General features: G+C 38.1%; 50 protein-coding genes (2 of these 50 cut by a window edge). 37 read left to right on the top strand and 13 right to left on the bottom strand.

The annotated features are described in order from the left end of the window. The 5 genes from NYQ66_RS15395 to NYQ66_RS15375 form a co-directional block, all read left to right on the top strand. On the top strand, positions 1-465 hold the final stretch of the coding sequence (locus NYQ66_RS15395) for a lamin tail domain-containing protein (protein ID WP_259870658.1). 5511 nt of this gene lie to the left of the window's left edge; 465 of the gene's 5976 nt are visible here — the last part of the coding sequence; its start codon lies beyond the left edge, outside the window; it ends in the stop codon at positions 463-465. Between the two features lie 326 nt (positions 466-791). Next, positions 792-2093 (top strand): preprotein translocase subunit SecY, encoded by a 1302-nt coding sequence (gene secY, locus NYQ66_RS15390; RefSeq protein WP_259870656.1) that lies wholly within the window; start codon positions 792-794, stop codon positions 2091-2093. Between the two features lie 473 nt (positions 2094-2566). Next, positions 2567-3424 (top strand): ROK family protein, encoded by an 858-nt coding sequence (locus NYQ66_RS15385; RefSeq protein ID WP_259870654.1) that lies wholly within the window; start codon positions 2567-2569, stop codon positions 3422-3424. Between the two features lie 338 nt (positions 3425-3762). Continuing rightward, positions 3763-3930 (top strand): hypothetical protein, encoded by a 168-nt coding sequence (locus tag NYQ66_RS15380; RefSeq protein WP_259870652.1) that lies wholly within the window; start codon positions 3763-3765, stop codon positions 3928-3930. A 788-nt stretch (positions 3931-4718) separates the two neighbouring features. Then, positions 4719-6464, top strand: a complete 1746-nt coding sequence (locus NYQ66_RS15375) for a methyl-accepting chemotaxis protein (RefSeq protein WP_259870651.1) — start codon at positions 4719-4721, stop codon at positions 6462-6464. Positions 6465-6538: 74 nt separating this feature from the next. Here NYQ66_RS15375 and NYQ66_RS15370 read toward each other — a convergent pair whose 3' ends face one another. The 6 genes from NYQ66_RS15370 to NYQ66_RS15345 all read right to left on the bottom strand — a co-directional run bounded on the left by NYQ66_RS15370 (position 6539) and on the right by NYQ66_RS15345 (position 12816). Beyond that, positions 6539-7351 carry a DeoR/GlpR family DNA-binding transcription regulator gene (locus NYQ66_RS15370; protein WP_259870650.1) on the bottom strand — a complete coding sequence of 271 codons (813 nt, stop codon included), beginning with the start codon at positions 7349-7351 and terminating at the stop codon, positions 6539-6541. A gap of 10 nt (positions 7352-7361) precedes the next feature. After that, entirely contained in the window at positions 7362-8759 is a 1398-nt protein-coding gene (locus NYQ66_RS15365; RefSeq protein ID WP_259870649.1) for an MBL fold metallo-hydrolase, read from the bottom strand. 68 nt (positions 8760-8827) lie between these two features. Then, on the bottom strand, positions 8828-10243 hold the full coding sequence (locus NYQ66_RS15360) for an ABC transporter substrate-binding protein (RefSeq protein ID WP_259870648.1): 1416 nt from the start codon (positions 10241-10243) through the stop codon (positions 8828-8830). A 56-nt stretch (positions 10244-10299) separates the two neighbouring features. Beyond that, positions 10300-11145, bottom strand: coding sequence for a carbohydrate ABC transporter permease (locus NYQ66_RS15355; RefSeq protein WP_259870647.1), 846 nt, complete (start codon positions 11143-11145; stop codon positions 10300-10302). Further along, positions 11142-12098 carry a carbohydrate ABC transporter permease gene (locus NYQ66_RS15350; protein WP_259870645.1) on the bottom strand — a complete coding sequence of 319 codons (957 nt, stop codon included), beginning with the start codon at positions 12096-12098 and terminating at the stop codon, positions 11142-11144. Before NYQ66_RS15350 ends, NYQ66_RS15355 begins: the two co-directional genes overlap by 4 nt. After that, the gene (locus tag NYQ66_RS15345) at positions 12091-12816 is read right to left on the bottom strand and encodes an HAD family hydrolase (RefSeq protein WP_259870643.1); all 726 of its coding nucleotides are present in this window, start codon (positions 12814-12816) and stop codon (positions 12091-12093) included. The genes NYQ66_RS15350 and NYQ66_RS15345 overlap by 8 nt, the downstream gene beginning before the upstream one ends. 426 nt (positions 12817-13242) lie before the next feature. Here NYQ66_RS15345 and NYQ66_RS15340 point away from each other — a divergent pair, with 426 nt between their 5' ends. The 6 genes from NYQ66_RS15340 (at position 13243) to NYQ66_RS15315 (ending at position 18613) form a co-directional block, all read left to right on the top strand. Then, the gene (locus tag NYQ66_RS15340; protein ID WP_259870641.1) at positions 13243-13569 is read left to right on the top strand and encodes a hypothetical protein; all 327 of its coding nucleotides are present in this window, start codon (positions 13243-13245) and stop codon (positions 13567-13569) included. Between the two features lie 124 nt (positions 13570-13693). Further along, a complete protein-coding gene (locus NYQ66_RS15335; protein WP_259870640.1) occupies positions 13694-14473 on the top strand; it encodes an ABC transporter ATP-binding protein in 780 nt (259 codons plus the stop codon). Positions 14474-14485: 12 nt separating this feature from the next. After that, positions 14486-15358, top strand: a complete 873-nt coding sequence (locus NYQ66_RS15330) for an ABC transporter permease (protein ID WP_259870639.1) — start codon at positions 14486-14488, stop codon at positions 15356-15358. A gap of 21 nt (positions 15359-15379) precedes the next feature. Continuing rightward, a complete protein-coding gene (locus tag NYQ66_RS15325; RefSeq protein ID WP_259870638.1) occupies positions 15380-16393 on the top strand; it encodes an ABC transporter substrate-binding protein in 1014 nt (337 codons plus the stop codon). 99 nt (positions 16394-16492) lie between these two features. After that, complete coding sequence (locus NYQ66_RS15320) at positions 16493-17122, top strand: cysteine hydrolase family protein (protein ID WP_259870637.1); 630 nt, start codon at positions 16493-16495, stop codon at positions 17120-17122. Between the two features lie 21 nt (positions 17123-17143). Then, positions 17144-18613: an MFS transporter gene (locus tag NYQ66_RS15315; RefSeq protein ID WP_259870636.1), complete on the top strand. Its 1470-nt coding sequence runs from the start codon at positions 17144-17146 to the stop codon at positions 18611-18613. Between the two features lie 109 nt (positions 18614-18722). On the opposite strand, the gene NYQ66_RS15310 is transcribed toward NYQ66_RS15315, so the two are convergent. Beyond that, positions 18723-19826, bottom strand: a complete 1104-nt coding sequence (locus tag NYQ66_RS15310; RefSeq protein ID WP_259870635.1) for a glycoside hydrolase family 11 protein — start codon at positions 19824-19826, stop codon at positions 18723-18725. A gap of 1052 nt (positions 19827-20878) precedes the next feature. On the opposite strand from NYQ66_RS15310, the gene NYQ66_RS15305 reads away from it, so the two are divergent. Both NYQ66_RS15305 and NYQ66_RS15300 read left to right on the top strand, forming a co-directional pair. After that, positions 20879-21481, top strand: a complete 603-nt coding sequence (locus NYQ66_RS15305; protein ID WP_259870634.1) for a transposase — start codon at positions 20879-20881, stop codon at positions 21479-21481. Positions 21482-21948: 467 nt separating this feature from the next. Beyond that, positions 21949-23271, top strand: a complete 1323-nt coding sequence (locus NYQ66_RS15300) for a right-handed parallel beta-helix repeat-containing protein (RefSeq protein ID WP_259870633.1) — start codon at positions 21949-21951, stop codon at positions 23269-23271. Between the two features lie 571 nt (positions 23272-23842). On the opposite strand, the gene NYQ66_RS15295 is transcribed toward NYQ66_RS15300, so the two are convergent. Continuing rightward, positions 23843-24235, bottom strand: coding sequence for a hypothetical protein (locus NYQ66_RS15295; RefSeq protein WP_259870632.1), 393 nt, complete (start codon positions 24233-24235; stop codon positions 23843-23845). A 272-nt stretch (positions 24236-24507) separates the two neighbouring features. Here NYQ66_RS15295 and NYQ66_RS15290 point away from each other — a divergent pair, with 272 nt between their 5' ends. The 19 genes from NYQ66_RS15290 (at position 24508) to NYQ66_RS15200 (ending at position 46974) form a co-directional block, all read left to right on the top strand. After that, positions 24508-25830, top strand: a complete 1323-nt coding sequence (locus tag NYQ66_RS15290) for a spore germination protein (protein WP_259870631.1) — start codon at positions 24508-24510, stop codon at positions 25828-25830. Continuing rightward, positions 25823-26902, top strand: coding sequence for a spore germination protein (locus NYQ66_RS15285; protein WP_259870630.1), 1080 nt, complete (start codon positions 25823-25825; stop codon positions 26900-26902). Before NYQ66_RS15290 ends, NYQ66_RS15285 begins: the two co-directional genes overlap by 8 nt. Beyond that, positions 26899-27975: a Ger(x)C family spore germination protein gene (locus NYQ66_RS15280; protein WP_259870628.1), complete on the top strand. Its 1077-nt coding sequence runs from the start codon at positions 26899-26901 to the stop codon at positions 27973-27975. The genes NYQ66_RS15285 and NYQ66_RS15280 overlap by 4 nt, the downstream gene beginning before the upstream one ends. A 106-nt stretch (positions 27976-28081) precedes the next feature. Further along, on the top strand, positions 28082-29779 hold the full coding sequence (gene nagZ, locus NYQ66_RS15275) for a beta-N-acetylhexosaminidase (protein WP_259870627.1): 1698 nt from the start codon (positions 28082-28084) through the stop codon (positions 29777-29779). Positions 29780-30545: 766 nt separating this feature from the next. Then, positions 30546-31361 (top strand): SDR family NAD(P)-dependent oxidoreductase, encoded by an 816-nt coding sequence (locus NYQ66_RS15270; RefSeq protein ID WP_259870626.1) that lies wholly within the window; start codon positions 30546-30548, stop codon positions 31359-31361. 12 nt (positions 31362-31373) lie between these two features. Next, on the top strand, positions 31374-32420 hold the full coding sequence (locus NYQ66_RS15265) for a ketopantoate reductase family protein (protein WP_259870625.1): 1047 nt from the start codon (positions 31374-31376) through the stop codon (positions 32418-32420). Between the two features lie 28 nt (positions 32421-32448). Further along, on the top strand, positions 32449-33099 hold the full coding sequence (locus NYQ66_RS15260) for a GntR family transcriptional regulator (protein WP_259870624.1): 651 nt from the start codon (positions 32449-32451) through the stop codon (positions 33097-33099). 19 nt (positions 33100-33118) lie between these two features. Further along, complete coding sequence (locus tag NYQ66_RS15255; protein WP_259870623.1) at positions 33119-34135, top strand: ABC transporter ATP-binding protein; 1017 nt, start codon at positions 33119-33121, stop codon at positions 34133-34135. Then, positions 34089-35045 (top strand): ABC transporter ATP-binding protein, encoded by a 957-nt coding sequence (locus NYQ66_RS15250; RefSeq protein ID WP_259870622.1) that lies wholly within the window; start codon positions 34089-34091, stop codon positions 35043-35045. Before NYQ66_RS15255 ends, NYQ66_RS15250 begins: the two co-directional genes overlap by 47 nt. A 42-nt stretch (positions 35046-35087) precedes the next feature. Beyond that, positions 35088-36101, top strand: coding sequence for an ABC transporter permease (locus NYQ66_RS15245; protein ID WP_259870621.1), 1014 nt, complete (start codon positions 35088-35090; stop codon positions 36099-36101). Between the two features lie 14 nt (positions 36102-36115). Continuing rightward, the gene (gene nikC, locus NYQ66_RS15240; RefSeq protein ID WP_259870620.1) at positions 36116-36934 is read left to right on the top strand and encodes a nickel transporter permease; all 819 of its coding nucleotides are present in this window, start codon (positions 36116-36118) and stop codon (positions 36932-36934) included. Between the two features lie 102 nt (positions 36935-37036). Continuing rightward, a complete protein-coding gene (locus NYQ66_RS15235; RefSeq protein ID WP_259870619.1) occupies positions 37037-38704 on the top strand; it encodes an ABC transporter substrate-binding protein in 1668 nt (555 codons plus the stop codon). Positions 38705-38793: 89 nt separating this feature from the next. Then, positions 38794-39744, top strand: coding sequence for a M14 family metallopeptidase (locus NYQ66_RS15230; RefSeq protein ID WP_259870618.1), 951 nt, complete (start codon positions 38794-38796; stop codon positions 39742-39744). Positions 39745-39750: 6 nt separating this feature from the next. Then, positions 39751-41139, top strand: coding sequence for an amidase (locus NYQ66_RS15225; protein WP_259870617.1), 1389 nt, complete (start codon positions 39751-39753; stop codon positions 41137-41139). A 15-nt stretch (positions 41140-41154) separates the two neighbouring features. Further along, a complete protein-coding gene (locus tag NYQ66_RS15220; RefSeq protein WP_259870616.1) occupies positions 41155-42291 on the top strand; it encodes a M20 family metallopeptidase in 1137 nt (378 codons plus the stop codon). Between the two features lie 13 nt (positions 42292-42304). Then, positions 42305-43012 (top strand): creatininase family protein, encoded by a 708-nt coding sequence (locus tag NYQ66_RS15215; protein ID WP_259870615.1) that lies wholly within the window; start codon positions 42305-42307, stop codon positions 43010-43012. A 19-nt stretch (positions 43013-43031) separates the two neighbouring features. Continuing rightward, the gene (locus tag NYQ66_RS15210) at positions 43032-44300 is read left to right on the top strand and encodes a hypothetical protein (RefSeq protein ID WP_259870614.1); all 1269 of its coding nucleotides are present in this window, start codon (positions 43032-43034) and stop codon (positions 44298-44300) included. Between the two features lie 182 nt (positions 44301-44482). Further along, positions 44483-46216, top strand: coding sequence for a M28 family metallopeptidase (locus NYQ66_RS15205; protein WP_259870613.1), 1734 nt, complete (start codon positions 44483-44485; stop codon positions 46214-46216). 20 nt (positions 46217-46236) lie between these two features. After that, on the top strand, positions 46237-46974 hold the full coding sequence (locus NYQ66_RS15200; protein WP_259870612.1) for an SDR family oxidoreductase: 738 nt from the start codon (positions 46237-46239) through the stop codon (positions 46972-46974). 153 nt (positions 46975-47127) lie between these two features. Here the strand turns inward: NYQ66_RS15200 and NYQ66_RS15195 are convergent, their stop codons facing one another. The 5 genes from NYQ66_RS15195 to NYQ66_RS15175 form a co-directional block, all read right to left on the bottom strand. Then, positions 47128-48198: a Ger(x)C family spore germination protein gene (locus NYQ66_RS15195; RefSeq protein ID WP_259870611.1), complete on the bottom strand. Its 1071-nt coding sequence runs from the start codon at positions 48196-48198 to the stop codon at positions 47128-47130. Further along, a complete protein-coding gene (locus NYQ66_RS15190) occupies positions 48199-49293 on the bottom strand; it encodes a GerAB/ArcD/ProY family transporter (protein ID WP_259870610.1) in 1095 nt (364 codons plus the stop codon). 3 nt (positions 49294-49296) lie between these two features. Further along, complete coding sequence (locus NYQ66_RS15185; protein ID WP_407652100.1) at positions 49297-50787, bottom strand: spore germination protein; 1491 nt, start codon at positions 50785-50787, stop codon at positions 49297-49299. 226 nt (positions 50788-51013) lie between these two features. After that, the gene (srtB, locus tag NYQ66_RS15180; protein WP_259870609.1) at positions 51014-51775 is read right to left on the bottom strand and encodes a class B sortase; all 762 of its coding nucleotides are present in this window, start codon (positions 51773-51775) and stop codon (positions 51014-51016) included. Positions 51776-51826: 51 nt separating this feature from the next. After that, complete coding sequence (locus NYQ66_RS15175) at positions 51827-52444, bottom strand: fasciclin domain-containing protein (RefSeq protein WP_259870608.1); 618 nt, start codon at positions 52442-52444, stop codon at positions 51827-51829. A 291-nt stretch (positions 52445-52735) separates the two neighbouring features. Between NYQ66_RS15175 and NYQ66_RS15170 the strand changes: the two genes are divergently transcribed. The 5 genes from NYQ66_RS15170 to NYQ66_RS15150 all read left to right on the top strand — a co-directional run. Next, complete coding sequence (locus tag NYQ66_RS15170) at positions 52736-53323, top strand: CBO0543 family protein (RefSeq protein ID WP_259870607.1); 588 nt, start codon at positions 52736-52738, stop codon at positions 53321-53323. 356 nt (positions 53324-53679) lie between these two features. Then, the gene (locus tag NYQ66_RS15165; protein ID WP_259870606.1) at positions 53680-54189 is read left to right on the top strand and encodes an RNA polymerase sigma factor; all 510 of its coding nucleotides are present in this window, start codon (positions 53680-53682) and stop codon (positions 54187-54189) included. Beyond that, positions 54179-55060, top strand: coding sequence for an anti-sigma factor C-terminal domain-containing protein (locus NYQ66_RS15160; protein WP_259870605.1), 882 nt, complete (start codon positions 54179-54181; stop codon positions 55058-55060). Before NYQ66_RS15165 ends, NYQ66_RS15160 begins: the two co-directional genes overlap by 11 nt. Positions 55061-55216: 156 nt before the next feature. After that, positions 55217-55786, top strand: a complete 570-nt coding sequence (locus tag NYQ66_RS15155; protein WP_259870604.1) for a CBO0543 family protein — start codon at positions 55217-55219, stop codon at positions 55784-55786. Positions 55787-56149: 363 nt separating this feature from the next. After that, a protein-coding gene (locus NYQ66_RS15150; protein ID WP_259870603.1) for a carbohydrate-binding protein crosses the window boundary here: on the top strand, positions 56150-57671 show its 5' end (the start). It continues 5330 nt past the right edge of the window; only the first 1522 of its 6852 coding nucleotides appear in the window; its start codon is at positions 56150-56152; its stop codon lies off the right edge, out of view.

Genomic DNA, 57671 nt, shown 5'->3' with positions numbered 1-57671 from the left:
TACACCGTCGTTTCTGATCAGTTTACTGGTAGCACTACTTCTGATATCTGGACGTTTGTGAAAGGTGAAAATGGTGCAGTGGTTCCACCAGGGGATGGTGATGGAGGTGAGGAGCCTACGCCGCCTTCTGATGGGGAGGATGATGGGGACAGCGAGCCGCAAAATCCGACACCACCTGCTAGCCCTGGAACTGATCATGGTGACGGTTCTGATTCTGGTGATGGTTCTGGAGATGGTGATGGAGCAGAGCAAGACGATCAGGATGAACAGGAGAATGAGTCTGAGGATGAAACAGGGCATGACGAAGAACAAAAAGTTACTCCAACTCCAAGTGATAAAGATGGGGAGAAACTTGCCGATACAGCAACAACCATGTACAACTGGCTAGTTGCAGGGTTTGTGTTGCTGTTGGGCGGTGGAGCGATATTGGTTATGGTCCAAAGGAGAAGAAGGACTAAGGTATAAGAGCATAGTGGAACACCCCTTTGACTCATTCTGAGTCAAAGGGATGTTCTTGTTTTTGGAAGGAAGCATGTTGGTGGAAACGGAAGAACCGTCCCCCTGTTTACAACTCAACAAAAATTTTTATATACGATTATTTACAAATCTATGGTATTCTATCAGTGGAAGCGTTTTCTTGAATGGGGTGAGATTTGATTATATTCCTAGTAGAGTCTAATTTTATTTTTGATTAGGATATATTATGAATCTACCAATCAGGAACGCATTAAGTAGTATGGAAAGGCTTTGACTTATCATCATAGTAAAAAATTCAAACAGAGGTGATTTTCTTGTTTAGTACAATCTCCAATCTTGTGCGCGTGAAAGACATTAGGCAAAAAATAGTTTTCACATTGTTGATGTTAATTGTTTTTCGAATTGGTACATTTATTCCTGTACCGTTTTCGGATAAAGAAGCAATTAATTTTATGAACGACCAAAGCGTATTTGGATTTTTGAACACATTTGGTGGAGGTGCACTACAAAACTTCTCGATCTTTGCGATGGGAATTATGCCTTATATTACTGCTTCGATCATTATGCAATTATTGCAAATGGATGTTGTTCAAAAGTTTTCTGAGTGGAAAAAACAAGGTGAAGATGGACGTAAAAAATTAGCGCAAGTCACGCGTTATGGAACGATTGTGCTAGCGTTCATTCAAGGTGCTGCGATGTCAGTTGGCTTTAATGCGATGGCTGGAGGGCAATTGATTGAAAACCCTAGCTTTGTTAAGTTCTTTGTTATCACGATTGTTTTAACAAGTGGTACTGCTTTTCTTATGTGGCTAGGTGAACAAATCACTTCAAATGGTGTAGGAAACGGTATTTCTATCCTTATTTTTGCGGGGATTGTTGCTGCAATTCCAAATGGTGTGAATCAACTGTATGAACAGTATTTCGGTGGCAATGTTGGGGACGAGCTATTTCTGAACATCATCACTGTTGTTTTAATTGCCTTGGTTGTTCTTGCAGTAGTAGTTGGCGTTATTTTCATTCAACAAGCACTACGTAAAATACCAATTCAGTACGCTAAAAAACTGCAAAATAGAAGTCCAGTAGGTGGTTCATCCACACATTTACCATTAAAGGTAAATGCTGCAGGGGTTATTCCAGTTATTTTTGCGATATCTTTTATTATTGCCCCTAGGACGGTTGCTGGTTTCTTTGAAGGACGAGCTGCGGATGTCATTAATAATATCTTTGATTACACACAACCAATCGGGATGGCGATCTATGTTGCCTTAATTATTGCTTTTACCTATTTCTATACATTTGTTCAAGTTAATCCTGAGCAAATGGCTTCAAATTTACAAAAGCAAGGTGGATATATTCCGGGTATTCGTCCTGGTAAAAATACAGAAACATATCTAATGCGTGTGATGTATCGCTTAACATTCGTCGGATCGATCTTTCTAGCAGCAGTTTCGGTACTACCTCTAATTTTAGGTAGCTTAGCGAACCTGCCACAATCTGTTCAAATTGGCGGAACTAGTCTACTAATCGTTGTAGGCGTTGCCCTACAAACGATGAAACAACTAGAAAGCCAGCTGGTGAAAAGACATTATAAAGGGTTTATAAAGAAAGTTGGATAAGCTTTCTTATAAAGGGGTCTGACCCTGTCGAAAGACATTTGTCTTTCTAAAGAGGACAGTTTAAAGAGGAATACAAAGGTGCGAACCTTTTGTGTTCCTCTTTTTCTATCATATGTATATCCTAACAAAGGGCTAATTAGGACTGCGTGTACTACCTCCGATATAGAAATGGATTGTCTCGACCAAGCCGATTTAAATGATAAAAAACCCCTATCCACTCCAAGAGAATGGATAGGGGTTTCGTTTTAGCAATTACACCAAATAATCACGTCAAACACCATAACTCTGAAACTGTCCGTCAGACGTGGAAATTCAATCAAAATGTCTTTCGACAGGGTCTGACCCCCAATCATAAATGCCATTACTTTAACTAGGTAGATTCTTTATGGTAAGCTTATTCGGCAACTGCATCAAACATTAAATGCAATAAATAAAGGTTCTATTATAAATCTATCTGCGAAAGGATTGTAACTATGTATTATGGAGGGATAGAAGCTGGTGGTACGAAATTCGTATGTGCAGTAGGTAATGAACAGGTTAATATTATTGAAAAAGTAAGTATTCCTACGACAACCCCCACTGAAACACTCAATCAAGTCTTTCATTTCTTTGAAAAATACGCTTTGAAGTCAATAGGCATTGGATCATTCGGCCCGATTGATCTAAATGAAAAATCACCAACTTTTGGCTACTTAACTACTACTCCAAGGAAAGGTTGGGAAAACTTCAACCTGCTTGGTGCTTTTAAAGAGCGTTATACAATGCCAATTTCATTGACCACAGATGTTAATGCTGCGGCATATGGAGAATATATAAGAGGATACAAAGGCTCTATCGATAGTTGTTTATATCTAACGGTAGGGACTGGTATTGGCGGAGGCTTCATTAAGCATGGTGATATTGTACAGGGTTATGGACACCCGGAAATGGGACATATTCTAATACAGAAACACCCAAAAGATCACTACCCTGTTTGCTGTGCTTTTCATCCTAACTGTTTAGAGGGAATGGCATCTGGATCATCCATGGAAGAAAGATATAATAAAAAAGCGTATGAATTCGATCGTGACTCAGAGGTTTGGGAGTTAGAAGCACATTACTTAGCGCAAGCGATCGTTAATTATACGTTGATTGTAAGGCCAGACAAAATTATCCTGGGTGGAGGAGTCATGAAACAAGAACAGTTATTCCCGTTAATACGAGAAGAATTCAAAGTGTTAATGGGTGACTTTGTAGAAACTCCCTTTTTAGAGGAGTATATAGTGGGTCCGAAGCTAGGGGATAATGCAGGAATAGTAGGTTGTTTAACATTGGCGAGTGAGTTGGTATAGTGATGCTGTTAGATTTAAAGGGAGTAAATGAGAGACAATTTTTGAGTAAGGGGTCAGACCCTGTCGAAAGACAAAATGATTAATTTGTCCACAAAGGGAGGACGATTTGGTGTGAAAATGATTTTGGCTTTTGTATTCCTCTTTATTTTATGGAGGAATGATAAAGCATAAATCTATAATTGCATTTTCACATAAAGAAGGGCATAGATTTATCGTTTCTCGCCTCTTAAGATTATTTTTTGGATTACTAACTAGCTTACATTTTGGGAAATTGATTGATTGTGACCCCTGTTTTTATGTGATAGTTGAATTGTGAAAATTGAGATGGGGTAGGAAAATTGGATGAAATTTTGAATAAGATCTTAAACGAATTGACGTACGTAAAGGAAGAGCAAAAAGAACATAGAAGGGAGACGGCGTTTCAATCAAATCAATTACAAATAGAGATGTCAAAGCTAAGGTTAGAGTTGAGCGCCGATATATCAAGCATGAGATCTGAAGAATAGTAATTTCAGACACATGGAGAATGTAATACAAGTGAATCGTGGTGCAATTGAATTATTAGATAAGCAAACAGGACGAGAAAGAAATAAAGAATAAATCAATGATCAGAAATACGAGGACAGGGAAAAACCGCATATGGTCTCCTGTTACTAAGTTTCATATTACTAGTCGTGGGATTAGAAAGATGTCCTGTTTCATGATGAAGAGGATCGACTGGTTTATCAACGATTATCAGAGCAAACAATGTTATTTCATCTGATTATTCTTCATACCATCGCCCTCATGACAAACGACATCCATCTTCAAATAAAACCCCTCGATCAGCCTTCAGGAACAATGATTAAATATCATAAATGTGGGAGTTGGAGTCACATTTGGCTAAATTAAAAACGTAACCCCATCCAGTCCATTGGGCAGGATGGGGTTTTATCCATTTGATTTACATGAGATCAAACTTCTCGATAAGTAGTAGTAGTCTCGGTTGCTCCACTCTTATGTATCATATGCATTCAAACATAGTAACTGTCCACCACCCATGGAAAATCTATCAAAATGTCTTTCGACAGGGTCTGACCCCTTTCCAAGAGGAATGTTAAATATTCATAAAGTTGTCGAAATTTAGTTGAATAAGAAAATTCAATCCGATATAGTAAATTTATCCTATTCTTCTAACGCATACGGAGTTAAAAGGTGAGGAAGTTTCAAACGTAGATCATCAATCCAGTCGGTGTCATAGTAAATAATATGGACAATCTTTAAAGAAAAAGATAGAAAACAAGGGGGACATCCAATGTTTAAAAGATTGATTGAAAGAATTCCATCCATACAGATTAAGAGATTTAGCGATTATAATATAGGTATGAAGTACGGTATTATATTAGTTATTGTTTTCCTCTTATTTGGTATTTCCACTGGAGTTGTAACAAAACTTAATATGAACACAAAACAAAGTATGGATGTACAGACAGTTAAAAGTGAGCGAGCGATAAACCTTATGGAAATGAGCGCAATTACCGATTCCAAAAGTCTACAAATTGTATCTTATATTCAATCGCCTGAAAAAAGGATTATTGATGAATATAATAGCTACCTTGGTAAGCTGAACGTCTTACAAGCGAATGTAAGAAAAGCAGTAGAGACGGAAGAACAACTAAAGCATGTTGATCAAATAGTAGCAAATCATCGTGACATGAATACCTTGTTCCTTAATGATATTGTCCCAACTATGGAAAGTGGCAATCTAGAAATGGCAAATAGTTTAGTGGAAGAAGTGAATAAACTTGGTTCTGACACTATAACGTTATTAGCTGACCTTAAAACGTTTATGGACGAAGAACGAAACGATGCGATAAATCAGGCTAATAGAAGTCAACAAACAGCCAATATTGTACTGATCGTATCCATGGTCGCTTCTATCTTAATTGGTGGATTATTCGTGTTCTTTGTTAGTCGGAGAGTTTCTAAGAATCTTAATAAAGTTGTAGAAGTAACAAGTCAAATAGCAGATGGTAACTTGAATGTTGATAGGATTCAATATAATGGAGAAGATGAGGTTGGACGAATTGCTACAGCGATGAATCATATGTCTTCCACATTAAAACATATGATCAAACAAGTAGCAACGATATCAGGCACTGTTCGTTTACAGAGTAAGGAATTAACGCAAGCTTCGAATGAAGTGATGATAGGATCACACCAAATTGCATCAACCATGCAAGACTTAGCTTCAGGAACGGAGACACAAGCAAATAATGCAAGTGAACTTTCTTCGACAATGGAGCAATTTTCTATTCAAATGCAGGAAGCGAATATGAATGGTGAATATATACATAACGCATCCAACGATGTACTGCAGTTAACGACAAATGGAGCACAGCTAATGGATGAATCTGTAAGGCAAATGGAATTAATCGATCAAATTGTGCAGAATGCTGTTCAAAAGGTAAAGGGATTAGATATGCAATCACAGCAAATTTCAAAGTTGGTCTCTGTAATTAAAAATATAGCGGAACAAACAAATCTTCTTGCATTAAATGCTGCGATTGAAGCAGCTCGTGCTGGAGAACACGGGAGAGGTTTTGCAGTAGTTGCAGATGAAGTCCGCAAGCTTGCTGAACAAGTTGGACATTCTGTTACCGATATAACGACGATCGTGCATAGGATCCAGTCTGAATCTTCAGATGTAGTAGACTCTCTTCAAAGTGGATATTCCGAGGTAGAAAAAGGAACAGTTCAAATGAAGTCCACGGGAGAAACGTTTGCAAGTGTTACAGAGTCGATGAAAGAAATGGTATCAAGAATTCAACATGTAACAGACACGTTGTCGAACATGTCTGGGAGTAGCCAAGAAATGAGCGCATCAATTGAAGAAATTGCATCTATATCCGAAGAATCCGCAGCTAGCGTCGAACATACTTCTGCAACTGCAATGGAAGCAAGTAGAGCTATAGAAGAAGTTTCTCAAAGCTATGATGAATTATCAAAACTAGCCGAACAACTAAATGAATTAGTTAGCCAGTTTAAATTGGTTTCGTAACTAAGGGGTCTGACCCTTCATATGGACAAGTGTCCACGTGAGGGGTCTGACCCCTTAACTTTAAATTCATTCACTTATTCGTGGCGATTCAATACGATTACGTTTTCCGTTGTATCGTTTGAGTCAGTGTTTGCTTGTATGATCTTACAAGGTGTTCGTCTTATTTGATTAATAAAGTGTAACGGAGCATGTTCATCGGTAATAATGGTGTCTAAATCTTCTATTTTCAGTCCGGATAAAAAAGCTGACCGGTCGATTTTAGACGAATCCGCTAGCAAAAACAATGCGGAACTAATTTCGCTTAAAGTCATTGCAGTTTGTTGCGCATCTATTTTTCCAAAGTAGGTCACTTTACTATCGACACCTATACAAGAGAAAAAAGCCTTATCAAAACGATATCCTTGTAGATCTTGAATTAGCTTTAGCCCTGTTAATAGGCCATCTTTATTTAGTGCTCCCCCTACTAAATGGATCTTTAAATTCCCGTTCTTAGCAACCAAATTTTGTGCAACAAAAATAGAGTTGGTCACAATCGTAAGGTTTAAATGAGCTGGGATATGATTGGCAAAAACAAGACAAGTCGTACGGCCATCAATAAAGACACTGTCTCCGTCCTCTAATAGCTTTACGCTTTCCTTTGCAATCGATTCTTTCTCCTTATATTGGATCGATAACCTGTCTTCGTAGGGTAAGTATCGCGTTGTTTTTTCTAGTTTCACCGCTCCTCCATAGACTCTCTTCACATACCCACTTTCATCTAAAATCCGTAAATCCCTTCGAAGAGTTTCTTCTGACAAATCATAGCGTTGGATTAAATTTTCAACAGTTATCTTTCCATGTTGGTCAATAAGCTTTAAAATTTCTGATCTTCTTTTCATCGCCTTCATCATAATATCCTTATATTCTCGCTTTATGTTGATTGGAAAGTAATTGATTTAATGTTACTGTTTCGCCGTATTCTGGAAAGTATTTTGCTACTCCTCGCACTTGGAGAAGGGATGGGACAAGTCCGTGAACAGGAATGACTACATTTGGCTGAATACGCTCCACTAGTTTAGAAACATTTTGATGAGAAGCATGTCCTTTGTTACTGATGTTACGATATTCCACTCCAAACGCTTGAAGCCATTTTTGTACCACTTGTTGATTGGCGGGAGCATCAGCGTGAATGAAGGTGGATGGTAACTTGTCGCCTAATTGTTCAAATTCAGTCATGTATGCGATTGATTTATAGCTTAGAACAATAACGTACTGTTGTTTGTTTTGAACGATTTCATCAATGGTTATTGTGCTATAGGGTAAACTATCAATAGATTCAAGTACTTTTATCGTGGTCATATCCGTTATAGCAGGATGTCCTTCTAATATCGAAATTCCATTTATTATAGCCTCATGCCAAAACGTGGCTATGTTTTTTTCCATCACCAATGTTTTACCAACAGCTTTGGTCCTTGAAATTATATCTGCTGTTCGTTCTAGATCGATTGGTAAAGCATTAAGATACACAAGTCCAGGTGCATGTTCAATGATTTGGCTATAGTCTCGCATTACTGTATCTTCCTGACGATCTATTTCAACATTAAATAAGGATTGTTTATTTACACGTGTTGTCTCGGTAATCAATACATTTACTTGTTTTGCTCGGCAGGCATCAATAAATTTCTCTATTCGACCAGGATGTCGCCCTTGGGTTCGCCAATCAGCCGTAAAAGCTAATGTATCTGAATCTGCTGTTAATATAAATCCAGATGTACCCGAAGCATTATGGTCCATTTCTACCGTTTGAATAGAAAAATCCCCGAGACTAATATGCTGCCCATCCATAAATGTTTGGATAGTTGCTTCTGTACTTGAGTAATACCCTGCAGAGATGAGCGCTTCGTAACTCGAATATGCATCTTCATGCATAAAAACTGTAACGCTTTTGTCTAGAAATGGAAGTAAAGCAATATGATCCTGATGAATATGGCTGATGAAAACGAATAAATTAGTATAAGATGGGAGCTTTACTTCTGGCCACACGCGTTGCAAGTCGGCTTCATCCAAGGATCCTAATAAACTTGAATCGTATAAGTGCAGTAAAGGTGGAGCCATTCTGGTAAGGAGGTATTGCCTGAGCTCACGTCCATGAATTGGTTTTGACATTGGGTCATTTAAATGGATGAATGGTGCGTTGAATAACCCACCATGTTGAATTCCTGCGTCAAATAACAAGCCTGTGTTACCTTTCCCAAATACAATTTGTACGCCACCAACAGTATCTAATCCACCAAAAAAAGTTAACTGATTTTCCATAAGAATCCTCCTCATAAAATGATAAGGAAAAGGAATGTCAATACATTCCTTTTTCCACGGTTAGTTTATTATTGTACGGTTTGATTATAACGAGCGATTTTCTTCGTGATTTCTTCTGCAGCTTCGTCTAATGCATCTTTGGGTGATTGCACATCATTTAATACTTTTTCCAACGCCTCTACGGTGATCGTTCTAGCGTCAGGGTACACACCAAGAACAGGGCCCTTTCCGGCATTGCTCCCAGCATTATTTTCAAGTGCAACTTCTAACTGATTAATAGCTGTTTCAAATTGTGGGAATTGCGCTAGTGTTTCCACAACTTCTGGTAATTCATATGCATCTGTGTTTACTGGGAAATACCCACTGTTAATGTACCAATGGCCTTGCTGTTCTGCTCCCACTACATACTTAATGAATTCCCATGCGGCTTGTTGTTCTGCCTCAGATTTATTGTTCATGATGTATAGGCTACCACCACCTACAGAAACACCACCAGCACCAGTTTTTGCTTCCGGATATGGAATGAATGCGGTGCCTAATTCAAATTTCCCCTTTGAACCTTCTAGCATATTTGTTAAACCTGCTGTTGAAGCTAATGTCATTCCGACTTGTTCAGATAAAAATGCTTGGTGCGTATCTTCGGTGTTTGTACCAAGGTTTAGCATTAGCCCATCGTCTACAAGCTTTTTCCACCAAGTGAATGTATCGATAGCTTCTTGAGAATTGATGAAGGATTTCGTTGCTAGATCTTGGCGACCATTCCCGTTATTGACTAATTCTGCACCTTGTACGGTAAAGAGTTGTTCTAGAAAATAGGAGTCTACAGAGAAAGATGCACCATACTTGCCTTCACCTGTTAGTTTCATTGCAGCTTCTTCCAGCTCTTCGTATGTTTGTGGTGGATTATTTGGATCTAATCCGTTTTCTTCAAACATATCTTTGTTGTAATACATGAGCAATGTAGAGGCATTAAAAGGCATGGAGTAAAGTTGGCCGTCCATCTCATAAGCGCTTAGTACGTTTTGGTCAAGCTGACTAAGATCATAGCCTTCTGCATCTATCAAATCCTGAATGGGTCTTACCATTTTCGTATCAATCATTGGCCCGCTACTAATGAAATTGGATTGCATAATTGTGGGACCACTGCTTGATTGCAAGCTTGTCTTTAATTTAGTTAAACTGTCACCATAGCTCCCCTGAAAGATTGGTTTTACGTGGATATCCTCCTGAGAACCATTAAAATCTTGGATCATCTTCTCTAATGTTTTTCCATTTTTCCCTCCCATGGAGTGCCAAAATACTACTTCGGTTTTTCCTTCGGGTGCAGGCTCTTCATTTGTACTCTCGTTAGTTGTATTAGCTGCTGTATCCGGGGATGATTCATTTCCTTCGTTGATTGCACCAGATGTTTTGCTCGTACATCCAACAGTGACTAGTAAAAAGAATACGAACAAAACGGTAATTAGATGTGATTTAAAACGCATTATGTTTCCACCTCTCAATTTTAAATGTATATATACTCTGCCATGGTAGATGGCAGTTATTGTTTGACAGCTCCAGCCGTTATCCCTGCTACTAACTGCTTTAAACCGAATACTAGAAGAAGTAACGATGGTATTAGTGCAATAGTTACCCCGGCTAATACAATATTCCATGACATAAATTCTTCATCTTGAAGCATCGTAATCCCAATCTGAACAGGACGCATTTCCTCTGAATTCGTCATAAGAAGTGGCCACAGGTATTGATTCCATGTGTTAAGAAATGAGTAAACACCTAATGTCCCAATTGCTGGACGTGATAATGGAAGGATAATGGTTAAAAAAATGCGCAAGTGTCCCGCACCATCCATTCGGGCTGCTTCCATTAATTCCTTTGGTAACTGCATGAAAAATTGTCGTAACAAGAAGATCCCAAATACGGTTGCTAAATGCGGAACGATTAGTCCTTGATAGGTGTCCATCCAACCAAAGGCTTGCATCATTAAATATCTCGGTATGAGTGTTACTTCGGATGGAACCATTAAGGTTGCTAAAAATAAAGCGAAAATAATGTTTCTACCTTTAAAACGAACAAACGCAAAAGCATAAGCTGCCAGTGAACCCGTAATGATTTCACCGATCATAACTGCAATAGAGATGATAAAGCTATTTAGGATAAACCTTAAAATAGGTGTTGTTGCTAACACTTCCTTTATATTTTCTAAATAAAGGCTGTTTGGGAAGAAATTTGGTGTTGCCGTACTCACTTCTTGCGGTGTCATAAATGTATAGGAAAACGCAAAGTAAATTGGATAGATAACAATAATTGCTAGTATGACAAGTACGAGATAGTGAACTAGACTTGTAAGCCTGATTTTCTTTTTTCGGATGGCGTGAGCACTCATTGATAATGCACCTTCTTTTCTCCAAATTTAAACTGTATCCAGGTAAAGAGTAGAATGATGACGAATAAAACAAATGCCCTGGTGCTTCCTAGGCCAAATTGAAAGTTAACAAACGCTTCCTGATAAAGAGAAAAGACAAACACGTTTGTGCTCTTCATTGGCCCGCCGCCCGTAAGAATGTTAAATTGACCAAATGCTTGTAAAGCTTGAATAACTGAAATTATAAGCACGAAAAAGATCGTGGGCGATAACATCGGAATAGTAATTTTAGAGAAGATACGAAAGCTTCCTGCGCCATCTATTTTTGCACTTTCATAGAGTTCCTTTGGGATCGCTTGTAACCCAGCTAGTAGAATAATATAGTCCAAACCAAGGCTCAACCAAATTGTCATCATCGAAACAGATACGAGTGCCCAATTTGGATCTGTTAACCACTGAATGGATTCCAACCCAACCAAATTAAGTAAGTAATTCAGTACACCGGATGTTGGGTTAAATAATAATAGCCATATTATTGAGGACGTACCAACTGACATCGCTATTGGTAATGCAAAAATGAATTGAAATATGCGCATGCCTTTCAATTTGTTATGTGTAAGAACAGCTAATAGTAATGAAATGAAAATACCTGTTGGAACGGTAAAAATAGCAAATAGAAACGTTGTTTTTAAACTGCCAAGGAACTCTTTACTCGTAAATAAGTCCACATAATTCTGCAGCCCAACAAATCCAACGATATTTCCGAGTGGGTCTGTCATAAAAAAGCTAAGATAAACACTTTGTAAAAATGGATAAAAGACAAACATACTTAACAAGATGACAGTCGGTAAAATAAATCCATACCCAATAATTTGCTCTATCCGTTTATGAAATGGTCTTGGCTTTACTCGTTGCTTATTCAATGCAGGGGTTAGAGTTGGAATCGACTTCAATACATTTTGATTTTTAGCCAAAATGAACACCTTCTTTACTCGTTGTTTTAGGTTTGTTATCCTCACATGCATGTCGTTTATATGTAATGGCAAAATCAACAAACTCTTGGAAACAGGTAAATGTAAAATGTGGTGTAACTTGGTGATGGTCAAAAGTATGTTTCTCATAGAATTGGAAAAGAACACTATGGACACCAGCATCATGCGCTGCTTGGAGGTCATACAAGGTATCACCCACCATCCAAACGCTTGCATTTGTTTCTCCTAATTTATCGATCGCTTGCTGTATTGGCTCAGGATCAGGTTTACGGTGAGTCACATCATCTCCGGTAACAATTACATGAAACATGTTTTTCAATTCTGTATTCTCTAATAGCTGAAAAACTAAGTCTTTTTGTTGATTGGTTACAATTCCTAAACGAATTCCGTTAGCAACCAACTTTTGTAAGCCTTCTTTAACACTTGGAAACAAAAGGTTACTAGGATAGCTTCTTAGCTTGATGGAAATAAATTCTTTACGAATCTCCTTTTGACTGATGTCAATGTCTGCTAGACGGTCAGCTATATCCAAGCCAAAACAATGCAATAGCTCTTGATAACTAAGTGCTTGAGGATAATATTTTTGCACGATATCGTAAGCAGCATTGACTATACAATCCCTGCTATCTAATAATGTCCCATCGAGATCAAATAAAATTGATGTTAACTCTTTTTTAGTACTCTTTAACGATTGTTCCATTAACAAAGAACTCCTTTAACATTGATTTCTATTTCCTACTCTCTAGTTCAAGGGTACCAACTGTTTGTTAATCTAGTATTAACTGTTCATTAATCATTTGTTAGAAAAAATAACCGATTCAACATAAAAAGAAGGTGTGAGAGAGGGAAACGGTAATTTCGGGGGTCAGACCCTGTCGAAAGACAATTGTCTACTTCGGAAGGACGATTAGATTAGACGTGAATTAAACTTTGCGCCACTAAAAACTCTGTTACATCATCTTACAAAACTAAAGATTGGCTCCAATTCCTGTGTTATCTTCTAATTAACAGAAATTTAAGAAAAATAACGAGATCATATCGTACAAGCTATCTAGTGTGACGGGGAGGGGAGGTCATTAAAAGGTATCAACTTCCGGAGACGATTGGTGCATTTAAACAAGAATTAATGAAGCAAAACAACCAAGTTCACCAAGATATTTTTAAAGCAGGAGTCCTGGAACAACAAGTTAGTTTCATGGAAAACAAGATTATTATCCTTGCTAGAAATAAACGCATCCCTGTACTAGAAATTATCAGTGAAGCTAGTACGGACACTTCTCAGTTAATTGATCGTATAGTCAATCTAAAGTATAAAAAATTACTAGAAGTTAGACTCGTAGAAAGGTTTAACTTTGATATTGAAATTGTATTACGTGATTATGATCCAACGAAGGGTATGAATGTAGCAATTATTGTTTTAAAAAGAAACATAGAAGAATATTTGGCTGGTTAAATGAGCTCATGAATGATGAGAGCAGGACAACCGTCAGTGTTAGATTAAATGGAAGGATGTTGCTTTTATCTTCCAATCTACTCTGATGGTTGTTTTTTATTATAGGCAAAAAAGGAGTGGGATGATGAGTAAATTAGAATTTGTTAATGGGAGTAAGATTTTCAAAAAAAACGGACAAGAAACAGTAGCGCTAGAAAAAACGAATTTGAGTATTGAAGAGGGAAAGTTTGTTAGCATTATTGGGCCAAGTGGTTGTGGGAAATCGACGTTGTTTAACATGATCGCAGGGTTATTGCAACCTACCACAGGCCAAATTCTATTAGATGGTAAAAATATTGTTGGCAAAAGTGGTCAGGTCGGTTACATGCTGCAAAAAGACTTACTGCTACCGTGGCGAACGATTGTATCCAATATCATTTTAGGAATGGAATTACGAGGTGTGCCAAAAAAGGAAGCGGAAGGAAGAGCATTACCTTTGATGAAAAAATATGGGCTAGGTGGTTTTGAATACCATTATCCAAATGAGTTATCTGGTGGGATGAGACAACGCGCCGCATTACTTAGGACCTTGTTATACGACCAAGATGTCATTTTATTAGATGAACCCTTTGGGGCTTTAGATGCCCAAACAAGATTAATGATGCAAACATGGCTTTTGCAAATATGGGGTGATTTTAAGAAGACTGTATTATTCGTTACACATGATATTGATGAAGCGATTTACCTTTCAGATGAAATATATGTCTTATCACCTAGACCAGGGAGATTGAAGGAAATTGTCCCGGTTCATCTACCGAGGCCAAGAGATGAGAACACTTTATCATCGGATGAATTTGTTCATTTAAAGCAGAAGTTATTAGGGATGTTAAAAGAGGATCAAGAGCGTTTGCAAAAAGTCGAATAGGGAGGAATCAACATGCGTGGAGAAACGGAGAATGTTGTTGTGCAAAAGCATGCTACTTTTGAAAAAAACAAAGCCATTCAGAAAGAAGACCCCTTTATTGAGGATGAGGAACTGAAAGAAAGAAGAACAAATCGATTAAGTGTATTAGGTAGGGTGATGGTCGGTGTTCTCCTTGTTGTAGCCTGGGAATTATTCACTAGAATAGGAATTCTGGATTCTTATTACTGGAGCAGTCCAACAACCATTGTGCAAACAGGAATAACTTCCATCACGGAAGGTACTCTAATTCAGGACTTGTTTTACACATCTGGTGCAACCGTGCTCGGATTTATCCTAGGAACTTTTATAGGATCATTGTTAGGGTTATCGTTTTGGTGGTCCGATCTTTATTCAAATATAGCAGAGCCTTATATTGTTGCGTTTAATGCTATTCCTAAATTAGCTCTAGCCCCGGTTCTTGTGATTATGTTTGGTATAGGTTTCTCGTCCAAAGTCGTTCTCGCTTTTTTAATGACAGTAATTGTTACCGCAGTTGCTGCGCACAGTGGCGTGAAGTCAGTCGATAAGGATTTGGAAAAGATGTTGTTTTCCCTAGGAGCAAAAAGAAAACAAGTATTTTCAAAAGTGGTTGTCCCATCTGCAATGCCATGGATTGTGAGTAGTTTGAAGATTAATATCGCACTTGCCCTCGCAGGGACGATTGTTGGAGAATTTATCAGCTCAAGATATGGGATTGGAAGAATGATTTTATACGCTGGTCAAATTATGGATACAGATCTCGTCTGGTTAGGGGTGGTAGTGCTTTCCATGTTATCGATTTTGATGTATTTGGGTACGGTTTGGTTAGAAAAATTATTGCTTCGAGGCCAAGTCACACAAAAATAATAATCTAAAGGGGAAATGGTAATGAATAAGTTCAAATTATTATTAAGTATGCTTATGGTATTGCTATTTGTATTAGGTGGTTGTTCAAGTGCGTCAGGGAAACAAGAGGATGATTTAAAAAAGATCACGATTGCTGAACCATTACATTTAATAGGTTATCTTCCATTGTATTTAGCGATAAATGAAGGCTATTTTGAAGAAGAAGGCTTAGATGTTGAAGCAGTAACGTCCACTGGTGGTGCGCACGTAACCACTGTTGTTAGTGGAGAAGCATGGGGGAATATTGGGGGACCTGAGTCCAATCAAATGGCAAACGAAGATAGTCCAGACCCGATTTTATCAGTCGTCAATGTTGTTAATCGTGCCAATGTTTATATTATGGCAGATACGGAACAGAAGTTAGAAGACGATAGCCCTGAAGCATTAAAAGCATTTTTTGAAGGTAAAACCATTGCTGCGGGAAGATATGGTGGTAGTCCAAATTTATTAACACGTTATCTATTAATGGACCTGGGGCTTGATCCGGAGAAAGATGTAACGTTAGAAGAACCTGCTGACGGTTCTGCTGTCGTATCTCTAGTAGAAAACGGAAAAGCAGATATGGCAGTCGGGGCTGAGCCGCAAATCAATGGTGGCATTGAAAAAGGTGTATGGGGAGAACCCTTCTATAAATTTCCTACTTTAGGAGATTACCCTTACTCGGTTATTAGCGTAAGACAATCAAGTATTGATGATGATCCGGAGACTGTTCAAGGCTTTGTAAATGCAATCATTAAAGGCCTAGAAGCTGTTAACGAGGATAAAGAGTTGGCTATGAAGGTATTAAAAGAAGAGTTTCCAACTTCATCGGATGAGGATTTACAAGCAGCACTAGATCGTGCTTATGCCGATCAACTTTGGAGTTTAGATGGGTTTATTTCTGAAGAAGGCTTAGCGAAAACGATGGATGTAGTAAACAAGACGGGTGTTTACACCGATGGGTATGAATATGACGGATTAGTAGATATGCAATTTGTTGAAGGTGCTGGAGAATAACAATAGATCTGCGGATCGTGCAAGAACTGAAGTGAGATGAGTATGGGTGGATATCCATTTTCGCCCATACTCCAAAAATTAAGGAGAGGTGTTAAAAAAATGAAATTATTTAACAGAATAGACCCAACCCAAACAGCATTAATTGTAGTAGATGTTCAGAACGACTTTTGTCATCCAGACGGAAGCCTAGCTAAGCAAGGTGCGAACATTGGCATGGTAGATGACATAATCAGCCCCTTGAACCAATTGATCAAACAGGCTAGAGAAGTAGGGGCAACTGTTATTTTCATTCAAACGATTCATGAAAATAGTACAGATTCGGCAACTTGGATGAGAAGGTTTAAGGAGCGAAGTGATACGGGAGTCTGTCGAAAGGATACGTGGGGCGCGGATTTCTATGAAGTGAACCCAGAGAATGATATTGTCGTGATTAAACATCGTTATAGTGCTTTTATTAACACGAGATTAGATTCAGTTTTACGGACAAAAAATATAAAGACACTATTAATGACGGGTGTTAGTACCAATGTTTGTGTGGAATCTACGGCACGCGATGGTTTTATGTTAGATTATGATGTCTTAATGCTTTCTGATTGCTGTGCAGCGTACTCTGAAGAAGCGCACAACATGACGTTAAAAAATATTGATGATTTTTTCGGAACAACAACTGTATCAACGGACGTGTTGAGTGAGTGGTCTGGTGATCGGAAGGTCGCTTCAACCTTGTAGATGTAAAAGTGGGTGATTGTCATGAAAAAATCTAGTTCTAACCAAGCTATTCTTGTTAAACCGAGAATGTTAACAGATCAAAAGGTTCCATCCATTCTTATCCTTCTGTCTGTGTGTCCTGGTGCTTTCTTATCTCACTTTTCAGCAGGTCTTGTAAATATTGCTTTACCAGAGTTGTCCTTGTCCTTTCAAGCGTCCTTAAGTGTGACGCAGTGGATTGTTACTGGCTATCTACTGGCCGTGATGCTAGGGTTACCTATAATGGGGAAGCTCAGTGATATTTATGGAAGAAAACGGATACATAATGCTGGATATTTGGTGTTTGGAATTGGTGCGCTACTTTCCGCATTATCGTATTCGTTAGGCTTTTTATTAGCTGCGAGGATCATTCAAGGGATTGGTGCTGCCATGCTTCAAGCTGCAAATATGGCAATTATCACTGCGTCTTTTTCTGATGAAAGCAGAGGTAAGGCGCTCGGTATTGTTGGCACTGCAGTTGGATTGGGTGCTTTACTTGGTCCGTCAACAGGTGGCGTTTTGATTAATTTGTTCTCCTGGCATGTATTATTTTGGATCCAAGTGCCGATTATTATCTTGGTATTCATGATGGCAATCCGTTTTGTACCAAAGGATGAGCCTACAGGAAATACTTCAGTTTTTGATTATTTGGGTGCAGGATTGTTTGGTATTGCGATGACAACCATTATTTTTGTTCTAAATCAAATTGGGGAAGTGGGATTTAGCAAATATCTAATTCCTCTTATGGTAGTTGGACTGGTTAGTCTAGGATTATTCTTCGTTAGGGTTAAAAAAATTAAATACCCGTTTATTCAATTGAAAGTATTATCTCCACCCATTGTCAAAGCGGGAAGTTTAATCATTGTTGTGAGTTATATGGCAACTTTCTCTGCAATGGTAGTAGTGCCTTTCTTTTTAATTGGAATCTTGGATACGACTTCTTCCATGGCTGGGATTTTACTAATGGCATATCCATTATTTTTAGCAATCGTTGGACCGATCAGTGGTTCACTTTCTGATCGATATGGAAGTTATCAAGTTGTTGTTGTTGGTTTATTGATGATGATTTTGAGTTTAATAGGGTTAAGTTTTATGTCATCCTCAACACCAGTTTGGACTGTCGCTACCTTACTTTGTGTACTTGGGTTATCCATGGGTGTTTTGACTTCTCCGAATTATAGCTTGATTATAGGAAATGTATCGTTTCAATATTTAGGAATTATCAGTAGTACGGTTGCTTTGTTGCGTAATCTAGGAATGGCGCTAGGTACAGCGATTGGCGTGACATTCATGAATATGTGGGTGAGTGGTTCCATCACAGACTGGATGATAAGCGGGACCAAAAATCAATTAGACAATGTTCTGTTAGGCTTTCAGAGCTTTTTCTGGCTAGTGGCAAGTTTAACGATCATCGTAATGTTTTATTTGATAGTCTCTAAGGGGGTCAGACCCTGTCGAAAGACAAATCAATAGATTTGTCTTTCGACAGAGGACAGATTAAAACAGTAAATCCCGACGAGGTTTCCTCGTCGGGATTTACTTTAAGCAACAATTATTCAAGATCTAGTTCGTAGATGAAATATTAATTGATTTCTAAATAATCAACAAAAGCATCCCAATTTCCATCATCGGACGTTACAATTAGCTCTATTTCTTGGTTGCCTGTTCCATGGCTAACATTGTCTATTGTATAGACTGCAGGATAGCTACCGCCGTAATAGAATGTACCCTTGTACTGCCCGCCAATCCTTAGATCCACTCTAGCCATGTTGGAATTATTGGAAGCACCTCGAAGTGAGAAACTATGTGTACCGCTTGAAAAATACTGCGTGTACTTTACAGAGTCATTGTTCGCGTAAAGAGCAACTCCGTTAAACGGCGAGCTAATATTCCCAGTGTACTGACCACTTTTCGACATGCTCTCTGCTTGAACTACCGTAGCATTTCCACTTCCACCATCGCCGCCAGAGCCACCACCATCGTTACCACCGCCGCCGGAGCTACCTCCGATCGTTAGGTTGTTACGATATACATCAGCACTTCCGCTGCTTTGATAGCCCTCTACTGTAAGTGCCACTTCATACATATTACCCATTTCCATTCCTAGACTTTCCCACTTTTTGAAATGTTCACTAACTGATATCGTTCCGCTCGTACGTTTAGATCTGCGGACACTCCAATATTGTTGGAAAGTTTGTGTACCTCGGATGGATGGCTGGTTAGTTCTAGTTGTCTCGTATATGTCATAGGTACCGCCGTCAACGTTAATAGTACCCTTTGCTGTTGCACCTGGTGGACGCCAGTTGCCCCAACTTTCGACGATGTAAAATTCAACAAGTGGATCTACTGTCCAACCATAGACAGTTAGATACGAATTACCGTTAGGCTGGTAGTTAGCACCAAAGTCTATCGACATGTTTCCAATTTGTTGGTGTGACTGTGTTTCATCGAACTTCTTGCCTTTACGGAATAATATGTTTCCAACATTACTCCACTCGGCACTGAACGTACCACCACTATTAAGTGTCATACTGCCAGATCCACCAGTATCCTTCCAAAATTCATAGTTATAGCCGCCATGCGTTCCAGTCTCATTACTTGTAACTGCAGCACTTACACTTATTGGTAATACTAGTGCAAGACAAACTAAGATTAATGTGAATAACAGCCATCTACTTTTTTTCAATTGTATTCCTCCATTTTGGATAATTTAGATTTTTTCTTATTTTCAGAACAAAACGGTTTTAAGCAATAACGCTAACAAATGATTGTTAGTCATCTAAAGATGATCGAGAGGGTCTTTTGTTGTATTTTTCTAGACTAGAATTCTAGTAAGACGAAGTAATTATGTATATGGTCATTCTCCACATACATAACATAATGACCCTTTTGTAAGGGGTTTCATTATTTTGTTTATGACTCATGGCCATGAATCACTTTTATCCTAGCTTACAAACAGTAACTCGTCAAAATGGCCTCATAATGCCTGAGGGTACAGTGATATAAATAATTAATACTATAGGAACGACTTTTTTTTCGCATTTATAATCACATTTGACAATATTCCTCCATATTTTAAATGCCAATTTTAATAAAAGTTGATGGACACATTGAGGTTTTATGTTTAAATTACTATTTTTCTTATGAAGAGTTTCAAATTTGACGGAAGGATAAATTAGAAATAGAACTTAAGGTCCTGTTACTTGAGCTCCTGACATATAAATGAGGAACAAACGTACATGTTGTAAGAAAATAATCACATAAAAATAATACAGTGTTTGTAGTAATTTGGAGTGATATGCTATTGTTCCTATTTATGGGGTCAGACCCTGTCGAAAGACAAATCTATCAATTTGTCCTTGTGGAGAGGACAAATTAGATGGGAGGAATTTAAAATGAAAGAAGTAATAATTTCCATTTCACATGAAGAAGAGGATAGATCTGTCGTTTTTCACGTGGCAATATTATGATTTCGATAACTAAATGCTCCATTATTTTGGTTAAATGATTAATTGTTAGCACTATTTCCGTATGATAATATAAGTTTTAAAAAAGAAAACAATGGAGGAAGTATGAAATGAACCACTGATTGAAATGGTGTTATTAAAGGAAGAACAACAAGAAATAATGGAAATAGCGAATCACTCCAATCTGATATACCAAGCTTGAGGTAGAAAATTAAGCACTTAGATAAGCGTGCTGGACGAGAGAACAAAGATACTAAAGGAGGTAATCCCTTTGCCGAGGAAAAAGCGCATATGGTATCCCGGAACCAAGTTTCATATTACTAGTCGTGGAATTAGAAGGATGTCCCTGTTTCATGACGAGGAGGATCGACTGGTCTATTTACAAATATTAAAGGAAACAATGCTATTTTATCCGTTTATTCTCCATACCTATTGCCTCATGACAAACCACATCCATCTTCAAATAGAACCCCTCGATCACCCTACAGGAACAATTATGAGATATCTTCATTCACAGTATGCCACATATTTTAATAAGAAATATGACTACTCTGGCCATGTATTTGAAGGTCGGTATGGATCAGAGCTATTGGATACAGTCGAATATGAATTAGAAGTAAATAAATATATTCATCTAAATCCGATTCGTGCCAATATGGTTCAGGAATTGAGTGAATATAGCTGGAGTAGTTACCACAATTATATAAACTTTGATCCAAATGCATTAGTTACTACGGATCGGATCTTCACATTTTTCCCAGCTCCTAAAGAGGAAAACTATCTTCAATTTTTACATGCTGATGTAAAAGAAGCGTTTAGCTACACAACTTTGAATAGAGGTGAGTTATATAGTGAAGAGCACTTTATTAAATAGATTTGGTCCACTTTTTGTCATGTTATTTCCTACTCCATTGACATCTGTCTTGGAAAAATAAAATTGGTGGAAGTATAAGCCGCAGTTGCAAAAAAACAATGAAACCCCATCCAGTCACTAAGCTATCGGGTTCGGTTGAGAGGGAGAAAACTGTAATTAGAAACGAAAGTAACATCACTTCTAAATACTCAATTATCATGTTGAATAACAAGTTAATTATCAAGGAAAATAGCAGACTAAATCTTTGGTCTGTTTTTTGTTATATTTGGGAATTGCTTTCCGATTAATAATATAATCAGGTGGGAATGTGAAGTGTTGATCTTAAACTGCCAGTAATGTTGAAGATAATTTCCAATTCAATGAAAATCCTATTCAGTGAATTTTAGTATAATAATTAAGAGATACGTGCCCTTCCCCTAATAAGTTACCAACATAGTATAAATTAAAACTTTCTATGAGGTGATCTTATGACTAGTTATAAGCCTTATACCCGAAAAATCCAGAGGCGCTGTCCAATTTATCCTATACAAAAAGTAAAAGTAAAAAAGAAAAAATGTTTTTGTCCACCAGGACCTCCAGGACCACAAGGACCACCAGGACCACAAGGCCCACCAGGACCAGAAGGACCACAAGGACCAGCAGGGACACCAGTTTTAACAGGAGTTGGAACCCCAACATGCGACATCGGTAATACGGAAGATATTTATATTGATCTATCCACTGGGGAAACATTTTTTAAACTAACTCAACCTATCCCACCAATAAATAGATCCATCCCTTCACCAACAGGGAACACACTGATGGTAGGTTCAACTCGAACATTTACCACCATTCAAGCTGCTTTAGCTGCCGCAAACAATGGCGATAGGTTATTACTCGACGCTGAAACATTTATTATTACATCGACCATAAATGTTAATAAATCGGTGACGATTGAGGGGCAAGGAAAAGGAGCAACTACCGTGATTACAACTTCTAACGCGGTAAACGTTATGTTTAATGTGACCGTATCAAATGTTGTTTTTCAAAACATGTCAGCAATCCAAAATTTCCCTTCAATAACATCAACTGAAACCATTATTAGAGTAAATAATTTGTCAGCAACCGGAATATATATCGATAATTGTGAAATTTCAGTATGCGAATTCGGTATAGGACTTATAGCGACCGAGTTCCAAATTACAAATTGCACCTTTAATTACGCACCTCTTGCTGCACCTAACAATAGCTATCGGTACATCATTATTTCGTCTACTTCAGGACAAAGTATTATTGATAACAATACCTTTGTGTCTGATTCAGGTAACACTAGATGTAGTTTCATCATCATCACCAATATAAGTGTTAATTCAGGCACACTTCAAGGAGACTTGGTAATTAGTAATAATATACAAGACAACTCCTCCCCCTTTACTTTGCGACACCTTCTAGTAATGGAGGAATTTTCCGGTACAAATTTTGGGTTATATATTACTAACAATACTACAATTAGTGAAGGAAATGTTCCTGTCTTACTGTTTAATGCAAACCTTAATATTTTTAAATTTATAGCTGTTTATGAAAACACAGTTCAAAACACTGCAGGAAAAGGGATTGTTGGAATTGATTCAAGTTTTATTGGTACAACTAATATTTTCAGTTCCAATAATACAATTGTAGATCAGTCTTTTAGTTCAGGGTGGGCAACTGCAACAAATCCATCTAGTTTTATAGTAGGGTATAATACAGAAGAAATTCCTGTTGCACCTAATCTTCCGTTAAATAGTTGTTATTGGCTTTTGTTGAGTTAATTCAGATAGCTGTTTTTGGATGCTTGGTATGGTATTCATCTTGTGATTAATAAATATAAACATATCCTTTCTTTGTATTAGTTATATAGGGAAGAACATAATATCAAAACCTAAAGGAGATTGGAAAACCAATCTCCTTTTAGTTGTCATTTTTTATTATCGCATATATTTAAAATAGGTTTTAACACCCATTTTAACATAAGTTTTAGCACGCTAATTAACACCGCTTTTAACAACCATGAATAAATTCATTCATTGCTGCTAAAAGCGGTGTTAAAATAGGTGCTAATTTCGGTGTTAAAATAGATATTTAGACTAATAGAATTTGTTATATAAGCAAAACAAAGAGGTGCTAATTAGCACGCTAATTGCACCTCTAAAAGTAATGTTATTTAATGTTTTCTCCGCCTCAACCGAACCCGTTAGTCACTAAGCTGGATGGGGTTTTTAATCATTTAATTTGGATGCTATCAAAGTTTATAGAAGATGGAACGTCTAGAGAACTGTTACTATAATCAAATGTCCTCGTCATACAATATAACGCTAAAAATGTCCGCCACAGGTGGAATATCTATCCAAATGTTTTTCGACAGTGTCTGACCCCAACGAACTTTAATAATATAAGCAAACCTACTATGATTAAAATGGTCTTTTTAATTGGTATATGTGGCAATTTACTACTTATATGAACACGCTCTGAGTTTGGTGCTATATCGATGTCAATCTCTACTTGTTCCTGTCGCTTGATGTCCTGTGCGTACTGAATAATATCAGCTCTTTTGACCTGATACATTCTTTTCTTATATTTTTTTCCTCCAAATAGTCCCTTCTTGGCATCTTCTCTGATCTTTATCTTATACGTATTGCTCTCTTTATCTGTCAACCTAAGTAATTGAGACACTATTTCGCTTGCTTCGGTAATGGTAACATAGCCTGGATCAACGTTATAAAGTCTTGTCTTCAAGCATGTACCCTCCTTAGAAGTCCGAATTAGTTTAATTATTTTATTGCTTACATGATATTCAGGTGGGTATTGTTTTATACCATAATTGAAAAAGTAAAAGGAAATTGCAGGGGAAACGCACCTGTCCTAATCGTTACTAAATGATGCAAACTAACATAGGTTGCTATATGGATCTAGAATTATGGAAAGAGGTGGCTGTTCCTCCGTGCATATTGTTCGTTTGATTGGGAAGATTAACCTTTATATAGGTGTATATGAAGGGGCTATTATTTATGAAGTCTTTATTGTCTGAAATCAATAAATCCATAGGGAAAAATGATGACTTATATAAATGGAGCCAGGACTTTGGCAATATTCAAGTTGTGTTAGTCGGTCTTAGCAGCCTTATTGATTTTCCGAAAACAATTCAATTATTGGAAGGACAAATTCAAACAGTTCGTCATTCGAGTGAAGTAATTGTCCAACAACTTCATAAAATAGGAAAAGTTAAAAGTGAAAAGAAAGAGATCATCGAAGCCATCTTTGAAGGTGAATTAATTATCTTTATTGATGAACTTGGGCTAGTTATTAGTATAGATCCAGTTCCTAAAACGCTCAATCGATCTATTGAAAGTCCATCCAGTGACAATAATATTCAAGGACCATTAAGTGCATTTAATGAAGATTTAAGTACAAACATTGGTCTTCTTCGTAAAGAGTTTAGTTCGGTAGAGCTACAAGTATCATCATACACCTTTGGAAATAGCCAGAAAAAAGGTTTGTCATTATTGTATTGTAAAGACCAGGTGAATAATAAGTTAGTGGAAAACGTTACGAAACAAGTGGAATCTAATTTGGATAAAATGCTTTATACAATACAAGACGTAACAAAGATGTTAGGGCTACCTAAATACAGTCTAATTTCATCATTTAACACAACTGAGTCACCACAGGAAGTCTATAGTAATCTAGTGAAGGGAAGAGTTGTTTTATTTCTTGATCGGCTTCCATATGCACTTATTCTCCCTAGTACACTTTGGGATATGTTCGCAATTCGAAATGATGAAAACTACTCTTTTGTGATTATGATAGCACTAAGGTTATTGAGAGTAATTGGTGCAATAACTGCACTTGTTTTACCAGGTTTATATGTGGCTCTTGTCGCAGTTAATCCTGAAATGTTGCGGATAGAATTAGCGTTGTCTGTAGCTAAAACGCGTGAAGGTGTTCCGTATCCTGCATTTGTAGAAGTGATTTTAATGCTTGTCATTCTTGAATTAATCATAGAGGCTAGTGTAAGACTCCCAAAAAGTATTGGGCCTACAGTTACGATGGTAGGAGGGATTGTTTTGGGTCAAGCAGCTGTAGATGCAAGGTTAGTTAGTAATCTTCTCATCATTATTTTGGCAGCATCAACAATTGCAAGCTCTACTATTGTAGGTTTTCAAAATTCATTTACTATACGAATTTTTAAGTATAACACTCTGGTTTTAGCTTCTATTTTTGGGGTTTTAGGTGTATTCACAGGGTTATTCTTAGTGTGTGCTTACATCGCAAGCAAAACCACTTTAGGCATTCCTTATTTAAGTGTAAAAGGAGAAATGAAAAGTGGATAAAAGTCTGTATGTCGTTTTTATGTATATAGTAAGCCACGCAGGTCTCATCTTGTTTTTGTACCCGGAAAATATAATAGCGAGTACTACCCAGGGGCACTGGGTACCGATCGTAATCGAAGTGTTTGTTCATTTCTTCATCTTAACCGTGTTCTTAAAAGGTCTCAACTATTTCCCTAAACAAAATGACCTCATCACCATTTATACCAGTGCAGGTAAGATTATTGCATTCTTATTTTTGGTGCCTATATTCCTTTACTTTCTAACCTCTAACATCATAACAGTGCGCGGTTATTCTGAGATTATAACCATTGTATTTTTATCTAATACTCCTTTATGGGCAATCATGGTCGTATTACTTGCTATTTCAAGTTATTTGGCTATCAAGGGTGTCGAAGCTATTTTTCGTACAGGAGTACTCATTTTCATCTTACTATTTCCACTAATTATCTTTATATTAGTCATATCTTTTCAAAATGTAGATTGGCACTATGTTTATCCGTTATGGGTGGAGGATTTTTCTTTCTTTTCTCAATCGTCTTATTATAAAAGTTATTTTGCCATAGGGGGAGTATTTTTGTTTCTTGGATTTATCCGTGCCTCTATACCATATAAAAATAAATATGTATTGATTGCTGCTACTGCTGTTATTCCTATTTTCCTCTTATCTGTATATATCCCTATTCTTGTCTTTGGGCAAGCAACCGCTTCGACCTTTTTATATCCTTTTGTATTAGCTGTGGATTCGATCAATTTGACATGGTTCATGTTTGATCGGATGACGATGTTTTTCTTGCTTAGCATTATCATCTTCATCCTGTTGTTTATATCATTAGTATTGTGGATGATTGTAAGGGTACTAAGTAAGTGTATAGCACCTTCTATAAAACCTTTTTATCTTGTTGTAGCTGTATCTCTATTAATCTTTATCATCTGTTTGTTCATTCCTAGTTGGAAAGATGTCGAACAACTTTTTTTGTGGAATACCATTCTAAGATTTTATGTCATACTTGGCGTTCCTATTTCTGTTGTTATTCTTGGAATAAAGTCAAGATTAGAAGGTGATATCAAGTGAACATAAAGAAAAGTAAGATTTATATTTTGCTGGTGATGTTGCTCTTATTGACAAGTGGATGCTGGGATAATCGGGATATTAATCATCGAGTGATGCCAGTAGTGCTAGGAGTTTCAAAGGAAAGTGAGGAGGAATATAAAGCTTATTTACAAGTTCCCATTTTGCAAGAAGATGGAATTAAAACGCAAATTATTACAGGTGTTGGAAAAACAATAAATGAAATTGTAGACAAAACCAGTGCAAATTTAGAAAGTAATGTCGATTTGCTCCATATAAAAGTAATTGTTATCGATCGAGCATTTGCGGAAGAAGGTGTTAAAGATCTTATATCAGGCATTATGAGATCAAGAGAGATACCTTCTAAAGCACTAGTTGCTATTTGCGAAGAGGATATGGATGAATTTTTTAAAAAGATGTCACAAGTTGAGCTTTCTGACGGCACAGCTCTTTTAGACTATTTTGAAAAGAATGCAGGGTGGAATCCGCAAATTGCGTTGACAAGAGTATGGCATGTCTATAGAAGTATTCATTCCTACACAAAAGATGTTGCAATCCCTATTATTCGTTTAGGTGAGAGCACTTTGATAGAGCAAGCGGGTTCAGCTGTCATTAAGAATGGTGCGATGTTGGATGAGATTAACTCAGATGAAACGCTGCTATATAATGCATTCCAAGGTATGAGCGCCCACGGAAAAATAGAAGTTCTCGATGAGGGAAGTGTGTTAATACTAGATAATGGTCTGAACTTTGCAAGTCGGTTAGAAAATGAACTTCCTATACTAACATTAGAACTACAGTTAGAGGTTATGATCTTAGAAGTTAAAGGAGATCCAACAATTGAAAAGATTGAAAAAGAATTAGAAAAGCTACTTAAGCCCCGCTTTGAAAATATGATAACGAAACTTAAAGATAGTGAGGCTGATATTCTGGGGATCGGCCAATTATTTAGAAAAGAAATACCACGAGCACAATTAAAAGATTGGCGATCAAAATACTATCCTAATCTTAAGTTCAATCTAACAGTCGATGTTACGATTCAAAATTCAGGAAACTTGAAGGAACCTGGTGAATAGAGGTAACCTTGCTTTAGATCGGGAGTTATTTAATCATTAAATGATTAAAGTCTTATCAGAAATTGTCTGAGAGATAGACATCATAAATGAAGGAGAGTCGAGTTCAGTGGATCAAAAGAGAAGAACAACAAAGAAAGCTAAGAAGAAGGATAAAATTAAATTCTTCATTTTCCTCCCCTTTCTAATCCTACTAATGGGTAGTGCGGTAGGAGTACTTATGTTGAACGATGACAATCCAACAAAGCTAGTTGGACATATACATTCAGATGCCAATTTTGGAACAAATATCCATCATATTCCGTTGATTAATGGTCCCGGGGATCCCTCATCGATTGACAATCCGGAAAAGGTCATTGATCACATTGTTTCTTTGTCTAAAGAAGGAAGAATAGATATAGCTCCCTTCACTGCAGGAAAAACAATGGTAGACGAGGTGGAAAGTGAGTGGGGCCAACCTCAACATGTAACAGAGGTGGATAATACATTATATGAGGATTTCCCAGAGCGTTTAACAACAATCGGAATTGCGGATAAATTAATAGTAGATTTGCGGTCTTGGGGTTCTAATGTAAAAAAGGTTCATTACAATGACATTATCCAGGAGCTTGGTGAAGCAAATGAAACGAATTATTACCATGACAACGAGCACGACCAGCTTATCCTTCAATATGAAGTATCTTCCAATTATCAATTGAAATGGATTTTACCCAAGCCTACCAATGAATGGAGCAACCCTGCAGTAGATCATATATCCATAGTTAGTAAACAGCTAGATGACAAGGATAATACTGAACAGCCCTCTGATCAACTGACAAAGATGTCGTTAAGTGAAAAGATTGGACAGATGATCATTGCTGGTGTTGAAGGAACTTCCCTACAGCCTAATGATGAAAAGTTAATAAAAAATTACCATGTCGGTGGTTTCATCTTCTATGGGAACAACTTGACAACACATCAACAGACAAAGGAATTAATCCAAGACTTCCAGGAAAAGAATCGTGCAAATCCGCTTCCGCTATTTATGAGTGTTGACCAAGAAGGAGGGAGGATTTCAAGGATTCCAGGTGTAGAAGAAATGCCAACTAACGAGCTGATTGGTAAAAGAAACGACCCTGACTATGCTTATCGTATTGGACAAAAATTAGGTCAACAATTAAATTCTGTTGGTTTTAACCTTGACTATGCGCCAGTGATGGATATTAATAGTAATCCAAATAACCCAGTCATTGGTGATCGGTCATATGGGGATAATGCGAGCGTAGTCAGTCAACTCGGAATTCAAACAATGCTTGGGATACAATCGGAAAATATAATAGCAGTTGTAAAACACTTCCCAGGTCACGGGGATACATCCGTAGATTCTCATATTGAACTTCCTATTGTTGATAAGAGCCTACAAGAGCTAAATAAAATGGAATTAATCCCGTTTAAAGAAGCGATTGATAGTGGGGCTGATGTTGTAATGGTAGCACATATTTTAAATCCTAACCTAGATCCTACGTATCCTGCTTCAATGTCTAAAAAGGTAATTACGGATATTCTTCGAAGCCAGTTAGACTTTAAAGGAGTAGTCATCACGGATGACTTAACGATGGGAGCAGTGATGAATAATTTTGGTATTGGAGATGCGGCGGTGGATGCTATACAAGCAGGGAGTGATATTGTCCTCGTTGCACATGATTATCACAAGGTTGTTCAAGTTATAGAACATATTAAAAAGGCCGTCCAGAACGGTGACATAAAAGAGGACAGAATAGATGAAAGTGTTAGTCGAATCATAGAACTTAAAAACAGACATTTATAGAAAGGGGTCAGACCCTGTCGAAAGACAATATGACAGTTTTGTCTTTCTCTGGTGGACAATTAGGTAGGGGATTACAAAGGGAGACTAACTTGTGTGTTTCTAATCTATTATTTATTGTTATTAGCATTATTTCATTTTGATATGAAGGAGTGCATCAATTTGTCAATTTTCACCTGACATATCTTTAAAAAGAGCTTATTAGAACTACATATAATGTACTAACTCTTATATTGCAAATGGAATCAATAGAAAACTTACTATAAACAAATATCCACTCTATAGACCATACTTATCAAACTGTCCGTCACTCGTGGAAAATCTAACGAAATGTCTTTCGACAGGGTCTGACCCCCCGTTAAAAAGGTTGTTACATCATCTTACATAACTGGAGATAAGTGTGTTTTCTTGTGTTATCTTTTTGATATGGGATCAGGTCTTGTCGATTCGTCTGAGAGGACGATTCGCTAAGAGAAACATAACGGGTATCGATTTTCTGGTTCTCTTTATTTGATGACATGAATAATATAAAAGGGGTTAATGCTGGGAAGTAGAGGGTAAAGATGTCCCTTAACTATAAACCACTGGCTACTGTGAAATTAAACTAAGTGTACAGTTCTCCTAGATATAAAGTGATCCGTAACTACCCAAATACAGCGTTTGTTATAAAAAAACAGAGATTAATAATAGAATGAATTTTCAGAAGAGTGTTGCAATTAAGAAAAAACACGAATATAATGATGAAAAATTAACTAAAGGGGAATTTACTTTGGATCAAAGTGTTAACAGTTTACAGTTAACTTTTAACGGAAAGGTAGTAATTGTTACTGGAGCTGCTCATGGGATTGGGCGTTCTATTTGTAAAGAGTTTGCTATACGTGGGGCGAAGGTGATTGCCACTGATATTCTTGAAGATGCACTAGTCGAGTCAAAACAAAGTGTTGAACAGGCGATAGCAAGCCTGGATTCAGATGGATCAATTGATACATATGTTTGTGATGTGACGAGTTCTGATCAAGTAAATCGCTTCATAAGTAACGTTTTCAATCAATATGGTCGGATCGATGTTTTAGTCAATGTTGCCGGTGGTGTCGTTGGACAAGTAAATCAACCGATTGAAGATGTCACGGACGAACAATGGGAGAAAGTAATTAACGTTAATCTGAAATCGGCGTTTTATATGGTTCGGGCAGTAACACCATATATGAAGAAACATCAATACGGTAGAATTGTTAACATTTCGAGCGGTGCCGGTAGAAGTAGTAGTTTAACAGGCATACAAGCTTACACTAGTGCTAAAGCTGGACAAATTGGTTTTACAAGACAGATGGCAAGAGAGCTAGGACAGTATGGAATTACTGTTAATAATGTTGCACCGGGATTTGTGTTATCTAATCCATCCACTAAAAAGCAGTGGGAGGCTATGTCAAAGGTTGAACAATCAAGATTAGTAGATTCTATTTCTATCAAGCGGCTTGGAACACCAGAAGATATTGCGCATCCCGTATTGTTTTTTGCTTCTGACTTTTCTCGGTATGTGAGTGGTCAAGTAATATCTGCCGACGGTGGCTTACAACTTTTTTAGAGGGGGAGAATTATGACAATCACAATTATAGGTGCAGGGGCAATAGGGGGTGTACTAGGTGCTTACTTATCCCGCTCAGGCCATGACGTAACGTTTTGCGATATTGTACATGAGCATGTAGAAAAAATTAATCAAGATGGTCTGACAATCGAAGGACCGGAAGAGACTTTCTCTGTGAAGGCAATGGCCTTAACGCCTGAACAATTGGTGAAACGAAATAAGCCTCTTGAAACAATATTCCTTTGTGTGAAGGCGCACCATACGGAAGAAGCTTTGAAGCCTCTATTACCCTTATTAGATGATAAGTCTAACGTTGTCTCCTTGCAGAATGGGCTATGTGAACGACAAATAGCTGCACTTATTGGACCAGAACGAACGATTGGTTGCTTTGTGAATTTTTCAGCCGATTATCTAGAGCCTGGTCGAATCCTTTATGGTGGGGTTGCTTCTCTTTATCTCGGTGAATTAAGCGGAGAATTGACACCAAGAATCTCTAACCTAAAAGATCAACTGCAATGTTGGGGACCAGCTCAAGTAACAGATAATATTTGGGGTTATTTATGGGGGAAAATGTCCTATGCAGGTTTGCTTTATGCAACAGCTTTAGTGGATGAAACAATGGCTGGCGTTGTTAGAAAACTAGATTTAAGGGATACCTTGTTAGAATTATGCTCTGAAATACTAGAAATAGCTGATAAAGAAGGGGTCTCGCCTCTGGGATTTGATGACTGGGAACCTCAACTGGTTTATCCAAGGGGCAGTCGAAACAAAGCATTACTAGATGATCAACTAGAAAAACTAGCGGATCGGATGGCAACAAATAAAAAGACTAAAAGTGGCATATGGAGAGACTTAGCTGTGAGAAAAAGAAAAACAGAGGTCGATGCTCAGCTTTTACCAATTTTAGATATTGGTAAAAGTCATCAAATCGACACCCCACTGCTAACAGCCTTAATTACATCTATTAAAGAAATAGAAATAGGTACAAGACAAATGAATTGGGATAATCTGTATGATCTAAAAGAAATTTATCAATCATTGCCTAATAAAGTTAGTTAATATGTAGCAGAGAGACGGAGAGTGAACAATGATTCTAGACCATCGTACATTATCGGATGATGTAGCAAAGATCATTAGAAAGATGATCTTAGACGGGGAACTTAAAGCAGGGGAAAGAATAAATCAAGCTAAATTAGCGGACAAATTCAATATTTCGCGTGGACCAATTCGGGAAGCGTTAAAACTCTTGCAAAACGAAGGACTAATCAAACATGAGACAAATAAAGGAACTTTCGTTACAACATTATCAGAGCAAGACGCATTTGAAATATACACGCTGCGAGCGTTAATCGAGGGAAAAGCAGCACAACTTGCTCTTCCACATTTAACAGAAGAGGATTTCAAAAAATTGGAAGGTTATCTGGATGACTTTTACCAAGCAATGGTAGAACAAGATTTAGGGGGGCAAGCACAGTGCGATATTTTATTTCATGGCACGATTGTAGCGGCCTCCAAGCATAACCGTTTAATTAATATTCACAAAAACCTTGATACTCAGGTAGGCGCTATGTATCTTACAGTTGCCAATCAAGTACCAATCAGGGTGGATCAGGTGGTAGAGAACCATCGAATCCTGATTGAAGCGTTACGAACGAAGGATAAGAAGAAAATTCAGGAAGCATTTTCAGACCACTATACCGTTGCCTTAGAGGATCTATCGGGAGTGGCACAATTATAGATTAAAGGCGGTGTAATGAATGCTTTTAGAAGTAAATGACGTTTCTTTATCCCTAAGACGCGATGGCAAATATTCAAAAATACTTGACCACGTCTCTTTCCAAGTGAATAAAGGAGAAACAGTAGGAATCGTAGGAGAATCTGGTTGCGGTAAAAGTATGACTGCCTTATCACTTATGCGTTTACTGCCAGATAAAGCCAAATTAGAGGGTAGTGTGGAATTACAAGGAGAGAAAATAACGAATTATTCTAAGAGGAAGCTTGAAAAAGTTCGTGGCAATCAAATGTCCATGATATTTCAGAATCCACTTACCTCACTGAATCCGTTACAAACGGTTGGAACTCAAATTGAGGAATCACTTATTTTACACACAAATATGAGCAAAAAAGAACGTAGAGTTAGAGTGCTAAAGCTATTAAATGATGTGGGGCTACCTCGAGTAGAAGAATTAATTGATGAGTATCCACACCAGCTTTCTGGTGGGATGAGGCAGCGAATAATGATTGCGATCGCAATGGCATGTGAACCACAGTTGCTCATTTGCGATGAGCCTACTACTGCCTTAGATGTAACTGTGCAAGCGCAAATATTGGAATTAATGAACGAAATTAAAGAACAAACACAAATGGGCATCATTATGATTACACACGATATGGGTGTTGTTGCTGAAGTTTGTGACCGTGTCATTGTCATGTATGCGGGTAAAGTAGTCGAAGAAGCGCCAGTCGTTGAGTTATTTCAAAATCCTAAGCATCCATATACGAGAGGATTACTAAATTCCATTCCTAAATTAGGACAGCGAAAGCAAAAACTAGGATCTATCCCTGGGACAGTACCGGTACCAGAAAATATGCCAGTAGGTTGTCGTTTTGCAGATCGATGTAGTCATGTGATGGATATATGTAAAAGTACTGTACCTCAAGTGACGGAAATTAAAGAAAATCACCAAACTGCATGTTGGCTCTATGATGAGGAGGGGGGAAACAAGGATGCCACTACTGGAAGTAACCAATCTCAAACAACACTTCACTACTAAGAAGGGGTTTCTTAGTGAAAAAACAATCATAAAAGCAGTGGATGGTGTAAGCATATCCATAGAAGAAGGAAAGACATTGGGGATCGTAGGTGAATCTGGCTGTGGCAAATCCAGTCTAGGTCGTTCCGTTTTACAGTTGGTCGAACCGACAGAAGGGAGCGTCAAATTTAAAGGGGAAGAAGTAATTGGCATGAATGCAGCACAGATGAAGGAACTGCGAAAAGAAATGCAAATCGTATTCCAAGACCCTTATGCTTCCTTAAACCCGAGAAATACAGTCCGACAAATACTAGAGGCACCATTGATCATACATAACGTTGGTTCACGAGCGGAGCGAAAAGAAATTGTTGAAAGCTTAATGGACAAGATCGGTCTTCGCAAAGAACAGTTACGCAACTATCCACATGAATTTTCAGGAGGTCAAAGGCAGCGCATCGGGATAGCAAGAGCCTTGACGCTCAATCCTAAATTAATCATTGCTGATGAGCCTGTATCAGCCTTAGACGTTTCTGTTCAATCACAAGTATTAAATTTAATGCTAGATTTGCAACAGGAAATGGATTTAAGCTACATGTTCATTTCTCATGATTTATCGGTCGTTCAACATATATCCGATAGGGTCGCTGTTATGTATCTCGGAAAAGTAGTAGAAATTGCTGATGTGGAACAGCTTTATAATCATCCCATGCACCCATATACACAAGCCCTTTTATCTGCATTACCAATTCCAGATCCTACGAAGAAGAGAGATAGAATTATTTTGCAAGGAGATCTACCAAGTCCAGCTAATCCACCATCAGGATGTCCATTCCATACGAGATGCCCAATAGCAACGAAGGAATGTGCAGAAATTGTACCAAATTTAGAAGAGAAGTCAACAAACCACTTGGCTGCCTGTATCCACGTATAGATAGGAATTGGAACAGAATGAAAAGGAAGGGAGAAAAGTTGGATGGATGCCTTAAGATTTATTGCTAGAAGACTAGTATTAATGATCCCTATTTTATTTGGGATAAGTATTTTGACTTTTGTTATTTCCAATACAATCCCTGGGGATCCGGCCCGACTAATTCTCGGACCAAAAGCGACACCAGAGACGTTATCAGCCCTTCAGGAAGAAATGGGGCTTAATGATCCGCTTTACATTCAATATGGAAACTACATGGCTGGTATATTTCAGGGGGATTTAGGACAAAGCACCTATTCCCAACGACCTGTATCGGAAGACTTGGTTCGATATTTTCCAGCAACATTTGAACTGACGATGTTTGCCATGGTTATCACACTGCTAATAGGTATTCCATTTGGGATTATAAGCGCAAGTAGAAAAGATAAAATTGCTGACCAGATTACCAGAGTCTTTGCGCTAATGGGCGTTGCAATGCCTGCCTTCTGGCTCGGACTACTATTCCTTTTATTCTTCTATTTGAAGATTGGCATGTTTCCAGGTTCAGGAAGATTAGACACAGGAATGTCTCCACCAGAGTATATTACAGGAATGTACACGGTTGATGCATTACTCACGGGGAATTGGCCAGTATTCCGATCAGCGGTGATGCATTTGGTTTTACCAGGTATCACACAAGCAGCTATAACGATCGGAATGATTACAAGGATGACTCGTTCCAGCATGCTGGAGGTACTAGGCAGTGATTATATTCGTACCGCACATGCGAAGGGTGGTTCGGAAAACCGCGTATTATACGGTCATGCATTAAGAAATGGTGTTATGCCAGTCATTACATTACTAGGAATGGCATTTGGACATGCATTAGGCGGTAGTATTCTTGTAGAATCCGTATTCTCATGGCCAGGCCTCGGTAGGTATGCTGTTAATGCGATAAATTATTTGGACTTTCCAGCAGTTATGGGAGTAACCATGCTAATTGCTGTGATGTTTATCTTAGTTAATTTAATTATTGACACATTATATTTCTTTATTGATCCACGTTTAAAACATGACTAGGGGGAGTGGTGATATTGATACGAAAAGTTACAAGTAGTCCTTTGACTATGGTCGGGCTAATCATTGTTTTAATTATTCTATTAACTGCTGCTTTTGCTCCGTTAATAGCCACTCATGACCCGACTGAACCAAATATACTTAATAAATTACAACCGCCTAGTGCCGAGCATTACTTTGGTACAGACGAAGTTGGAAGAGATATCTTCAGTAGAATTGTTCACGGCACTAGAATCTCCTTACGTATTGGCTTAATTGTCGTCCTTATTTCTTTCCCAATTGGAACTGTTTTAGGTGCCATTGCTGGTTATATTGGCGGTCGGGTCGATCAAACCATAATGAGGATAACGGATATATTTCTATCTTTTCCTGGAATCATCTTAGCGATGTCTATTGCAGCGGCATTAGGCCCATCGATTGAAAATGTCGTGCTTGCTTTAGCTGCCACCTGGTGGCCATGGTACACGAGGATTGTACGATCATCGGTTTTATCTATAAAAAACTCAGAATTTATTGAGGCATCACGAGCCTTAGGTGCTAATCCATTTCGAATTTTATTTAAAGAAGTAATCCCGAATTCAATTGCACCAGCAACAATTCAAGCTTCACTAGATTTAGGTTTTGTTATTTTATCCGCAGCAGGCTTAAGCTTTATCGGGCTTGGTGCACAACCACCTTCCCCTGAATGGGGCGCAATGTTATCGAATAGTCGAGAAATATTGCGAGATGCATGGTGGGCAGCAACCTTCCCTGGGATAGCGATCCTTATTACTGTATTAGGATTTAACCTTCTAGGAGATGGGCTGAACGATGTGTTAGACCCTAAACAACGTTAACACTCTATGAAACTATAGATAGTCTTACTTGAAAGGAGGGTCGTGTATCATAGCATGAGGCATGGAATGATTAGCAATCAATCAAAATAAGGGGGAATTACAATGAGATTTAAAGACCATTGGCTAAAATTAGTTTTACTTCTTATCCTTACAGCTGTAGCGCTTGCTGGGTGTAACAATTACAATGACGAGGAAACAACCGGAGAAACGGAAGCGGAATCGGAAGAACCAGCAGAAAATAATTCTTCAGATTCGGAAGAGACTGCTGAGAATTCAAACTTTAATGCAGATGTGTTTAATTTTGCTACAAATCAAGATATCCCACACCTTGATCCACATGGGTCTGCAGCAAATACGTCATTCCGTGTCACGTACATGATGTATGACCGTCTTGTAACTTATGAAGGTACATCAACAGAACCACAACCGATGTTAGCTAAGGAGTGGGATATATCTGATGATGGGCTAGAGTACACTTTCTATCTAGAAGAAGAAGCAACGTTTCATGATGGATCACCTGTAACAGCTGATGCTGTAGCGTACTCCTATACTCGTGCAATTGAACTAGGGAAATCAGCAGCAGGTATCTTTAATAAAGTACTTGACCCAGAAACTAGCTTTGAGGTTATAGATGAGCACACGATCAAAATTAAATTGAAGAAGCCTTTTGCACCATTTATTAGTACTTTAGGTACTGTTTTTGGTAACATTCTTAACCCGAATTTGGAAGAAAATCATGGTGATGACTATGGTGAGAGCTTCCTTGCTGAAACAGAGGTTGGCTCAGGACCTTATATATTAGAAAGCTGGGATCGTGGCGAAACGTTAGTATTGAAAGCAAACCCAGACTATTGGGGAGAAGCTCCGACAATGGAGACGGTAAACATCCGTTTCGTATCTGAGCCATCAACTGCTCGTTTAATGCTTGAAAAAGGTGAAATTGACTTAATTGATAACACCATGATCTCTCCTGAAGTACTTGGACAAATGGAAGGTACGGAAGGGTTAAACATTCAAAAATCAACTGGATATCAAATCGACTACATGCCTATGAACATTGAAAGTGGTGTACTATCCGACGTATTAGTAAGACAAGCAATCGCTCACAGTATCAACTATGATGCATTACTTGAAAGTGTATATTTAGGCGAAGCAGAACGTATTGGTGGAGCTGTTCCAGCAGGTATGTTTGGCTACAACCCTGATGCAAAGCTTTATGATTATGATCTAGACAAAGCAAAAGCATTATTAGAAGAAGGTGGCTACGAAGAAGGTGAAATTAACCTAGAAATAGCTATCTCAGAAGATAACGAAGTTCGAAGTAATACAGCATTGTTATTACAATCTGATTTATCAAAGGTTGGTATAAATTTAGAAATTAAAACCTATGCATGGCCTACGTTCTTGGATCTAGTCACAAATGGTGAGCATGATTTCGGGCTAGTATCTTGGACTCCTGACTATCCAGATCCTGATTACAACCTATGGTATTTTGGTCACTCTGATAGTAAGGGCCCTGGATTTAACCTTGCATTCTATGAAAATAGTGATGTAGATGCGTTATTAGAAGAAGCAAGATCGAACACAGACGAGGCATTGAGAGCAGAAAATTATGAGGAAATCCAAAATGTTATGGCGGAAGAAGTTCCTTATATTTTCGTAGCGCAGCCAAATCTTCAGGCACCAGTAAGAGATTGGGTACAAGGTTATGAATTGAACCCAATGAATACATGGTATGTTCCTTTTGACAAAATTACAAAAGTACAATAATTAGAATTTTGGGAGCGGTTGTTAAATAACAACCGCCTTCCCTCTTTATTTAAGTTGAGAAGTATAACATAGGTGAAAGGAAGATTCTATTGAGTAGTGTATGGGAAATTGGTAATTTATCCGTGTCACAAAGTAATAAAATAAAAGATTATTTAGAGCTACCCACAGTTGAAGAAAAACTACCTGCTTTTCTAATAAATGGATCCGAGGAGGGACCAAAAGTGCTTGTTCTTGGTGGTATTCATGGCTGTGAATATACATCCATAGATGCAGCCCAAAAAGTCGGTACTGATCTCATTCCCTCTAAAGTAAAAGGAAAAGTAATTGTGTTACCAATTGCAAATCCCGCTTCGTTTTATGCTCGCAGCATTTATGTTCACCCAAGAGATCAAAAAAATGTAAACCGCATGTTCCCAGGTAAAGAAGATGGGACAGATGCTGAAAGATTAGCCTACTGGTTAAATGAAATGGTGTTTAAAAAAGTAGATTATATCATCGATCTTCATGGTGGCGATATGATTGAAGCGTTAGTACCATTTACCATTTACCACGTAACCGAAGATGAAAGAGTCATAGAAACATCTAAACAAATGGCCTCACTTTTTGATATTGATTATGTAATTGGTAGTAGTGGTCAAGTCCCCGGATCCACATATGGCTGTGCTGCCGAACAAGGCACACCAGCAATTATTGCAGAAGCAGGGCAACAAGGAATCCTAAGTGAAGAACATTCCGTGCAACTGCAAGACGGTGTGAAGAACATCCTTGTTTCCCTAGAATTATTAGAAGGTGAAGTGAAGCAAAGTCAATCAACGTATATCTCGGTGTTTGATTGGTATCGCTCAGACTTTCAGGGATTATGGTACCCATCAGTTGTAATCGGACAATCTGTTACAAAAGGACAAGTATTAGGAAAGTTAACAAATGAATTTGGAGAAACCGTTAAAGAAATTATCTCGAATACGGAAGGTGTCGTGCTATTCTTAGTGTCTTCCCTTGCAATCAACGATAATGATCCATTATTAGCGGTGGGGGCATAAGAGGTAATGACTAATTTACTAGATCGGTCATTTTTAGAAATAGCAGACTTGTATCGAAAAAAAGAAGTTTCTCCAGTCGAAATAGTGAACAAAACATTAAAGCGTCAGAAGGAACTAGAACCAATATTAAATGCATTTATTTCTGTTTTTGAAAAAGATGCAATCAAACAAGCTAACCAGATAGAAAAGAAGTTTCTCAATAACGAGTCCTTACATGTGTTGGCGGGAATTCCGTACGCCGTCAAAGATCTATTTTATACAAAGGATGTACGAACCACCTGTGGATCAAATATATTAACGGATTACAAACCAGATTACACGGCAACTGTGTTAAATAAGTTGGCGTCAACTGATGCGGTACTTATAGGAAAAAATAACATGCTGGAATTTGCTTATGGTATTGTTCATCCGGATTTTGGTCAAACGAACAATCCGTGGGATGTTACGAAAACGTCGGGAGGTTCATCTAGTGGCTCCGTTGCTGCAGTGGCAAGCGGAACGAGTTACTTTTCATTAGGTACTGATACGGGTGGTTCGATTCGTATTCCTGCTTCTTATTGTGGAGTAGTAGGGTTGAAGCCAACTCGTGGGTTGGTTAGTACGTATGGTGTTTTCCCTTTATCTTGGTCACTAGACCATGCTGGACCTATTACGAGAACAATCCAAGAGGCTGCTGTGGTCTTGGACGCCATTGCCGGTCATGACCTAAACGATCCTTACTCACTAACAGGTAAGATAACCGCAATCGACCTACATGCATTCAAGGTGAAGAAAGAACCGCAAAGAGTTGGTATTCTTCCGTCAGAAAAGCTCACTGGTCTAAGACCGAGTGTTAAAAAGGTGTATGAGGATACGTTAAAACAAATTGAGATGTTGAATGGTTTTGAGTTAGTTGAAATAGAGATTAGTGACTGGGACCGTACCGAAGAAATCGTGATGAATGTACTTCTACCAGAAGCAGCTCACATTCACCAAAAATGGATGGGGCGAAAAGCGGAATATGCTACATTGACATATAAACAATTGGAACTAGGAATAAAGCAGCTAGCAATAGATTATTTGAATGGTTTAAAAGATCTAAGACACTATACAAATTCTGTTTCGGCGCTGTTCCAACACGTGGATTTCATTTTAACACCTACAGTAGCGTTTCCCGCACCGGCGGAGGATCCCGTTATTGGTAGTGAAGAGCTAGATGAAATGGTTTTTACTGGTCCATTTAATATTTCAGGACATCCAGCTGTCACATTAAACTTAGGTTTTACAGAAGATAGCCTTCCAATTGGTATGCAGTTGGTTGCACCGCACTTTCATGATACGGAGTTGCTCGAAGCAGCTTACCAACTTGAGCAGACACATATTAGAAAACTACCAACCATACTTACTGGAGAGTAGGAGCGTATTTATTTTATGTCAAAAATATTAACGTATTTAATAAATAATCAACACGATATCGAAGAGACATTATTACAATTAGTAGAAGCGGAATCACCATCGAAAAATAAAATGCTAACGGATAAGTGTGGGCTCGTCCTTAAAGAGAGCTTTGAAACACTCGTTGGTGGGAAAGTTGAAATAATTGAAAAAGAAGCAGTCGGAAATCAGTATCGATTTACCTATGGAGACGGTACAGAAACAGAACAGATTCTGATTATTGGTCATTATGACACCGTTTGGGATCAAGGTGCGATCCCAATTCGGAAAGAAGATGGCAAGTTATATGGTCCGGGTACTTTTGATATGAAGGGTGGACTTGCTGTAACGTTATGGGCACTAAAAGCATTAAAGGAATTCGGTCATTTTGGTAAAAGGAAAGTTGTTTTCCTTGTTACTTCGGATGAAGAGATTGGTAGTGAACATTCGCGTGCTCTAATCGAAGAGGAAGCTAGGAAAAGTGAAATGGTTTTTGTTCCTGAATCTAGTATTTCACATTCCGGTGCTGTTAAAACATTTCGTAAGGGGATTGGGATATTTAAGCTAATAGTTCACGGGAAATCCGTTCACGCAGGTATAGACCCTTGGTCCGGAGCAAGTGCGATTGATGAATTGGCGTTACAAATAGCAGATATTAAATCGCTAGATAATAAAGAAGAAGGTGTGTCAATTAATATAGGAACGATCTCAGGTGGGACACGCACCAATGTCGTTGCAGGTTATGCAGAAGCCGATATTGACTTGCGATTCCGCACCAAAGACCAAGCTCATGAATTGGAGCATGCTCTATTAGATCGGTCCTCGTTTATTAAAGGAACAATGGTTGAAATGCAAGGCGGTATCAATCGCTATCCGTTGGAAAAGACAGACTCGGTGATGGGGCTTTATCAGCAGATGAAAGAAATTGCCTTAAGACACGGGTACGAATTAGAGCAGGGAAGTTCTGGTGGTGCGAGTGATGGGAACCTGACTGCTGGGCTAGGCATTCCAACAATCGATGGGCTAGGTCCTGTAGGTGATGGTGCTCATGCTGAAAATGAGCATGTTGTTCTGGAAAACTTACCATATCGTGCCGCATTAATTGCAGAGTTAATAAAAAGAAATAGTAGATAAGGAGCGCTTATCAATGGATATGATGACGATGAACTTAACAGACTTTAAAAAGATTCAAGGGAAAATAAATACTGTGTTAGTTCCGATCGGTATGATTGAAGCACATGGTCCTCATTGTGCTTTAGGGACAGATGTCCTTATTCCACGTGAATTTGTCAGGCGTTTAGAAGAATCCATTGGAGATAAAGTCTTAATGGCCCCAGAAGTCACGTATGGCCATTCGTGGGGGCTTGCTCCTTTTGCTGGAACAATAGATATCTCCTCTGAAGCCTTTTCTGCTTATGTTTATGATATTTGTAAAGGGTTCTATCATAACGGTTTTGAATATATCATCCTATTTAATGGGCACGGTGGAAATAATTCAAGCTTAGACATTGTAACGGAGAAACTAGCGGACATGGGTGTAAAATCACTTACAGTAAACTGGTTCATTGACTATCGAGAGGATATTAAGCGAATTGCTCCAGACCCGGGTCATGCCGGTGAAGATGAAACATCTTTAGTGTTAGCTATAAATGAAAACTATGCCTATACAAAAGGTGTAGGTAGTCATGAGATTCCTCTTCCTAAACGATTCCGTTTTAAAGATGGAGGTAAGGCCCTTTATCCCGAGGGTTTTTCAGGAAATGCTGAAGAGGCAACGTGGGAAAAAGGTGAGCAACTATACGATTTGCTGGTCGGGAAGGTATTGAAAGATATAGAAAGATTTTGGTCTTTATAAAATTCAAGGAGGAATATCTATGAATTTACGTTGGACGAAAGCCCCAGTCGGTGAAGCAATTGTTGATATTGTGTTGAGTTTAAATGAACAAACACTAAAGCTACATGGACAGGAAACTGCCACTGCAAGCTATAGTGAGGTAAAGCCGACATTAACCACTTTGGAAGACATAGGGTTAAAAATCGAAGAAATCGAAGGTCAAATTAAGAATATACCTGGACATCAAGGAAGATATTTGCGTTCAATGGTAAACTCCTATCGCTATTTTGCTCGTAGTTTACAAGGTGATGACATTCCTTATTCTGAGTACATCCTCAACATTCAAGAATTACCGTCCACATTAATAACAGAAGAAACAATTTCCAAGCAAAAAGAGTTAGTCGAAAAAGGACTAACAGATCTTGGTTACAAAGGCTCACTCAAAGAAAAAGCGGACAACTGGCTTGCAGATACCATTATTGCTCCCGATCAGGTGGTGGCAGTTGCTGAATCAATGAAGAAAAAAAGCAAGATGGGTACCTTGCAACGCGTCATTGGTCTTCCGGATGAAGATGGCATCGATACGATAAAATCTACGCGCGGTGTGTTTTGGAGTGGTTATTCTAAGTACGTTGGCGGATATCGTGGAAACTTGACGTTTAATATAGACCGACCATGGACAGAACCTATTCTAGGGCAAATCATGACACATGAGGGTTATCCTGGGCACCAAGCCTTTTACTGTCGTTGGGATTACTTATACAAACAAGGGAAATTACCGTTAGAGGCATCCTATTACCTAATTAATAGCCCAACAAATGCGTTGTTTGAGGGGGGCCCAGAAAGTGCATTAAAGTTCTTAGGTTGGGATCGTGATGAGCAGGAAACGGAAGGAGTTACATTAGAAGCTAAGCAACAATATAAAGTGGCACGTGACTATATTGATTTCCAACGAATGGCACAAACGAATGCCTGCTATCTTTATAACACCAACGAGATGACGAAAGAAGAATCGATCGATTACATGATTACTGTTGGTAATTTAACATCAATTGAAGCGAATAACTGTTTCCGTTTTTATTCCGATCCTGTCCAAAAAACATACTATCCATGCTATTACTACGGCCGGTGGATGGTTGGGAAAGCCTATGATGCTATTGACAAAAATAAACGTGCTGACTTCTTTAAGGTGCTATATGATACACCACATACGACGAATACATTTATCGATGCCGTTAGCGGATTAATCGGTAAAGATTTTCAACCATTTGAGCGTGTGAAAACAGCGAAAGAGGATTTTGTCCTCTAATAAAATATGAATTAATTGAGTTGACTACAGATCGATGCATGGGTTCTTTAACCATGCATTTTTCTGAAGGTTGTTTGATCAAATGAGAGGTGAATAGACATTTCATCTGATCTTTTTTTATCAAAATGTCACTATACGAATAGGAACAAAAAGCTAAGTTACCCCAGAAGGGAGTTCTCTATGTGAATCAAAAATTAAAACAATTAGTACACGCTATATCTGGTGATCAGCTAATGTCTTATACAGAACAACTTACAAAGGAAGTGAGGTTATCGGGGTCAGATGAAGAACTCCGGGCATTCGAGTACGCCCAAAATGTACTAGATAATCTTGGACTAGAGACAAAGCTTAGTTTTCATGATGGTTACATAAGCATACCTGTAGAAGCATCATTGAAGGTTGATGGTGAAACTTTACCCTGTATTACCCACTCCATGTCCACTTCAACTGGCGAAACAGGAGCAACAGGTGAACTTGTATATGTCAAGGATCTGAATACCCCACTTGCATTGACCGGAAAGGTTGTATTAACAGAAGGTATTGCCACACCGAATGCTGTTGAAGTGTTGGAGAATGCAGGTGTTTTAGCTGCCATCTTTATTAATGGGGCCATTACGCATGAAATGATTGTTTCCCGTGTATGGGGAAATCCAACTCCGGAAACGAAAAAACAATTACCGAAAATCCCAGTCATTTCGATAACCGAAACAGAGGGTAACATCCTTAAAAGTAAGCTAGCACAACCCTCTAAACAAGTTTCAGTTTGGCTTCGTACGCTAGTGGATACGGGCTATCGTAAAATCCCTACTTTAATAGCTGATCTGAAAGGGGAATTGGAACCGGAGAAATTTGTCTTGTTCAGTGGTCATGTGGATTCATGGCATTACGGAGCAATGGATAATGGCAGTGCCAATGCTACGATGTTGGAGGTCGCGCGCGTGATCAAAGAGCAACAATTGTCATTAAGACGCAGCTTACGTCTCGCCTTTTGGTCAGGTCATTCCCATGGAAGGTACGCAGGATCGACTTATTATTGTGATATGAACTGGGAGGAGCTGCACGAAAATTGTACACTTCATGTTTATATTGATTCGGTTGGAGGCAAAGGTGCAACGATTCTTGGTGAAAGTAACTGTATGGTTGAGACGAAAGATTTCGGTGGTTCTTTTGTGGAAGCATTGACAGGTGAAAAGTTCATTGGGAAACGCTTTGGACGTGGTGGTGATCAATCGTTTTGGGGGATCGGCATCCCAGCATTATTTATGGGTCTCTCTGAACAACCAATTAGTAACGATGTTGCCTCACAAACATTAAACCAGCTGTTTGGTGGAGTAAAATCAGGTGGTTTTGGCTGGTGGTGGCACACTACGGAAGATACGCTAGATAAACTGGACAAAGACAACCTACAACGTGATTGTCAAGTATATGCAGCAGTTATCTATGATGCTTGTAATAGAAGAATTTTGCCTATTAATCAAGCGGCTGCCACAACAGAATTAAAGGAAGCTTTATTAGATTATAACAAGCTAGCGTCAGACAAGCTTGATTTGTCGCTAGCGCTACAACGTGTTGAACAATTAAACCAGATGACGATTAATATAAACGATATGATTCAAAATCAAGAATGGTCGGATGAGGAGGCGAAAGTCATAAACGAGAAACTATTAGCGTTATCTCATTGCTTAATCCCTCTTAACTATGTTAGCGGTGATCTACATGACCATGATTTAGCGATGAATCAACCACCCCTTCCATTGTTAAAAGATATTACTATTCTAGCAGAAACAACCCCTGGCTCGAATGCCTTTTTCGAATGGCAAACCTTCCTAAAACGAAGGTTAAATAAGGTGGAGTACACGCTACGTCAAGCGATCCATATAGCGGAGTCCTTCGTGAACATGAAAGTGAAAAATTAACTATAAAGGAGGAAGAAAGTATGTCTAATGTGAAAGATAAGGTGATTATAATCACTGGTGCTTCAAGTGGAATTGGTGAAGCCACTGCCAAGAAGTTTGCTGAAGAAGGAGCACATGTAGTACTAGCTGCTCGTAGGGAAGAACGCTTGATTCAATTAAAGGAAGAGATTGAAAGAGCAGGTGGTTCTGCAGTTTCTAAAGTAACGGACGTAACGTCTTATGAAAGTATGCAAGACCTTGCTAAATTTGCTATTAAAACATATGGGCAAATTGATGTCATGTTTAATAATGCTGGATTAATGCCATTATCGTTTATGGACAAGTTAAAAGTGGATGAATGGGACCAAATGGTGGATGTTAATATAAAAGGTGTATTATATGGCATTGCAGCAGCCTTACCATATATGAAGGAACGTGATAAGGGGCATATTATTACCACAGCCTCTGTTGCCGGACATGGGGTATTTCCGTCGGGAACAGTTTATTGTGGGACAAAATTTGCAACCCGAATCTTTATGGAGGGGTTAAGTAAAGAGTTAGCACAAACAAATTTAAAAGTGACTAGTATTTCGCCAGGCGTAGTAGATACAGAACTTATGAATTTTATTACCGACAAAGACATCAAGCCAAAATTCGAAGATCCAAACTTGCCATCTTTAACAAGTGAGGATGTTGCTAATGCAGTATATTATGCAGTATCACAGCCTGATGGAGTGGCAATAAATGAAGTGATTATTAGACCAACCAATCAAGGTTGATTTGAAAGGGGTCAGACCCTGTCGAAAGACAAAATAGCAGATTTGTCCTTAGAGGGAGGACAGATAGATGGTACACATCCTCATGACCAAACTGTCCGTCAACAGTGGACTATTTATGTGAAATGTCTTTCGACAGGGTCAGACCCCACCCCTCTACTTTCCGATATTTGATTGACTAATCTTAAAGTTCGTATTGACCTTAATTTCCATGTTGGGATAGCTTGTCTGCCATGCTTGGTAGTCCCAATTTCTTGTTTGGCTTCTTGCGTAGTCACCTAATCTTAAAGGGTCTATGTCTTGCTCTTGTAACTTTTTGATGAGTGCTTGTCCTTTTGTTGAAATATCTACTGCAAGTGCTCTTTCTAATTTTTTCACCTCATTAAGCTGATCAATATTTAACGAAAGCGTTTCTGTTATAATACCAATCATATTGATGGTGATCGACATTTTATTATCTTTGAGCTGTTTTACCTTTACATTAGAACTGATCGATTTTATCGTAAGGTAGGTATCCTTTTCTGCCCAGAAAAACTGATAGTTGGCATCATCACTATTTTCATATAGTGCCTTAAAGATAAACACTTCCTTAAAAGGGATGGTATCGACAAGCTTATCTTCTTTAAATAGTGCAAGCCCACTTACCTTTACATCTTTGTCCGTATGGGATAGAAATGGCAAAAAGAAATCCATACCCTCCCCATGAAAACTATATAACAGCTCATGGAAGTTCGTTTTTGGGAAATTTTTTTCTTGGTTCGTTTGAATTAAGTCCACCACGTATTTTGCTATTGTATCCTGTGTTTCAAATTCTTGTGTCAACAATGTTTCTGCTTTTCCGTCTACGACACATAGAAAAAGGTTTCGACCAAAATCTTGATTCTCACTTAATCCTTCAATTAACTTACCAATACCTTTTTCAGCTAGTCCACGGCCAAATAATACGCCTAGCGTTTTTCCTGATTCAACTGGATAAGGTGTTTCTGCTTCGATTTTCGTTCGAATATCTTGAGCTGTTTGCGATTCTGCATGATACTCAATGTTGTTAACCTCGTTTGCTTGCTCACTTGAACCATATTGTGGAATGCTAATGGTACCTCTAATCATTTGTTCTTGTGCCGTTAGATCATAACCGTTGATCTGCACAAGTTGAATATCCTCAATGATTTTCGAACTCACACATCCGACAAGAAACATAAGCATGAAAAGACTGCAGAGTATGCGCATTTATTTTTTCACTCCTAACCAGATGGATTGATAGATATAAAGGAAAGGAATATAAATTATAACGAGATAATAACCAACATATGATATTTGCGTGGTATATTGTTCAATTAGAACAAAATTATCGACCGTGTTGCATCCAACTACTGTCATTACTAAAATAATGATTGTGATTACTTTATAGCCTCTATTAGATATACGGAAAAATGTTTGTGCCGCAGCCCACAAATATAAGCAAATCGTAGCAATGACTACTGTGAAATGTAACGTGACCCCAATATACTCAAACCTTTCTACAAAAGGAAGGTTAATCACTTTCCATAGATTTAAGGTTGGCCAGACAATGTGTTGCAGTTGGTCCTGGTTAAAGTATAGGAAGATAGCGATAACTGATACGAAATAGACCAATGTTGACCATAGATTTCCAAGGATTGCCCATTTTAGTGATTGCTTTTTATTTTTTATAAAAGGCAAATAGATCAGTAACAATTCTACACCAAGATAACTATAGAACATCGGTTTTATGGCTTGCATAATTTCGATTGGTGAATGATCAAACATTGGAAATAAGTTAGTCCAATATCCCTCTGTATAAGCAACATATTTAAAGGAAGCGAGTAACGTGGATAAGATCACACTAAAAAAAGCAAGACCTGCTACAATACGAAAACCTCCAATAATAAACGTATAAAAAAGGAATGCGATAACAGCACTAAACCAGAATGTGGATAACTCTGGGAACATCCATACTTGAATAACCTCAATATAGGAACGCGTAACAATAATGGATAAAATTAAAAAGTAACATCCAACAAGGATGGTCATGACATTTCCTATCCATTTACCAAAGAGGTCTTGATGGATTTTTATCAAATCCCCATCTCCGCGTAATACTATTTTGTAAATAAGATAGATGATGAGACATAGAATGCCACCTGTTAATAAAACAGAGACCCAGCTATCATGTCCAGCTTTTTCTGCAATGAACCTTTCAAAACTGAGAATACCTTCTCCGATTTGGGATGCGTGGATTAGAAAAACAACCAGAAACGGTGACAGTTGCTCAGTAATGTCAGGTTTGTAAGTGTTAGTCCGCATAGGTTACTTCCTTTTTCCTTGTTTTGCTTTTACTCGACTAGCATTCATCCGGTTCGTATCACTCGTCCTTGTTAATATCGGGCGTTTTGTTTGACTAGAAAAAGGAGCTCGAATAAAGGAGTCCTTTAAATCTTGCAAGCGAGGCGGATAAAAAGGTTCTGTATAAGGCCTTCCGATTGAAGTAAGTTTTAGCAAGTGAGATAAACAGAATAAAAACGCCAATAAGACCCCAATCAATCCCCATAATTGCGCCAAAATGATAAATGGAAATCGGATCAGTCTGATCGTATTACCGATACGATATATTGGTGTGGTGAATGATGCTAAGGCTGATAGCGCAACAAGAATGAGCAATACATTACTCGTTAGTCCTGCTTCTACTGCCGCAGTTCCAATAACAATACCACCAACAATACCAATCGTTTGTCCAATTTTCATCGGTAAACGAGCACCTGCTTCTCTTAATAATTCAATTGTGAGCTCTAAGATTAACGCCTCTAGAATAGGTGGAAAAGGTATATCTCTTCTAGAAGAGATAATCGTTCCTAGTAGATCCATCGGGATAATTTGATAATGATAGGTTAGAACGGCAACGTATAATGGTGTGATTAATACTGAAAATAGGATGGCGAAAAGCCGTATAATACGAAAGATCGTTGCAATATGCCAAGGTAAAAAATAATCTTCATAGGCAGAAAAAAATTCAACTAATGTAGTAGGACCTGTTAAAGCATGTGGTGACCCATCACAAATAACTGCAACTTTTCCTTCCGAAAGTACACTTGCTACCCGGTCTGGTCGCTCCGTATCAATCAGTTGCGGAAATGGAGAGTTAGAGTTGTCTGAAATCATTTGTGCAATAAACGAACTATCTATAATCTGATCAAACTCTATGTCGCTAATACGTTGGGTAACAGTTTCTACATTATCTGGATTAACAATCCCATCTATATAAATAATCGCAACTTTTGTTTTAGTTAATTTTCCAACTGTTAGTTCTTTGACTTGCAATTGTGGAAGCGGAAGTCGTTTTCGAATTAAGTTGATATTTATATCCATATCTTCTACAAATGCTTCCTTTGGACCAATTACGCTATACTCAATTTCTGGAGGAGCTATATCTCTTGCTTTTGATAATTTAGCGGGAATCAACAGCACTTGTTGATTGGTAGCGTGCTGAAGTAATAAATAGCCCTGCATCATTTTTTCTTTGACTGTATCAACATCAGAAGTAAGTGTTATATCGTCGATCGGTAATGCTTGTTTGATTTCCTCTAATCGATCAAATCTATTGTTTTGAAAGTAGCTAAAAATACCTTGATGCACTTCTGTCTGGTCCACTAATGTTTTGTAAAAAGAGATGGTCATCTGATGGAATTCAAAATGACTAAAATCGTCACTCTGTTTCATAACAACTACCAGTTCATCAATAGAACTTGAACCAGCATCAACGGCACTCTGATTCAACAACTTATCCCTTGATCTCCTGAACATACAACCATCCCTACTTCTACTAATTAATATGCATAGTTATTGTAACCAATTAGAAGTATCTTACTCCCATATCGGGGTCAGACCCTGTCGAAAGACAAAGTAGCAGAAGTGTCCATGTGGGGAGGACATACTTGTGGAATTACTATTTGTTCTTTTTACCAATCATTAAAAAAGGTAGTGCCAACTTTCATAGCACTACCTCTTATTTATATACAATTATAAAATATCACCTAACTCTCCTCGCATGCACAACAAACCGAGCATCATCGAAATCATAAGAACAAGTAGACAAGGTAAGCACCTGATCATCTTCACTTAAATCCATAGCTGTATCATGAATCGATTTCTCTTGTAGCTGATTGAGGAACCCGAGGTAATCCCTATTTGAACGAAACTGAGTAGCGATGTAATAGAAATCAGTAGTAGTCACATAGGCAGAGAATACTTCCCACTTCGTCTGCTGATATAATGTGTTTAGCGTAATCGTTCGGTTCTCTTCGAAAAATTCCTTTGACTGATATTTCGTTAATTGCTTGAACATCGAGCCATCCTTCATATGGTGCCCGTAAATAATCGTATGCCGATCATCGCCATCTCCCGCATTTCGATAATCCATAAAGATTGCACCAGCACTCGAATTTTCCTGCTCAAAATTATGATCAAGGTAGAACTCGTTATCTTCTGTTTTGACGACGGGATAATCGATTACTGTATTAGGAACAGTAACCCAGCCAATCGTGTCTGCGTTTTTCTCTAATAAGGGGTTAAAAGCATGCATTACTTCCTGTGGTTTCTCCTCTTTTATTAAATGGCCCTTTGGCTCTTGTTTATGCTTGTTAGGTAGTGTGTCCACTGCTTGATAATTGCTGCGGATCGCTTCATATACTTGCTCGTTTTGGTAGCCTGCATACACCTGCATCGTTACCTGGTACATGCAGAAAAGGAAAACAGAAAGCGCAAATAGAATGATGAATCGATTTTTATTCAATACAGTCACCTCATTTAACAAAAGAGGAGAGCACGAAGCCCTCCAGTTAATTTATGCTTTAGCAGTTCTTTCTCTTCTATAAAAATAGATCCCAATGATCGCAGCGAGTAGCGTGATACCAACGTATGGTAAAACTGATGATTGACCAGTTTCAGGAATGGACTCCGTTTCTTCGTCCATTGGCAATAATACACCATCAATCACATGGATTACACCATTCGACGTTTCAATATCTGCCGTTGTGACATTTGCATCGTTCACTTGGACTGGGTCTAGTGAAATCATTACTTTTTGGCCGTTTAGTGTTTCTGCTTCCATTCCATCTTCTAAATCAGAGGCCATCACTTTGCCAGATACGACATGGTACTGAAGGATATCCGCTAAATCTTCCCGTGCAAGAAGTTCTTCTGCGGTTACATCTAGTTCTTCTAAGAGGTTTGCGAATGCTTCATCTGTAGGAGCAAAAACAGTGAATGGGCCTTCCCCTTTAAGGGCATCAACCAATCCAGCTTGTTCAACAGCTGCTACTAACGTCGTAAAGTTTCCTGCATCAACCGCTGTATCAACGATATCTGCACTTTCTTCGTGATTGTCAGCGAACACAGCATTTGTCACCGACATCATAAACATAAACACTACGAGCATCATGAATCCTTTCTTTTTAACCATTTAAGGTACCTCCTCTTTTATGTACAATTAATGTACATGTTTTGTATAGATATTTGCAACGTAATTGTATAATAGTTATATAACTTTTGTATAGTAATAAGGTTTAGAAAATTTAATTTTTTTAGACGTATGTAAATTGCTATATCAAGATGAGGGACTCGAAGGCGCTGCTAGTCCCTCTGCCCAACGATACAAGGATGAACGTTTTGCCCTTTTATTTCGTAATAAAAATCAATATTATGCAAATCATATAGGAATAAAGGATTATTACATGAAGGGGATAGGAGTATTGTGTCTTTTTTACACTTTTTAAATGTCCTACAAATACATGCTAAGTGGGAAGAAATTATCCAAATGCGCAGACAAATCAGAGACATGATGCTAGACTATTGGCTTACAAGTGTTGTATTTACTTTTAATTGGTGGCTTCTGTTAATCACTACAATCAGTTTGTTCATTATATGGATGATCGTTCTTGATAAAAAAAGAATTATTGAGATCTCAGCATTTGGTCTTTTAGTAGGAACTACTGGATTTATTTTAGATATAGTTGGTATTACATTAGTATTTTGGTCTTATCCAAATAGGTTAATACCAGTTATGCCTCCAATTGTCGAAATTCATCATGTACATTTACCAATCTTTTTTATGCTTATTTACCAATTTTGTAATAGTTGGAAGTCATTTTTAATTGCGATGATTACAACTTCGTTTATTTTCTCATTTATTTTCGAACCACTAACAGAATATTTAGGGATTTACGAGGTATATAGCTGGAAACACATTTATTCTTTCCCTATTTACGTTTTGATCGGTTTATTATTTAGATGGCTTCTCATAAAAGTTAAACGAGTTGAGCAGGGCTCCACTATAAAATAGTGTTTGTGACCAATCTTTCACAAGCCCTTTTCAAGTTAATAAAATTATATGTTTTATAGAAGGTGTGGATCGTTGGAAACTGCTTCTTCGCTTTATAGAACACTAGCTTAAGTACATCTACTTTCTAATTTAGCGCAAACTCAACATATTCTAGCGCAAAATCCATTTAATTTAGCGAAGAGCCACAAAGGCAGAGGAAAGATCAACTCTCTGAATCGTAAAAGCAGATGTCATCCTCTGACATCTGCTTTTTAGACGAGCTTACAGGAAAAAATAAGCATCTCTTCATATTTTCTCCCTATAATTTGTAAACTTTTTCGAAAATCATACGTCTTATAAACAGAGGGGGAGGGAAAGTGGAAAAACAAATAAATAATGATGCCCTAAATACAGAACTCAATATTGTTTATCGGTACTTAATAAAAAAAGGTGTTCCACGTGCGGATGCTGAAGATGCCGTGCAAGAAACAGCATATAAGTATCTTAGGTATTCAGATTCCATTCGTTCCTCTAAAGTGCGAAGTTGGATAATCCGGGTGGCATTAAATCATTACTATGATCAGTGTCGCAAAAATAAAAAATACATACTTAATATAGAAGAAAAAATAATAGAAGCACAACAAGACCATGAACTACCCGATCTTATTGTTTTAGCAAAAGAGCGTAAAGAAGAGTTTAGTAAGCTGCTTTCAAAATTAAAACCACTTTATGCAGAACTCCTTCTATTAAAATATGAATCTGAATTATCATATGCTGAAATATCGCAATTACTAGGGATGGGCAATAGTGCAGTGAAAACGAACTTATATCGTGCTAGAAAAAAACTATTAAAACTTTATGAGGAGGCCCAACAAGATGAGCGATAAAAAGAAACAAAATAATGACATAGATTTCATAAGTAATTCCTCTTTCCAAAAACACATAAAAAAAACAAAGTGGAAGCAAATTGGGTTATACATACTTATTTCCACCGTTACGCTAACAGTCGCTATTTTTATCATACATAATGGCTCGCAATATTTGATACATAAAAAAATAGAGGAAGACCGACCGACTATACCGATACTTACTGATGGACCAACAAAAGGTGCCGGTGTTAATTATGGAAATACAAGATTCCATTATAATTTGTTTAGTGTAGATGCTAAAACCACCTATTTTAAAAGAATAGGTAATCGGAAAATCGTCTGGGATACCGAGACAAAGAATTATCCTGCAATTGGACGTGTGGAAGTGACCGATCGTGGAAGTGGATTTATAGAAGATAATCCATGGGATCCCGATTTAGGAAGATCTGTTGTGTACAATCATTTTAATGACGAGCGAGTGATAGAGTTTTACTTCCCAGGTGTTGATTATGATTTTTTACCACAAGAGTTAGATATAGCAACGGGATTAGATGAAAACAAACTCATAGAGATAGCCCTCTCATTTCAAGAGCCAATGGTACAAAAGGATTTAGGTGAAGTGCTAGGGAAGGAAAATGTCGATTGGTTATGGGTACCTTCGAGAACAAAGGAGGAAGTAGAGTCAAATGAAATGAATAAAATTATAAACGGCAATGCGGCGTATGGTATTCCGGTTAATTCAGAATTTCCATACTGGGAAAACGCAGAAGGGGAAGATCGATCCATAAGTGGCGCTATTGTTAGTGGTACACCTCAAGAATTAGAAAGATTCTTAAATATGGATTTTGTCAGAGCCTCTACAATAGGTGTGACAATAGATAAATATTAGTGGGATGCGGTGAATTTTGCCCCACTATAGGTGAGATTGGTCGTCGCGCGCACCTGCTGGGGGAGGTGCCTGTCTCTTAGTCCGTTAGATAAAAATTTATCATATTGTTCCAACTTTTAACCAATACTAACCAAAAAAGTGTTGGAGTGATACATAATGATGGTCAAGGAACAAGAAGAGAGACTAGATGAGATCCTGACTCTCCAAGAAAAGGTTGTCTCGATGTGGTTGGACTATTGGAAAAACTTCTCGAATGCAGGTACGGTACCATTCTGGATCATTGTTTTGATGTTAGTTGTACCACTTGTTCTGATTTATTTTAAAATTGATAGAACCAAGGCTTTTCAAATTGGATTTTATGGATTTAACATTCATACTTGGTTTACTTATTCGGATGCAATTGCTATGAGGACAGGTTATGTGTATTATCCTTTTCAGGCTATACCGATTATGCCAGTAAACTTTGCATTAGATGCTTCCCTTGTACCCGTCACCTTTATGCTGGTTTACCAGTGGTGTATTAATAACGATAAGAATGTACTCCTTTATGGTATTGTTACGAGCGCTGTTTTTTCATTTGTAGTGAAGCCAGTCATGGTTGTTTGGGATTTAATCCAATTAGATAATGGGATGAATTACTTTTATCTCTTCCTCAATTATCTAGCCATTCTACTACTAGCCATTGTGCTAACAAAAGTCTTTATCTATTTTAAAACATCATCCTAAGATAGATTGAATGTGAACAGGGGGACGGTTCTTGCGTTTCCATATAGGAAATTAAAAAGGTATTTTCAAAAAACACTTTGAAAATACCTTTTTTGTGTATCTGTAATGGCTAGAAGTATCTAACGGTAAAGTAAACTGTAGCTGCAGTTTCCTAGTAAAATGGTGAGACGAGGAGTCCGTTCCTCTGACATTTAATAGAAAAGCACAAAAATGTAAACGTTTTCTAAAGAATGCAACGTTACTCTGAAAACAGGTACTAGCTATAATTAAATTAGTCTATCATGAGCGAACAGAAAAATAGAGTTAAGAGAGGAGCATTAATCTATTATTTTTGCAAATGAAGTTTATTAAGGGAGGTATATTATGTATAAGTCGAGAAAATGGTCAGCAATCTTTATGATCATTGTTTTGTTGTGGTCTCTGGTACCTGTTCATATTGTAGATGCAGAAACTGCGCCAGAAGACCCTGTTTATTTAGATGCAAATCAACCTATTGATGCTAGAGTAGCAGACTTACTGAGCAGAATGTCTAATGATGATAAGCTTGGTCAAATGATTCAAGCGGAAAGAGCAGCGATCACACCAGCGCAGGTGAAAGAATTTAAGGTTGGCTCTGTGCTCAGTGGGGGTGGGTCATTCCCAAATGGTAACGAGGAGGATAGTGTTCCTAGTGAGTGGTCGAAGCTAGTCGATGGCTATCAAGATGCAGCTTTAGAGACGGAGCTAGGGATTCCTATTATTTACGGTGTAGATGCTGTACATGGTCATAATAATGTAAAGGGGGCTACGATTTTTCCTCATAGCATTGGTTTGGGTGCAGCAAATAACGAAGCACTTACCCAACAAATTGGCGACGCTGTAGCAGATGAAGCCAAATCAACAGGTGTACATTGGACATTCGCTCCTACGATCGCAACAGCTCAAAACATTAAATGGGGTAGAACGTATGAAGCATTTTCTGATGATGCCGCGATTTCATCCAAATTAGGTGCGGCATACATTAGAGGCTTACAAGGTGAAAATCCAGGTCAGAATTTAGCACAAACAGATAAAATTGTCGCAACTGCCAAGCACTATATTGGTGAAGGGTACACAGATGGTGGTGCGAACCAAGGAAATATTACAGGATTAACCGAACAGGAAATATTGGATAAGGAAATAAAAATGTATGAAGAAGCTGTGGACGCAGGTGTTCGTACGGTTATGGCATCGTACCATAGTATTCAGGGCTTGAAAATGCATGCGAATAAGCACTTATTAACAGATGTATTAAAAGGAGATTTAGGTTTTGACGGCTTTGTTATTTCGGATTATAATGCCGTTGATCAGATTTCGGTTGATCAAGATGGTAATAGTGTAAACGGTTTAAAAGATCAACTGAAAACGGCAGTGAATGCAGGTGTGGACATGTTTATGCAGCCAACAAATTGGCAGACGGCACTAGGACATTTAAAAACACTTGCAGCAGATGGTGACATATCTGAAGAACGCATTAATGATGCAGTCACTAGAATTCTAAAAGTGAAATTCGAAGCAGGTTTATTTGAACATCCAAAAACAGATGAAAGCCTTGCGGATGAATTTGGAAGTGATGCACATAAAGAAGTAGCAAGGCAAGCAGTCCGTGAATCACTGGTTCTATTAAAGAATGATGAGGTAAATGGCTCACCGATTCTTTCACAGCTGGCAGCTATGGACAAAGTTTTTGTAGCGGGTACGAGTGCGGACGATGTTGGTATTCAATCTGGTGGATGGACGATTAGCTGGCAGGGGAGTGCTGGGGAAACGACACCAGGTACAACTATATTAGAAGGTATCAAGGAAAAGGTTGGAGCAGACAAGGTAACTTATAATGAGCATGGTCGGGGTGCCGCTGGTCATGATG

Source organism: Aquibacillus koreensis (genome assembly GCF_025154055.1).
Taxonomy (GTDB): Bacteria; Bacillota; Bacilli; order Bacillales; family Amphibacillaceae; genus Aquibacillus_C; species Aquibacillus_C koreensis.
Note: the sequence above shows the minus strand (reverse complement) of the source record. Positions and strands in the feature narration are given on the sequence as shown.

Excerpts from the sequence above, each read along its gene's own strand:
- NYQ66_RS15225 (WP_259870617.1), top strand. The coding sequence starts at position 39,751 with ATGACTAATTTACTAGATCGGTCATTTTTAGAAATAGCAGACTTGTAT.
- NYQ66_RS15255 (WP_259870623.1), top strand. The coding sequence starts at position 33,119 with ATGCTTTTAGAAGTAAATGACGTTTCTTTATCCCTAAGACGCGATGGC.
- NYQ66_RS15345 (WP_259870643.1), bottom strand. The coding sequence starts at position 12,816 with ATGGAACAATCGTTAAAGAGTACTAAAAAAGAGTTAACATCAATTTTA.
- NYQ66_RS15315 (WP_259870636.1), top strand. The coding sequence starts at position 17,144 with ATGAAAAAATCTAGTTCTAACCAAGCTATTCTTGTTAAACCGAGAATG.
- NYQ66_RS15190 (WP_259870610.1), bottom strand. The coding sequence starts at position 49,293 with ATGCGGACTAACACTTACAAACCTGACATTACTGAGCAACTGTCACCG.
- NYQ66_RS15375 (WP_259870651.1), top strand. The coding sequence starts at position 4,719 with ATGTTTAAAAGATTGATTGAAAGAATTCCATCCATACAGATTAAGAGA.
- NYQ66_RS15355 (WP_259870647.1), bottom strand. The coding sequence starts at position 11,145 with ATGAGTGCTCACGCCATCCGAAAAAAGAAAATCAGGCTTACAAGTCTA.
- NYQ66_RS15185 (WP_407652100.1), bottom strand. The coding sequence starts at position 50,787 with ATGTTCAGGAGATCAAGGGATAAGTTGTTGAATCAGAGTGCCGTTGAT.
- NYQ66_RS15370 (WP_259870650.1), bottom strand. The coding sequence starts at position 7,351 with ATGAAGGCGATGAAAAGAAGATCAGAAATTTTAAAGCTTATTGACCAA.
- NYQ66_RS15200 (WP_259870612.1), top strand. The coding sequence starts at position 46,237 with ATGTCTAATGTGAAAGATAAGGTGATTATAATCACTGGTGCTTCAAGT.
- NYQ66_RS15250 (WP_259870622.1), top strand. The coding sequence starts at position 34,089 with ATGCCACTACTGGAAGTAACCAATCTCAAACAACACTTCACTACTAAG.
- NYQ66_RS15235 (WP_259870619.1), top strand. The coding sequence starts at position 37,037 with ATGAGATTTAAAGACCATTGGCTAAAATTAGTTTTACTTCTTATCCTT.
- NYQ66_RS15360 (WP_259870648.1), bottom strand. The coding sequence starts at position 10,243 with ATGCGTTTTAAATCACATCTAATTACCGTTTTGTTCGTATTCTTTTTA.
- NYQ66_RS15175 (WP_259870608.1), bottom strand. The coding sequence starts at position 52,444 with ATGGTTAAAAAGAAAGGATTCATGATGCTCGTAGTGTTTATGTTTATG.
- NYQ66_RS15195 (WP_259870611.1), bottom strand. The coding sequence starts at position 48,198 with ATGCGCATACTCTGCAGTCTTTTCATGCTTATGTTTCTTGTCGGATGT.
- NYQ66_RS15290 (WP_259870631.1), top strand. The coding sequence starts at position 24,508 with ATGAAGTCTTTATTGTCTGAAATCAATAAATCCATAGGGAAAAATGAT.
- NYQ66_RS15340 (WP_259870641.1), top strand. The coding sequence starts at position 13,243 with ATGAAGCAAAACAACCAAGTTCACCAAGATATTTTTAAAGCAGGAGTC.
- NYQ66_RS15325 (WP_259870638.1), top strand. The coding sequence starts at position 15,380 with ATGAATAAGTTCAAATTATTATTAAGTATGCTTATGGTATTGCTATTT.
- NYQ66_RS15330 (WP_259870639.1), top strand. The coding sequence starts at position 14,486 with ATGCGTGGAGAAACGGAGAATGTTGTTGTGCAAAAGCATGCTACTTTT.
- NYQ66_RS15215 (WP_259870615.1), top strand. The coding sequence starts at position 42,305 with ATGGATATGATGACGATGAACTTAACAGACTTTAAAAAGATTCAAGGG.
- NYQ66_RS15335 (WP_259870640.1), top strand. The coding sequence starts at position 13,694 with ATGAGTAAATTAGAATTTGTTAATGGGAGTAAGATTTTCAAAAAAAAC.
- NYQ66_RS15260 (WP_259870624.1), top strand. The coding sequence starts at position 32,449 with ATGATTCTAGACCATCGTACATTATCGGATGATGTAGCAAAGATCATT.
- NYQ66_RS15220 (WP_259870616.1), top strand. The coding sequence starts at position 41,155 with ATGTCAAAAATATTAACGTATTTAATAAATAATCAACACGATATCGAA.
- NYQ66_RS15320 (WP_259870637.1), top strand. The coding sequence starts at position 16,493 with ATGAAATTATTTAACAGAATAGACCCAACCCAAACAGCATTAATTGTA.
- NYQ66_RS15385 (WP_259870654.1), top strand. The coding sequence starts at position 2,567 with ATGTATTATGGAGGGATAGAAGCTGGTGGTACGAAATTCGTATGTGCA.
- NYQ66_RS15300 (WP_259870633.1), top strand. The coding sequence starts at position 21,949 with ATGACTAGTTATAAGCCTTATACCCGAAAAATCCAGAGGCGCTGTCCA.
- NYQ66_RS15210 (WP_259870614.1), top strand. The coding sequence starts at position 43,032 with ATGAATTTACGTTGGACGAAAGCCCCAGTCGGTGAAGCAATTGTTGAT.
- NYQ66_RS15245 (WP_259870621.1), top strand. The coding sequence starts at position 35,088 with ATGGATGCCTTAAGATTTATTGCTAGAAGACTAGTATTAATGATCCCT.
- NYQ66_RS15155 (WP_259870604.1), top strand. The coding sequence starts at position 55,217 with ATGATGGTCAAGGAACAAGAAGAGAGACTAGATGAGATCCTGACTCTC.
- NYQ66_RS15265 (WP_259870625.1), top strand. The coding sequence starts at position 31,374 with ATGACAATCACAATTATAGGTGCAGGGGCAATAGGGGGTGTACTAGGT.
- NYQ66_RS15160 (WP_259870605.1), top strand. The coding sequence starts at position 54,179 with ATGAGCGATAAAAAGAAACAAAATAATGACATAGATTTCATAAGTAAT.
- NYQ66_RS15365 (WP_259870649.1), bottom strand. The coding sequence starts at position 8,759 with ATGGAAAATCAGTTAACTTTTTTTGGTGGATTAGATACTGTTGGTGGC.